This is a genomic window from Microbacterium sp. (assembly GCF_047607225.1).
In the GTDB taxonomy this organism is placed as follows: Bacteria; Actinomycetota; Actinomycetes; order Actinomycetales; family Microbacteriaceae; genus Microbacterium.
This window is the reverse complement of record NZ_JASGDO010000028.1, coordinates 1-54,749: the sequence shown is the minus strand read 5'-3', so window position 1 is coordinate 54,749 and position 54,749 is coordinate 1. Positions and strand designations below refer to the sequence as shown.

The window sequence follows — 54,749 nt, the reverse complement described above, 5'->3', positions numbered from 1 at the left end:
TTCCCCCCTTCGCGGCATGAATCACGCGGCGCGATCAGCGGCCCGGCTCGTCGACTTCGCTATGCCGAATCGACAAGGAGCGCCACCGGTTGAGGCTGCGGTGGCCGGCGGCGCACCAGGTGGGTCAGCGCTGTCAGGTGCGGGAACTCGATGAGCATGCCGAGGATGATCGCGGCGTAGACGACGGGCTGGCCGGGCAGTGCGACGGCTGTGACAGCGAGCATGAGCGGAGCATTTCGGGCCGAGGTCGTCATGGTCAGCAGCACGTGGGTGGCCTGGTCGAGCCGGAAGACACGGGAGATCCCTTCACCGAGGGCGTAGACGACGGCGAAGAACAGAGAGACGACCAGCAATACCGACCCGAAAGCGGCGATGTCGGCCTGGATCGCGCCGACGTTCCCGGCGAACAGGCCGACGATCACCACGGCGATCACCAGGGGCACTCCCCGATCGGCCACGTTCACGATGGTCTCCCGGAGGCGCGGGGGAAAAGCTCGGCGCAGCAGCAGACGCAGGCCGATCGCGATCCCGGTCGGCAGCGCGAACCACATGGCCAGCGTCGGGAAGATCGCACCGACTGCGGGGGCGACGTGTTGGCCGGTGAACAGCGCCAACCAGATCGGGTAGAGCAGCAGCTGGGCGGCCATCTGGATGGGGATGAGCGCCGCGCCGGTGGCGGTGTCGCCGCCGGCGATACGGGTGAAGCCGAGGAACCAGTCCGTGCAGGGGGACAGACAGTAGATCAGCACCCCCAGACGCAGCGCGTCGGATGGCAGCAGCAGCGAGGTCAGCACGAACGCGAGCACCGGCACGAGGGCGAAGTTGAGTGCGAGCGCCAGCAGCAGCGTCCGTGGCGCTCGCTTCATCGTTGCGAGCGAGTCCAGCCGAAGTGTGAACACGAGCAGGACGACCAGCGTAAGGATCGCCGGGTCCACGAGCCGTCCGAGAACGTCGCTCATGCCGGGAAGGAACGCGCCGGCCCCGCTCCCCACGACGATCGCGGCGATGAACAGTCCCACGATCGCGCCAGGCCGGGCCGCGGTGCTCAGCATGCGCACTCGACCCCGCAGCAGGAGAGGTCGTCGGTGAGCATCCCCGCGGTCCGCCATTCCTCCAGTGCGCCGCAGTCCTTGCCCTGCGCTTCACCGATGACGCGGGCGACATGCGCAAAGCGCTGCCGGAATTTGTAGACGAAGCAGAACTTCAGCCCGCCATGACGGATCGCGGGCCCAGACAAGAAGAGGCCAGGGGCGATCGTGGACTGGTCGTCTTGGTCGAGCTCTGGCCAGCCGTCCGGCCGACGCGCGAACAGGCTCGCGACGGGCCCGAGGCCGGGGCCGAAGCCGGTAGCGGCGATCGGGCGCGAGTCGGCGCGAATCTTCGTGCCGTCGTCCACGCTGACGATCCATTCGGCGTCGTCGCGTTTGATACTGCTGGCGTGCGCGCCCGTCAGAGTGAGCCGGCCCGTCGCGTGCGCGGCGTTCAGCCGCATCCGGGAGCGCGGCGCAAGTCGGAACGAGGGGTCTGAGCCGGCGCCCGCGTCCCACGGACTCTCACGGTCGACGACGGTGACGAGCGCACCGCGCTCGACATGATGGCAGGCGATGTCGATGCCGGACTCGTATCCGCCGATCACGATGACCCGGCCATGCCGGTCCTGCCACGCCTCTGCGGTCGCGGAGTGATCGGCGAGGCTGATGCCTGCGACGCGCGCGTCGGGGCGGTCGGAGAACTCACCGCCTGCCCACACCACGGCCTGTGCCCGCACCGACCCTCGCGATGTCTCCACCTCGAAGCCGTCGCCGGTCGGCTCTACCGCGGTCACGTCGGTGTCCGACAGGACCGGTACGCGGAAATGCTTGACGACACTGCGCAGGTACTTCGCGAACTGCGGTCCGGTGGGATAGTCCACGCCAAGGCTGAACGCCGGCGAAGTGCGGGGATGCACCGCGTTCAGATCCGTCGCGCCGAACCCATTGCCGGTGAACGACGGGGTGAGGAACGTCTGCCCGTCCGGCCAATCGAGGAACGTCTGCCCGACCTCGCCGCGGTCGACCACGCCGAGCACGAGGTCGTCGATCGCCGACAGCGCCAGCGCCGTGCCTATCCCTGCCGGACCGGCACCAACGACGAGCGCGTCGAGGGTTTTTCGCGAGGAAACCATGTCACTCTGCCTTCTCGGTGTCTGCCACCGAATTGATTGAGAATCTCGTGCAATGGCGCGGGCGGCTCCGCCTCAGATCACGGACCCGTCGCCGCGGGCCCGCGGGTGCGGACGGCGCGGCTCAGCCCTGGCGGCCCTTGAAACGCGGATTGAGCTTGTTGATGACGTAGATCCGCCCACGGCGGCGCACGACCTGGGCGCCGGGCTGATTCTTGAGCGACTTGAGTGAGGCACGTACCTTCATGACTTCTCCTTAGTGAGAATGATTATCATTAGCGATGATACTTCACGGGAGGAGAGCGAGGAAATCATGGGAGACGCAGTGGACGTGGTAGCGGTCGTCGGAGCGTGCGGGCCAGAGCGACGGCGCTATGCACAGCGACTGGCACAGGTGACGAACAAGACGTTCTTCCCCGCGTCCCGCCTGTCCGGGTCCGCGGACCCGGGGCAGCAGGCTGTCGCACTCGCGTCGTGGTCCGACTCGACGGCAGGGGTCGTGGTGGAGTTGCCGGAAGAGGTGGTGACGACCGAGCTGATCGGGGCATTCGCCGCCCCAGAGGAGCGCGCGCGACTCACCGGCCTGGTTTGCGTGGTCGACGCCACCCACGTGCTCGACGACCTGCACCGCGACGGCTACGTGCCTCTGCGGCACACGGACAGCGAGACCACCGCGCCGGTCACGGCGCGTGCCCTGCTGACCGTCACGCAGATCGAATATGCCTCCGCGATCGTCTTCGTGGGCTGGGAGATGCTGGGGCCGGTGGAGCTTGCGACGATCATGGCGTTGGTCAGTCACCTCAGCCCGTTCGCCCGGCTAAGGCTGAATCGGCAGGCTATGGAGCCGGTCCATGCGGCAGGCCGCTACACGTCGGAGCAGTCCCGGCCCGGCTGGGCGAGCGTGCTCAACGGGAACTTCGCCCCGCACATGATCGACGGCCGCGTCAGCGCGTTCCGTTACGAGCAGGTCCGCCCGCTGCACCCGGGAAGGCTCATGGCGGTGCTCGATCGGATCGAAGACGGAGAGTTCGGTGTCCTCGTGCGCTCGGCCGGATTCTGCCGACTCGCGACCCGCCCACATATCACCGCACAATGGGATCACGTCGGACAGATGTTCTCCCTGAATCCGCTCGCAGCCGACGACAGGCTGGCGGATGGCGAGGAACTGCTCGCGGTCGGGCAGGACCTCGCGTTCATCGGACTGAGAGTAGACGCCGACCGGCTGACGGCCGCCCTTGACGGCGCCGCACTGACCGACGAGGAGTTGACCACGGGGCCGACCGCGTGGATGGGGTTCGCCGACCCGTTCCCCGACTGGCAGATTGCCACCGATCGGGCTGACTGAGCCGACGTGACGCGATGGGGCGCCCCGCCGAAGCGGAGCGCCCCCATCGCGGACCAGCGACGATCAGTGCTCGTCGTAATGATCGGCGTGAGCAGCGTGCTTGTGTCCGTCATGCACGTAGTCGACGTGATCGCCGTGCTCGACGGCCTCGTGACCGCAGTCGGCGCCATGCGTGTGCTCCGCGAGGCTGTGCTCAGCATGGATGTCGGTGATGGTCATGTTCCCTGTTCCTTCTCTAATGAATGCGCAGCCACACTGGCCACGGCGGGCTCTTGAACGTGAGCAAGCGCGTCGGCGATGACGTGCGACACATGCACGTCAGCCAGCTCGTACGTGACCTCCTTGCCGCTGCGTGTCGCTACGGCCAGGCCCGCCTGCCGCAACGAACGCAGATGCTGAGAGACCAGAGGCTGTGACATTTCCGTCACCTCCGCCAGCACCCCTACTGTCCGCGGCTCGTCACCGATGAGTCGCAGCAGCCAGAGCCTCGACTCGTTGCCGAGCACCTTGAACAGCTGCGCCGCATCCGACGGCGGCCTTGTGGGGCCGACCGGCTGTGGCATCCGTCCTCCCGGTGGCATCCCGACGAGGAGGGATCCCAATGCGGGCGTGCGGCCGGGGGTCGCTGCGACTGTGGCGGGCAACCCTAGGCCGATGTGTGGGCGGGCGCGGACCGATGTCGTCACCGACGATTGGGGTGGTGACCTAGGATCGCACGCAGGTCGTCAGTGATGCTACGGAAGGAAGCCGGATGGGCGTGCGGGGTCGCGTGGCCGAAGGGTGGGGTTCTCTGGCAGACGCACTCGACGAGGTGGTGACGGGTGACGCGGGCGACGCGTCGTGGGTGAGCGTGTATCACGATGGAGTGCTCGTCGCGGACATCTGCGCCGGCGGTGTCCAGGGCCGCGCAGTGGAGCCGTCCGCGCTGGTGCGCGTTGCCTCGTGCAGTAAGGGCGTGACTGCCACGACCCTGGCACGCCTGATAGAGCGTGGACTGGTGGACGCGGACGAGCTGGTCGCTGATCACTGGCCGGACTACGGGCAGAACGGCAAGGAGGGAACGACGCTGGCAATGGTTGCCTCCCATCGCGCGGGGATTCCCTATCCGGCTCCTGGTTCCGGACTCGAAGGCATCGAGTACTTCACGAGTCCGAAGCTCATGGAGGTGCTGGCCGCTCAGCGTCCGCTGTGGGAACCAGGGAGCGTGGTTGCCTACCACCCTGCCACGGCCGGCGCGATCTTGGACGAGTTCGTTCGTCGGGCGATCGGAACGGACATCTCGCGAGCCCTCGCGGAGGAGATCGTGCAGCCGCTCGGCCTTCGGATGTGGCTGGGACTGCCGATGAGTGAGTTCGGTCATGTGCGGCCGGGGTCCTGGGAGGTGGAGACCGCACCATCCAGCGAGCCGGCGTCGGAGTTCGCGCTGTGGCGGCAGCGTGCTCTCGCGGAGGCGCCGCCATTCGAGCCGGACTTCGACGATCCGGACATGGCCAGACGGTACTACGCGGCGTCCATGCCCGGGGTCGGTGTGGTGACTGACGCGCATTCTCTCGCGAGGATGTACGCCGCGACCGTCGGGCCGGTGGATGGGATTCGGCTGATGTCGCACTCCACGCGCAAGGCACTCACCCGTGACCTGACGGTCGGCCTGCCGCGGCCGGCCGAGTCCGGTACGGCGGGTCCGGACCTTGCTTTCGGTTTCGGTTACCAGCTGCCCACCTCGAGCATGCCCGGGCTGACGGCCATGAGCTTCGGACACACGGGTGCAGGTGGACGGTTGGGGCTCGCTGACCCCGACTTGGGCGTGGGATTCGCTTACACGACCCTTCGCATGAAGAACATCGGCCCGGGCGGTGACCCCCGGTGGCGGGTGCTCATGGACGTCGTGCGCTCTCTCGCCGGATGACTCGGACTCGTCCGCCATTTGGCGGTTGTGCGCGTCATCCCTGAGCGCTTTGGCGGTTGAGTGGCGCGCATCCTGGCCGCAAGATTGGCGGGTGCCCATGGAGAGTGGGCTGCACTCACACCAAGGATGTTGGAGGAGAGAATGGACTCTCGGAATCTGATTCGGCGCCGCTCGGCCCGAGTTCTCATGGCAGCGGTCGCCACTTCGGCCGTGGTCTCGTTGGCGGCATGCGCGCCTCCCGGGTCCTCGTCGGGCACCTCGACGCCGACGTCCGCAGCGGTGAGCACGGAGCTCACCAGCGAAGACATCACCCTGAGCTTCTATCTGGAGTCGAACTTCGTCGGACAGATGCAGCCGCTGATGGACGAGTTCACCAAACAGCATCCGAACGTGACGTTCTCGGTGCAGTCAGACGATTTCACCAACCTGATGCAGAACGCGATGAAGATCATCGCGTCGCCCGGTGCCCCCGATCTGGTGCGTTTCCCGACGGTTCAGGCCGCGGCGAAGAACGGCATCCTCACCAACCTGCAGCCGTATGCGGAGGCGTACGGCTGGGATGAGTGGCCGGAAGGTCTTCTGAACCAGGTGAAGGTCGACGCCGATGGCAACCGCGGCAGCGGAGATCTGTACTCGTTGGGTGTCGGCTACTCCGTGACGGGTGTCTACTACAACAAGAAGCTGGCCGAACAGGCCGGTATCACGAGCGCGCCCACCACGCCGGAGGAGTTCAAGAAGGACCTGGCCCTCGCGAAGGCGGCGGGGATCACGCCGATCAGTGCGTGGGGTCAGGCTGGCGGGGTCGCGTTCCCACTGCAGGCGGTGCAGATGAACGAGTTCGGCCAGACGGATGAGCTCACCTCGTGGCTCTATCAGCAGCCGGACGCGACCTACGACACGGATGCAGCAGTCAGCGCGGCCGCCGAGATCCAGGACTGGGCTGACAAGGGGTACTTTCCCGACGACGTGAACGCACTCGACTACACGACGGGGATGGCCAGGTTCGTGAACGGCGAGTCACTGTTCGTCTTCAACGGCGACTGGGAGTCCACCAGCCTGGCAAGCAAGATGGGCGACGACGTCGGATTCTTCCTGTACCCCAGCACCACCTCGACGCACTACGCCATGCAGGCCCCGGCAACCTTTGTGATCCCGAAGACGGCCGCGCACGCGGACGCGACGGCGTACTTCCTGAACTGGGTACACACCGACGAGACGGCCCGTCAGCTGGTCGTGGAGGCGACGGGTCAGAACCCCGGCGGCCCGGCCGACCTGCCGCAGCCGGAGGCGACGTCCGAGCTGCAGGCTCAGACGCTCGCGGCGTCCGCTCAGGCTGCTAGCGAGAACGGGTCGGTCGACTTCGTCGCGAACGCGACGGCGGGCATCATGGCGTCGGCCTTCATCCCGAACCTGCAGCTGCTGGTCACCGACCGGATGACTCCGGAGGAGTTCGCCACGTCGGTGCAGGAGGCTTACACGACCGAGCTGGGTCGATGACCTCCGCCCCGACCGGATCGACCGTGGCGGAGGCTCGTCCCGCCTCCGCCACGGCCCGTCGGCGCAAGAGGTTCTCCCTCGTCCGCTGGACCGGGTGGATATACCTTCTACCGGCGCTCGGCTTCTACGTCGTGTTCGTGCTGGTGCCGTTCGGCAAGTCGGTGCAGTACTCGTTCTACGACTGGAACGGGGTCACGACGGCGGCATTCGTCGGTTTCGACAACTACATCGACGTGTTCACCAACCCGGCACGGCTGGGCACTCTGGCGAACGCTTTCAAGCTGATCTTCTTCTACACGGTGTTGTCGATCGCGCTCGGGCTGCTGGCTGCCGTCCTCACCCACAAACTCTCCTCACGCCTCGCCGGCGCCGCTCGGACGATTCTGTTCCTCCCCCAGGTGATTCCTCTCGTCGGCGCAGGTATCGCGTGGACGTGGATCTATTCGCGTGACGGGATGCTGAATCAGCTCCTCGCCACGGTCGGCCTCGGGAGCATCACCCGGGCGTGGTTGGCCGATTTCGACTGGGCGCTCGTCGCGGTCGGTTTTGTCGGCACGTGGGTGCTGACGGGGCTGTGCGCGATGCTTCTCAGCGCGGGGATCGGCAAGATCGATCCCAGCCTGTACGACGCGGCGCGTGTGGACGGGGCCGGCCCGGTGCGGGAATTCTTCAGTGTCACTCTGCCGGGACTGCGGCCCGAGCTGGCGGTGTGCATCACCATCACGATGATCGCGGCGCTAGCAAGCTTCGACGTCATCTACGTGATGACCGGAGGCGGCCCGGGGCGCTCCACGATGGTTCCGGGTGTCGAGATCTTCCAACTCGCGTTCACCCAGTCGCGCGTGGGCGCCGCGTCCGCGATGGGCGTCGTGCTCATGGGACTCGTCCTCACCCTTGTCCTTCTGCTGCAGCGCCTGACCAGGGAGCGTTCATGATCAGCTCACGTATCGAACTGTGGGTCGGGCGAGCGGTTCTGCTGCTGCTCGTCCTCTTCACCCTCGCCCCCTTCGTGGGCATGTTCAGCGCAGCACTCCAGCCGCAGGGTTCGACGCCCACGGGGTTCTCCCTGCCGGACTTCGCCAACTTCGGTAACTTCATCGACGCGTTCCGCATCGCCCAGTTGCCGCAGCTGATGTGGTCGAGCCTTCTGCTGGTTCTGATGGTGGTGCCATTGTCGATCGCACTCGCCACCCTCGCCGCCTATGGCATTGCGGTGCTGCGTGCGCCGCTCGGCGGTGTGGTGCTGGTGCTCCTCGTCGCCGGCCTGACGCTTCCGTTCGAAGGACTGATCTCGCCGCTGTACTTCCAGATGCGCGACTGGGGTCTGCTGAACACCCGCCTGGCGATCGCACTCCCGCTGATCGGCCTCTACATGCCGTTCGGTGTGGTGTGGATGCGTGCACATTTCATCGGCGTGCCGAAGGACATCACCGAGGCAGCGAACGTGGATGGAGCCAGCGGGTGGCAGGCTCTGTGGCGGATCCATCTGCCCCTCGCACGGCCCGCCCTGTCAGCCCTGACGGTGCTGTTCAGCCTCTGGACCTGGAATCAGTTCATCATCGCGCTGGTGATGGTCGAGGATCCGCTCGAGCGCACCGTCGCCGGAGCACTGGGAGCGTTTCAAGGCCAGTACGGGACGGACATCGTGCTCCTCTCCGCAGGTGCCTTGCTGATCATGCTGCCCACGATCCTCGTGTTCGCGATCTTCCAGAAACAGTTCACAGCCGCGCTCCTGCAGGGAGCGGTGAAAGGATGAGCGTGACCGAGTCAGCTCTCGTAGACGTCGACATTGCCGGGGTGCACGGGAAGGCCACTCCCCGGTTCATCCCCGTGGTGGAGGCCTTCGCGGACTCGACCGTCGGACGGCCCGGTGGCGGTGCCCTCGCCATCCGTGTCGACGGCGCCCCTGTTGTCGACGTATGGGGCGGTTCCGCCGACACGGGAGGCGAGCAATCGTGGGACAGGGACACCGCGACAGTGGTGTTCTCCTGCACGAAGGGTGTCGTGTCGCTCCTCGTGGCACGGCTCATCCAGGAAGGTCGTATCGCGCTGGACGGGCGCGTCGCCGACTACTGGCCGGAGTTCGCTCAGGCGGGGAAGTCCGACATCACCGTCCGCGACCTTCTCGCGCATCGTGGCGGCCTCGCCGCTCTCCGCCAAGACATCGATCTGGACACGGCCCTGGACGGGGAACGGATGAGCGCGCTCCTCGCAGAGGCGGAGCCGCTGTGGGAGCCGGGAACGCAGTGGGGTTACCACGCCCTCACGTTTGGATGGCTCGCGGGCGAGTTGGTGCGCCGGGTTACCGGCCTTTCCGTCGACGCGTACCTTCGTCAGCTCGTTCGGGAGCCGCTCGGGGCGGATTTCTGGATCGGAGTCCCTGAACAGGCACGTTCCCGGGTAGCGAGGCTCGTTCCCGACCCGCACCCCCTTCCCGTTCCGGCTGACCCGACGGTCACCGCCGAGGACATGCGCTGGATGGAGCGGACCATGACCCTGGGCGGAGCATTCCCTGCACAGTTGGTGGGAGATCGAGTCGGATTCGATGACCCTCGGGTGCAGGCTGCCCAGATCCCTGGCGCCGGCGGCGTCGGAACGGCCCGGGCGCTGGCATCACTGTGGTCCGCGACAGTCGTGAGTACTGATGGGGTCCGGTTGCTCGACGATGACGTCACGTCGGAGATGAGCGCGGTGCGCAGCGAAGGTCAGCCCGTGTGGGGAGGAGCGGGTCCGTTCCCTCGCTGGGGGGCAGGATTCATGCGCACGTCCGAGGTGCGCGAGTTCCTCACCGACCGCTCGTTCGGACATGACGGCGCCGGCGGACAGGTGGCTTTCGCCGACCCGGAACACCGCGTCGGATTCGGTTACGTCACCAACTTGATCCGTGGCGGGGGCGACGAGCGAGGCACATCCATCGTCCGTGCGCTCCGCTCCGCCCTGAGCCAGAACAACCTCTGAAGGAGAATCGGCCACAATGGCTTTCTGCGACACTCTCGACCCTGAGCTCCGCGACGGGCTCGCTCAGTTGAGCGTCCTGTTCCCCACCGCATGGTCAGATCTGGAGGCGCCGGCTCGGCGACAGCTTGCCCAGCCTCCTGTGATCGCCGCGAACGGCGTCCATGATCTCCACCCCGTGCGGTGGAGCGAAACCAATGCCGGAGATGCGGTTCGCGTGCGCGTGTACCGCCCACTCCATGAGGTCTCCGATGCACCCGGCGCGCTACTCATCCACGGTGGTGGAATGTGGGCGGGGAGCCTCGACTCCGAGCACCCGCAAGCGGTGGACCTGGTCCGCAGCACCGGTATGGTGGTCGTTTCGGTCGACTACCGCCTAGCGCCTGAGCACCGCTACCCCGCGGCGGTCGACGACACCACCGCTGCGTGGGACTGGCTGGTCGCGAACGCCGCACAACTCGGTGCCGACCCCAGCCGCCTGGCGATCGTGGGAGGCAGTGCTGGCGGCGGGCTCGCTGTTGCGACCGCACTGCGGGTCCGCGACGGCGGCGGTCCGCAGCCGGCGTTCCTCCTCGCGTACTACCCGATGCTAGACAGCACGAACAGCAGTCCCTCGACACGGCTGGACGTGCCCTTCCCCCTATGGACAGGGGAAGCCAACGAGGAGGGATGGCGGTGGTACCTCGGGGACCAGGAGCCCACCGGGTATGCCTCGCCGACACACGCGGCCACGTTGTCGGGCCTGCCTCCGACATTTCTCGATGTCGGTGACCACGACATCTTCGTCGACGAGGTCACCTCCTTCGCGGCGCGGCTTCGTGTTGAGGGGGTGGCGACCGAACTGCACGTTTATCCCGGCGTCTTCCACGCGGCCGAGCACATCGCACCGACTGCGCGAATCAGTTCCCAGATCGCCAACAACCGGCTCGCCGCCATCGCGCGTGTGCTGAACACGGCCCCGGTACCTGCACCCGCCCCAGATACAGTGCTCTCGTGACGGTGGGAGGAGGAGACCGTGAGACTTCCGCATAGCCCGTCGGGGGCCGTGCCACCGTATGACCCGGAGTTGGAGGCGGCGCTGGCGTTGACTGTCCCCAGCATCTCGTCCATCACCGCTGCGGACATCCCCGCCATCCGCGAGAACGATCGGGCCGCGGCTCTCGCGGCGTGCAGCGAGCTGCGTGAGGCCGGGATGATCACCAGAGACGTCGTTGTCACCGCGGCCGACGGTGTCCCCCTGGAGATGTCGATCGTGCACGGGCCGCATCCGGCCGCGTCGAGCCCCGTCATCTTCTACATCCACGGCGGCGCCATGATTCTTGGCACGAGGTGGAGCGGTCACGAACTCTTCGCCGGGTGGATCGAGAAGTACAACGCGATCGTCGCAACGCTCGAATACAGGCTCGCGCCCGAACACCCCTACCCGACCCCGCAAGAAGACTGTTACAGCGCCCTGGTCTGGCTGGGGTCTCACCTCCAGGAATTCGGGTGGGGGCCGTCGATCGCGCTCATCGCCGGATCCAGCGGCGGCGGCGGGCTCGCCGCGTCCGTCACGATGATGGCTCGCGACCGAGGCGGTCCCGAGGTGCGCGGACAACTTCTCCTCGCGCCGATGCTGGACGACCGCAACGACAGCGTTTCCAGCCGTCAATACCCGTCCGGCCTGTGGAATGCCGTCGAGAACGAGATGGCGTGGCGGGCGATCCTCGACCGCGCGCAGGATGAGAGCGACCATCTCCTCCCGGCACGTGCGGAGGATCTCAGCGGTCTGCCCCCGACCTTCATCGAAGCCGGCTCCGCCGAGGTCTTTCGAGACGAGTGCGTCGCCTTCGCCTCACGCCTCTGGGCGGCCGGAGTCCATGCGGAGCTGCATGTGTGGGCCGGCGCGTTCCACGGCTTCGACATCCACCGACACACCTCTGTCGCTCAGGGCGCGCTCAACTCGCGTCACAACTGGATGGATAGGACACTCGGCATCACCAGTCGCACGTCACTCGGAGCGTCTACTCTGACACCATGAGGGAACTCGCTCAAAAACTCGGGGCCCTCGACCAAGACGTCTCGGAAGCCCTGAAAGTCGTCACCTACTTCGACACCCTCCTCACGCGCGGAGCAGGGATCGACGCGTTCGTGCGGGGCGCAGCCGTGCTCGCAGGCGTCCCCGCGCGGTTCGTCCACCCTCTTCACCAGCTTGCGATCGAAGTCGACCCGTCTGGGCATATCTCCCATGGGCCCTTCACGCCGCCCCTGGCGAGTTGGCCCTCCTCCGAGGTCGGAGACGGTTCGGGCGGGGCCGTCTGGCTCGAACGACCGAACGGTCCACAGTTGTTGGACGCGATGATGCTCGAACGCCTGGCCGTCGGCATCCGCCTCACCCTCGACCGCATCAGCCCGTCCACGCTCGATGAGACCGCAGCCGTCGAGCTGCTCCTCACCCCCGGCGCGACCACCGACGCGAGACGAAAGGCACTGAAACGGCTGAATCTCACACCGGACACAACGGTCCGCGTCATCGTCGCCGATGGCGACGCGTCTCCACTTCCTGGCATGCATCATGCGGAAATCGACAGCCCGTACGGCCGGGTCACCGCCCACGTCGCCACCGCTGCGGGCGTGGAACCGGGCGGACGCATCGGGATCGGATCAGAGACCCGCGCGACCCACATAGAGAAGTCCTGGGAGCAAGCGTTCATGGCCTGGCGGGTGACGACACGACTCCACCCCCGGCTCACATGGCAGGAGACCGCTCTGCTCGCGCCTCTCGTCAAAGCCATCGACAACGGATACACCAGCCACGACCTCGACATCGTCCGCGGGCTTGCTGCAGACCCGACACAACTCGACACGTTGGAAGCGCTCGGGACCTCGGACAGCACGCGGCAGGCCGCCACGATGCTGGGCCTGCACCACTCCACGGTCCAGGCCCGACAGGCCCACGTCGAATCCCTCCTCGGATACTCCGTCGGCGACACCTTCGGACGCATGCGGATTGCTCTCGCGGTGTTCGCCGTGCGCGCGAATCGCGGCGCCGCAGCCGACACGCGCTGAGTGTCGGGATCGATTCGGGTCGAGCTTCATCCGGGCGCCGGAAGGTGCATACGTCGTGCTCCACTGGGCACGGCACCGGCCCCGACCCCGCCGAAGGCCTCTGGCACAGAACAGGATGGGCAGGACGCGGCTGACACGCCCGAGCCATCCACTCTTTCTGGCCGGTAACCCCCGATAACCCCCGTTAGCGCCAACGACGAAGCCCCGGCAGATCATCTGATCTACCAGGGCTTTCAACCGTCGGGATGACAGGATTTGAACCTGCGACCCCTTGACCCCCAGAGAGCGCCCCGCCGTGACACGTGGTGACATCGCGTGCCGGGGAGTAGTCGAGAGTTGGCTCTCCCCGGCGCCGATGCCCTCCCCCATGACAACCCGTGACAGGCAGTAGTCGGCAGTGTGCACACACATCTGCACACACAACAGGGGCGTTGCCCGCCCTACCGTTGCCGCCCCGGAATGCTCCCGAGAGGACACATGATGCTCACGTTCGACGCCGCGCTGCGGATCGCCGCCGAGCAGTTCGGCGGGCCGTTCGCTCGTGACGGCGGGGAGGATGACGGCGCGTTCCCTTGTGACGCCGCGGCGCGTGGTCGACGGCGAGAGCCGCGGGCTCGTCAAGGCGGGCGGCGCGTGGATCGCGGTTGATTGCACGACGGGCGCGATCGATTCGTGGCCGCATCTCGACTAACTCGACCGGGTGCAGCGGATGCGAGCGGTTGCCCGGCTCAGCCCGCCTGATCCCACTCGCTCGTCGTGATGCCAGCGTTCCGAAGAATGTTGGAGAGCAGGGTGCGACCGATGTCGCTCTTCTTGCTGTGCTTGTTCGGCAGCCGCACGGTCTGAGCGCCACGCTGCATAAACTCGGGATGCTTGCCCGTCCCGGCATTCGGCCCGTCGAAGCCCATCGCCCGAAGTCGAGCGATCAACTCTTTCCGGGTCGTCTGAGCCGGTAGGGGGCTCACCCTGCCAGGCGGAAGTTCAGATCGAACCCGTCAATCCCGGGCACGTCCCCACCCGCGCTGAGGCGCAACTCGACCCACCCAGGAATCGCTGAGAGCAGATCAGCCTCGGCCATTTCGCGGCTACTGCCGTCCGCCCACAGACCCTCGAAACCGACGATCTCTGAGAACCACTCGCCGGGCTCGATCTCGTAGGTGCGCGCGTGCCGCACTGCGGCTTCTGCATAGTCGTGCAGCAGACGCTCAGGGATGCCCGCGATCGTCTCGACGCTCACTCGCGGCTGGCTCTCTTGGATGCGAATCCACTGCGTCGTGCGCTTCGACGCCGTGCTCGACGACGAAGACGCTTCGTCACTTCGGATCGACTTGATGTCGAACGAGTCGTTACTGATCGTCAGCATCAATCTGTCTCCTGAGTTCTTCGGGCGCCGAGACGCCCATGACGTTGGTGCTGTTCGCGAAGTACACGGGTTCACCTTCGGCGTCATACATGCCGTCAACGCGCACGACGCTCGTCAGCACGAGTTTGATGCGTACGACGGTGCCGTCATCGAGCAGGTACTCGTTCCAGTGCTCCCCAGAGGGTCGGAACCCAATCTCCGTACCTTCGACCATCGTGCCGCCGAGGTTGATCTTCTTCTTCCTCGCCACAATGGGGAGTCTAGTCAGGTAGACCTTTGAATCGGGTGATTGCCACATAGATACTTCGCTCGCCTAACGCGAACAGTGTCTGTGCCCCAGACTATCGTGCGCGGCATGGACTGGATCGCACCCGTCGTCGCCGTCGTCGCCGCGCTGATCGCAGGGTGGCAAGCGTGGGAAGCCCGACGCTCTCGCCTCGACGCCCGCTCGTCGGCGAGCGAAGCACAGCAGCATGAGGAACGCGCGGCAGCCGCGTCGGAGCGCATCGCGTCCGCGATCGAAGAACGAAACGCCCTCGAACGCGCCGAACGCGAGCGCTACAAGAACCCGTGGACTCGGGTGCCAGAGTACGTGCGGAGCGGTCGCGCGTGGAAGTTCCATCTCGGCGGCAATGAGCCGGTGACCGACGTCAGCGTGAAGATCGACGACAAGCACACGAACGAGCGCCTGAGCGTGACGATGCCCGACACCGAGAACATGCGCCCCGGGCAGTCGTTCCGCCTCGACTGGTGGCGCAGCATGGCGTCGCCTCCGCAGATCACGGCTGAACTTCACTGGGTACGCGCGAACGGCGAGCCGCACCACTGCGCGATGACGCTCGACTGATCGACCGGGCTGTTACGCCCCGGCCTGCGGCGTGACGCCGTTCCGGTGCTCGCTCTCGGCGTCCGCGATCATCTGCTCGCCGCGCTTCAGTTGCTCGATTGCGAACTCTTCAGCGCGCTTCATGTCCCGGCGCAGGCGCCGTGTTTGTACGAGCCGCATCATCGCGATCTCGCGTTCGAGCGCCACGACCTGAAGGCGTCGATAGACCTGGCGCGACTCGTACTCGCGCAACTGATCTGCCGCAGTCTTCGCTTCGCCAAAACGATGCTTGTTCAGATGCCCGACGACGACCGCTCGCTGCTCGTCGACCGCAGTCAGGACGTCGTGCACGCCGTTGCCAGCGAACGCGTGCCCTCGCGCGAGGATGAGCCGCCATGCATCGGTTGCACGCGTGACGCGCGCCTGCCACTCGGGATCGAGACTCACGTCGAACCTGATCTGGTCGGGCGCCGGTTCCGGGGCTGCCTTGATCGCGTCGGCAGCCCCACGCTTCACGGCATCCTGCGCCTGCTCGATGTAGCGCGCCATTGACAGGCCGAGTTCGTTGATCGCTGCGACGGCGTCTTGTTGGTACGTGGCGAAGCGATCCGCCGCGGCACGCTGCGAGTCGAGCAGTCGGACGATCATTGCCGAGCGCGCGGCCCACGCTGCGGCGATGAGCACGCCGATCAGGCTGAGGACGGCGCCGAGCGGGATCAGTGCGGCGAAGTCGAACGCGCTCGTCGCGCTCTCGGCGGCGATCTCGGCAGGTGTCGTCATGCCTGCATGCTATTGCCGCCGAACTCTCGAAACATTGTTTGCCCGCTCAGCGGCGCTGTACGCCCCGTAGACGAGAGATCGTTGCTCAGGCTGTCGTCGTACCGGTCACGGGCTGCGAGCGCGCCCTGCCTGGCGTAGCGCGGGCGCCGCGCCAATCTCCCCCGCGGCGCCCGCCGACGTGCCCGCTTTGCCGCTCGCGCCGTTGACACGGACTCAAGACGCTTGCAGCGCTGATCTGCGATTTCTCCGCGTGCTTGCACACATGTCGTGCAGCGTCAGCGCTTCCACGCAAGCATCGCCGGGATGAACACGGCGTCGCCCGCGGGGCAGTCGTCCCAGTGCTGCGCGACCACGCGACGTAGCGTTCCGCTCTCGACGGACTCATCCGACCACAGCATCCGACCACCGCACGCGCACACGCCGTCGATCGCCTGCACACGTCGACGCGCGAGCCCTTCACGGACCAGCGGCGGGGCATCGTCGGAGATGCGCTGCACGACCATCCGCTCGCTCGGGCGCCCGTGCGGGATCACCCATTCCTGATCGTCGGCGAGCGGCGGTGCGTGCTCGTCGACCTCGACCGGGTCGAGCCCTTCGCCAATCATGCGGCGCTCGCAAACGGCGAGCGCGGCGAGCCCAGCGCAGCGAACAGTTCTTCCTCAGACGACAGCGCGCGGTTCTCGGCGGCGTGGTACTGCATCGTCTTGTTGTTGATGATCGTCGTGCCGTTGCCGGTCGCGACGGCCGCGCCCGCGGTGCCGCGGACGTCGAGACCGAGGGAGCCCGAACGCACGGCGTCGCCGAGCCGCGCGTCGAACGTCGAGCCGAACGGGTCGGCCCCCTGCATGCCCTTCGTGAACTCGTCCATGATCGCGGCGCCCGAGTGGCGCAGCCGGGTCCACCCGGCACCCGAGAACTGTCCACGCTCGGCCGGCGAGTTGGGGAAGAACCCACCGATGAAGTCCATGACGCCGCCGATCGTGTCGCCGATACTGCCGATCATCGCCGAGATGCCGTCCAGGAAGCCCTGGATCAGCGCCTTCCCCGAGTCGACGAGCCAGTCGCCGATGCCGGCGAAGAACGACATGACCTTGTCGGGGATGCCCTCGAAGAAATCGAGCACACCCTCCCACGTCTTACGCACGCCGTTCTCGATACCAGACCACAGGCTGCTGAAGAATGACGTGAGCCCGTTCCATGTGCTCTGCCACCCGCGGATGAAGCCCGAGATCGTCGACGTCGCCCACGCGACGACACCCTTCCAGATCGACTCGAAGAACGCGCCGATGCCAGACCACAGGCCGTTCCACCAGTTCCGTACTTCGTTGAACCGGGCCATGATCCACACGACGAAGCCGAGCGCGATCCCGGTGACCCACCCTACGAACTGCTGCCAGATGTCCCGCACCCAGTTGCCGATGCCGGTCCACAGATCATTCCACCAGGTCGAGATCGAGTTCCCGATGTCCATGAGCCAGCCGACGAAGCCGTTCCACGTGTCGGTGATCCAGCCGATGAAGCCGTTCCACACGCCGGTGATCCACTGCCCGACGCCGGCCCACAGTACGTTCCACCAGGCGACGAAGCCGTCGAGCACGTCGCCGAGCCAGCCCATGAAGCCGCCCCAAATCTCGGTGATCCAGGCGACCACTTCATCCCAGTTCGCGACGAGCCAGATGAGCGCGCCGACGAGAGCCATGATGCCGACGACGATCCAGGTGATGGGGTTCGCGAGCAGCGCCGTGTTCATCGCCCACGTCGCCACCGAGACGCCGATGAAGGCTGTCGCGAGGACGCCGAGCGCGATCGCCACGGCCTGCAAGACGCCGGGGTTCGCGGCCAGAAAGCCGAACACGGCCTGAAGCGCGGGCAGCAGAGTCGACATGAGCCCGCGGAACATCTCGCCGATCTGCCGGTTCATGGCTTCCATCTGCGACGCAACGTTGTCGTTCGCGACTTCGAGCGAGTCGGTCGCGCCCGCCACATCCTCGAACCCGCCACCGAGCGACGTCAGCGACGACAGGAACGACGGGATGCCGTTGACGCCCAAGTCTTCGATCGGCGTGCCGAACAGGGCGATCGCGGCATTCGCGCGCTGGGTAGGGTCTTCGACAGCGAGCAGCCCCTTCACGATGTCGTCGAGCGCGCCCTTCGCGGTGTCTCCCCCGGCGAGAACCTTCCCCGCCATGTCCTCCGCGTTGAGCCCGATCGCGTCGTACGCAGCGACGCTCGACGTCGACATGTCGGTCGCGCGGATCGAGAACTCTTTCAGCGCGTCGCCCGCCTTGTCGATACCGATCGAACCCTTGTCGGCGCCGGATGCGAGCAGCGAGAACGCCTCCTCGCCGCTCATGCCGAGCGCCGCGAGATGCGGCCCGTACTCGGTGATCGCGTCGCGCATGTCGCCGCGCAGCGCTTCCGGCACCTTCTGCATCGCGGTCGTCATGAGATCCATCGCGTGATCCGCCGACGTCGCGAGCCCGCTCGACATGAGTTGCTGCACCATGCCGATCGCTTCGGACGTCTCGACCTCGAACGCGCTCGCGTAGTTCAGCACCTTTGCCGTCATCGACTCGACGGTCGAGTCGTTCGCGTCGCCCATGCACTTGATTTGCGTGACGACGCCACCGATCGTCTGCTGCACCTGCTCGACGGACTCGCCGTAGTTCTGCGCGTAGACCTTGCCTGCCAGCGTGCCGACCCGGGCGCTCTCGTCAGCCGTCAGTCCGAGTTGCGCGGCGACCTTCGAGTTCGTCGCCTCGAAGTCGATCGCGTCGGTGAGCCCCTTCGTCATGGCCGCAGCGAGCACGCCGCCGACGACGAGCCCCGCAGCGCCGAACGCGGCAGCCTTGCCGCTGAACTTCGACGGCGTGCGCTCTACAGCGGCGTCCCACTTCGACGTGTCGAGATCGAGAAACGCGACGAGTTCGCCGAGATCGAGTGCCATTCGGGCAGCCCCCAGAGATCGTGTGCGGCGCGGCGGTCGCGCCTACATTCTTGATCTCCGGTTCGAGCGTGTGCCCGTGACGACACGCTAGCGCCCGCTCGAAGTCTCGCCCGGATTCGGCTCGGCGCGGCGCTCGGTTCGGTGAGAGGATTCGAGTGTGTGGGAGGCGCTTGGGATAGGGATCGTTGGCACCGTGGTTGGGGGCGTTGCGACGGCGTGGATCATGTTGCTGATCCAATCCCGCTACGACCGCAAACGCGGCGTGGCGAGGGCGGTCGAGCAAAGCAGGGCCGTTGACCGCGAGCAGGTGTGCCGGGCTCTGTGGGGACATCTTGCCGAGATTGATCACGACTTGCACCACATTCGTGACGGCGACGTCGCGCACTACCTCGACGACGTTCGCGAACGGATCGCGAAGATGCGTACTCTCGCTCGCGAGAACGTATCGCTCGTCGGCGATAGCTGCGTCAGGGCCGTGACCGTATACACCGATCGACTACTCAGCGATTTCGCGGGCATCGCCGATGGACGGAGCCCGTCCACAGGGGTGGAGAGCGGGGCCTGGTACTTGCGCGGTGTCCTGACCGGGCTCGAGACGGGGACGCGCACCGACTAAATTCCGGTCGTCGGGACCCCGCTGCGTTGCACGACGTGTGTGCAAGCACCCGCAGAAAGCCCCGATCAGCGACGGTCGGCGCCTGATTCCCGGTCAAGTGCGCGACGCGGCCTTGTCGGGTCGCAGCACGAACACGCGGTCGGCGGGAGCGAACCGGGCGAGCCATTCGCGGCCAGCGTGCAGTAGATCACTCGTGCCTACGACAACGGGGACGCCCATCTGCGCGAGCCGGTCGACGACGCCCGCCCGATCCTGACGCGGGATCGACGTCAGCACGTTCCGGCAGAGCACGACGTCGACGCTCGTAAGCGGGGAGTGCTCGACGAGATCGTGCGGCCACCAGCGGATGCGGGCGCTGATCGCCTCGTCAACGTGCAGCCACTCGCCCGCTTCGTCGTAGTCGGCGAAGATGCGCGCAGCCTCGTCGCGGGTGATGTCTCCCGCTTCGACCGCGGCGGCGACCATGCCTCGCGGGTAGGCACCCTCCCAAGCGGTCTTCAGTGCGGGCAGCATGACGTCGCTCGCGACGATGCTGACGGTGTCAGGCGTGCGGGCTGCCAGGGTGAGTGCTTCCTCGCCGGTCGCGACGCCCGCGCACCACACGGTGCCCGTCTCGGGGATGAGTTCGAGCAGCCCCGGCCACATCTCCGAGTCGCGGCCCCACGCTGCGTGTGCCGCTGACCATAGCCAGATGCCACCTGCGGCGATCGCGGCCTGCGTGTACTTCGTGCGAGCGTCCATGCCGTCGCCACTTCCTTACTTTGTTCGTGTGATGGGAACTGAGAGGCGGGCGAGGACTGGCCGCCCGCCTCTCACGGGTGCGACGCGGATGACCGACGCGTCGCCCCGGCCTTACGCGTCCAACCGCCGAATGAACTCGTCGACGGTGCCGTCGAGCCCGCCGCGGATCGCCTCGTAGCCCGCCTGATCGGCGCGGTAGACGTCCTGCCACGCGCCGACAGTCGCGTCGCTGCCCTCCGCCGCTTCGGTCATGGCGCGGTGCCATGCGATCGCGGGCGCGTGCTGCTGCTCGGCATCCCGCACTGACGTCGCAGCCTCGACGCCGAGATCGGCGAGCCGGTCGAACACGAGCCCGTGAACCTCAGCAATGATCTCGTCGCCCGCGTTCGAGTCGAGCACCTGCGGCAGCGTCTCGACGAGATCAGCGATCGCGAGAGCGCGCGTCTCGTCCGCGCTCGCGATGATCTGCGCCAGTGGCCGGCCCTTGTCGAGCAGCGCCTGCACCTTCGCCGCCTCGTGCTGCACACGGGCGATCTCGTCGGCAGTCTTCGGACGCAGCGAAGCGATCACGCCGTCACGGGTCGGCAGGTTCTGAGGCAGCACAGGGCGCGCCGCGAGCAGCGCCTGACGGGCTGCGTGCACGCGTGCCCGCTTCCGCGTCGCGATCGCCTCGGGCGCGAGGTCGGCGTCGGCGTACTGCATCGCCGCTCCCAGTTCGTCGCGGTAGCCGCGCACGGCGGTCGCGTAGTTGTTCGTGGTCACGATTGGGTTCCTTCCCCCTCGGTGTCCTGCACGCGGTCGCGGGCAGTGGTCTTCTCGGCGGCTTCGACTTGCTGGGTGATCGTCATCGCCCACGTCGCAAGCACGGTCTTGAACTCGTCAACGCCCGAATCGCCGCTGATCTTGTCGAGCCCCATCAGTCGAGCGCGGCGGTCCATGATCGAAAGCACCCGGTCGACGGCCCATAGATCGGGTGCCTTCGGTGAGCCGTCGCGCATCGTCCCCTCGCCGAGCGCCGCGGGCATGACTTCCCGCTGCAACGCATCGAGCGCTTCGAGTTCCTGCGCGAGCAGTTGCTTCGCGTGCTCGCGCGGCACCTTCGCGATCTCACGCTCGACGGCGCGGTACGCATTGCCGGGGTTCGAGTAGCCGAGCGCGGCGGCGATCTCGCGGTATGTCGCCCGGCGCAGCCGCATTTGCAGGGCCGCGTCGGCGCGCTGCGCCGCGGTCAGGCGCCGCTCGGTGTTCGTCTTCGGTTCGTTCGTGGTCACTGTGCCGTTCCGTCCGTTCGTGCCGCTGCGCGGCGTGCCTGTCGCTGCTGACGCTCGCACGCTCGGTACTCGGGATCAGCGCGGCGACGACGCTTGTACTCGCGCAGATGCTCGCGGCGGCACCCGACGCACCAGCCGTCCGAGTCCTTCCCCCAAGTCAGTCGCACGTGCCCGCGTCGGCACATCAGCCAGTCGCCGCCGTGATCCATCTGCGCATTGTGCGAGTAGCACAGCGGGGCGTAGTCCTTCGGGTCACGCGACCACCGCACCGGCACGTCGTCGGGCTTGCCGTCGCCGTCCTTCAGGCCGAAGACGAGCCCCTCACCGACGAGCCCCCACCCGTCCGCGAGAAGGTCGCAGCCGGGTGCCGCACACGGCTGGCCGACCGCCGATCCGCGAGTGCGCTTCAGTTCGGCGTGAATGCGCCGGTACTCGCTCATGCTCACCGCGCACCCCCGATCTGCGCGCCGACGAGCGCGGTCAGCGCGTCTCGCATCTGGCCTGCCTCGGCTCGCCATGCGGCGACCTCGGCGAGCAGCGCCGCCCTGTGCGCTTCGATCTGGTCAGAGCGTCCGCTGACGTTCACGGCGGCGTAGTAGTCATCGACCGTGGCCGCTCGGGCGCGCTCGGTTTCGACGATCGCTGAGTGGTCGGGGCGGAGAGCGAGGGTGCGAGCGTGCTCGACGGGATCGACAGGGCTGCTGCCGAGTACCTTGTGCATGGTCATCGCGGGTGGTTCCTTTCTGTTGCTCGATCTCCGGTTGGTGGGTGGTCAGGCGCCGACGAGTGCGGCGAGCAGTTCGCGGAGTTCCTTCGCCTCGGCCCGGTTCGCTGCCGTCTCTGCGGACAGGGCACGCGAATGCGCGAGCACGGCAGCCTCATCACGCGGCGACAGCCTGCGCAGCGCGGCGAGGTAACCGTCGATCGTGGCGCGGCGTGCGCGCTTTGCGTCTCGCAGCGACTGGCGGTCGGTCGGTTCGGCGACGGCGCGGCGCGCGCGCTGCACGAGCGCCCGGAAGTCGTCTTCGGTCATCGCGGGTTCCTCTCGTCGAGCCCCTGACTCTGCGCCAAAGGCGGTCGGCTGTGATCTGGGGATTCATCGACGGCTTGCACACGCGGTGTGCAAGCGATCGCGAGCATCACGCTCGTAGCGGCGGCGATCTCGTCTCTGAGGCTCATGACGCCTCGCCTTCGTCAGCGAGGAACTTCGCGAACACGTCGGCGTTACGTTCGGATTGCGTCTTCCGCTCGCGGCGGGGCGTCGGCAGATCGTCAACCCACCGCGACGACGTGAGCCACCCGACCAGGCCGGGGATGTATCGCATAGCCTCGGGCGTCGCCCAGCCGCCGCGGACGTAGGCGGCACCGTGAGCGGCGATGTCGTCGGCAAGACCCTGCGGCCCCCGCGGGTGACGTTTGGCGGCATCCTCGAACGCGGTTTCGGCTTCGACCCGGCGCTCGCGCTTCGGCCATGACTGCCAGGCCGTGTCGAAGTAGTCGACTTCGACGATCTCGGCCCCGATGATTTCGTCGTCGCGCGCGCCCTTGGTCTCAGAGATAGAGACTTCAGAACTCCTAGCCTCTCCTGCCTGTCCTGTGGCGTCCCCGGGGACATGTCCCGGGGACGCTCCCGGGGATTCAGTCGCAGACTTCGCCGCTCGCTGTCGACGCTTCTTCTCGCGGTCGGCTCGGCGAGCGTTCTCCAAGACCTCGAAGTCGGCTCGACTCGTCTGCGTGCTCATGTAGTCGGCGATGATCCACGCGCCTCTGTCGCTGACGGTCCACAGGTCGGCCTCGACGAGCGCGTCGACGCTCGCGGCGTCGAACGTCGGGATCAGCGCGAGATCGTCGCGCTCGATACGCCCATCGGTGCGGTTCGAGACGGCCCACAGCGTCGCCATGAAGTAACTCGCACGCGCCGACGCCGACAGGCGAACGATGCGCCTGTCCACGAGATAGCGCTCTGGAATGCGTGCGTCCATGTGGTGTGTTTCGCTCCCGTCGAATGACTGCTGCTCAGTTGGTTGCTGGACCGGCGGGCGTCAGCCCTCGCCGAGCCACGCGATGAGCGCCGGCACGGGAACGAGCAGGCGGCGCCCGATGCGCTTCACCGGGAACGACTCACCCGAGCGCGCCTGCCGGTAAGCGCTCAGGCGAGAGATGCCCAGCAAAGCTGCGGCCTCTTCGATGTCGAGAGTTGCGCGGCTGCGAATGTCGTCGAGCGTGAGAACTGCGGGCGCGGCGCTCGCCTGCTCGGACTGCTCGGTTGCGAGTCCCGATTCCGTGGTGGTCATGTCATCGCCTTTCGTCATGTGGTCGATATGTCCATAGTGAGTGCTATCGTGTGCTCATGACTAACCGTGTTCGCAAAACTGCAACACCACTCGATGAGTGGGTTGGGCAACGCATTCGCGAGATCAGAGAGCAGCGCCACATCACCCAGGGCGAGTTCGCCGACCGGATGAGAGAGCGCATCAAGAAGGGCTGGACACGTCAGGTCGTCTGGCAGGTTGAACGCGGCGAGAAGCCCCTGAACACGCGGGAACTCATGCACGTTGCCGACGTGCTCGCCGTCACCGTCGTCGACCTCATCAGCAGCAGCGAGCCAGTCGAGATCGACGGCGTGGAACGCCGCACCGACGATATCGTCAGCGGTGAGAGCGCCATGCCGGAAGTCGAGGGGTGGGCACACTTCGAGCGCGCAGCCGAAGCCCTCAACGATCTACGTGAGGCCGAAGCACGCTACCGCAACGAGATCGAAGCGGTGCATCGCGTCCTCGCACGAGACGACAACGTCGGCAGGTCTGTACGAGCCCGCATCCAGGCTCGACAACGCGGCGTGATTGAGTCCCTTCGACCTGAACTCGATGCCTTGCACGCCGACGACGTCGAGCACGCCCGCATGATTGGCGCTGAGCCGCCGCCGGTGTGGCAGCCATACGTCCCCGTGACAGTGGCGGCGAGAGACGCATTAGAGGACCGCACGCTCCCGGTTGAGATGTGGAGACGCGCGCGCACAGACGTCCGTCCATCCGAGACGGCCAACTGAGAGAGGAAGACAGATGATCTATCGCAGATGCTCGTGCAGGCGACCGGGTTCGAGAACCCAGTACGCCGTCCTGCCCGAGAAGCCGACCGAGAAACAGGTCGCGAACACGTGTCCGCGGCTGCTCAGCGACCCGAAACACGGGAAGTGGGGCTACTACCTGGCGCGCGGCACCGACGCGTCAGGCAAGCGCCTACAGACGCGCGTCGCGGGCTTCGACACCAAGCGAGCGGCGCAGTCCGCGCTCGCGAAGGCACGCGCCGAGCACGACCGGGGCGAGTTCGTCGAGACGAGCCGCGTGAAGTTCGGACAGTGGCTCGACGAATGGCTCGACGGGCGCGAGCAGCGCGGCGACATCAAGCGCAGCACGCTCGACAACTACCGCCGATACGTCGACGCCGACATCAAGCCGAGCGCGCTCGGCAGGCTGCGGCTCACCGACATCAAGCGGGCCGACGTGCGGCGCTTCATCGACGGGCTCATCTCGGACGGGCGCGGCGCGACGACCGTTCGCCGCATCGTCGCCGTCGTGCAGGGTGCGCTCACCGCTGCCCTGCGAGACGACATGATCGCGGCGAACCCAGCCCGCGGCGTGCGGCTGCCCGTCGTGGACGCGCACGAGTTCGAGCCGTGGTCACCCGTTCAAGTCGGGGCGTTCCTCGATCGGGCTGCGCAGCACAGGCTCGGCGCACTGTTCGAGATCGCCGTGCTGACCGGGCTGCGGCGTGCCGAACTGCTCGGCCTGCGGTGGGGCGACGTCGACCTCGCGCGACGCGAACTGACCGTGCGAACGACGCGCGTGCAGACGCGCAGCGCCGTCGTCGAGAACTCGCCCAAGACGAGCGCAGGGCGTCGGGTCGTGCAACTCGACGACGCGGCAGTCGGCGCGCTCGTCGCATGGCAGATCGCACAGGAAGCCGACCGGGTGAACTGCGGCACGCTGTGGGAGGGCGACGGGCACGTCTTCACGTACGAGAACGGGACGCCGCTGCGGCCCCAGTACGTGACGCGTCTGTTCGAGACGCTGCGCAGCGAGATCGGGCTGCCCGACATGACGCTGCACGGGCTGCGGCACATGCACGCGTCGCTGCTGCTCGCGAGCGGCACCGACATCGCGCTCGTCTCGAAGCGTCTCGGTCACTCGTCGATCTCGATCACGAGCGACATCTACACGCACCTGATCGGCGACGCCGGTCGACGTGCAGCGGAGGGCGCGTCGGCGCTCATTCCGCGAGCAAGTGCACACACACTGCACACACAGCCGACCGGGGCGGGCATGACAAAAGCCCCGGAACCCGCAATACCTGCGTGATTCCGGGGCTTTCTCCGGTCGGGATGACAGGATTTGAACCTGCGACCCCTTGACCCCCAGTCAAGTGCGCTACCAAGCTGCGCCACATCCCGGTCCATCGTCCGCACGCGGACAACTCCCCTATCCTAGCCGGTCGTCGCGCGCGCCGCGAACCGGCCTGACGGGTGTCGGTGGCCACGTGTACGTTCGCGTCATGACGACGATCGAGATCCGCCCCGCACGCGCCGACCGGTTCGATGACGTCGAGCATGCACTCACCGGCGGGGGCGACGGCGCCTCGTGCTGGTGCCAGTGGTGGATGCTCCGAGGCAAGGACTGGGACGCCACGACGGTCGACGAGAGACGCGAGCTGCTCCGCTCCGACCTCGAGGCGCAGCCGCCCTCCGCCCTGATCGCGTACGTCGAGGGCGAGCCCGCCGGATGGGTCAAGGTCGCCCCGCGCCCCGCGCAGCCCCGCCTCGCCCATACCCGGAGCCTCACGCAGTCGCCGGAACCGATCGACGACGATTCGGTGTGGGCCATCACCTGCTTCGTGGTCCGCCGGGAGCACCGACGCGCGGGACTCGGCACCAACCTGCTCGACGCCGCCGTCAGCCACGCCCGCGAGAACGGCGCCCGCGTGATCGAGGGCTACCCGATCGACACCTCCGTCAAGAAGGCCTCGGCCAACGCCCTGTTCCACGGCAGCCTCTCCACCTTCCTCGCCGCGGGATTCCGGGAGGTCGCGAGTCCGTCACCCGGGCGTCCCATCGTCTCCCTCACCGTCGCCTGACCGTACGATGGGTCGCACCGACCCGTCTCCCCCGGTCATCGCCGCCGCGCCGCGAGACCCCGGGCGACCCGATCCGCGAAGGAGCGCCGTGACCACCCCCGCACGCCCGCGCTCGCGCACCGCGCGACGGCTCGAGACCACCCGCTGGTGGGGCTTCCTCCTGTACGCGGCTCTCTCGGTCCTCCACGTCACGGCGATCACCTTCGACCTCGCGGCCATCGAATACCCGACCAAGCTCCTCCTCATGCCCGCCCTGGGCATCGCCGCGATCTGGGCCCTGCGCGGCAGACTCCCCACCGGCTCCACAGCGCTCCCTGCGGCGACCTTCCTCTTCCTCGCCCTCGCGTTCTCCTGGCTCGGTGACGGCGCGGCGTTCTTCTTCCCTTTCCTCGCCGACGAGCTCCCCGCCATGCTCGCGAGCTTCGGCATCGCACACTTGCTCTACATCGCCCTCTTCCTCCGCCACCTCCACCCGCACCCCATCGCTACCTGGTCCATGGTCTACGCCGCGTGGTGGGGAGTCATGATCGCTGTTCTCTGGCCGCACCTCGGCGCCCTGCTCGTCCCGGTGATCCTCTACGGCGCGGTGCTCGGCGGCACCGCCGTGGCGGCCACCCGCGGCGGCACGCTCACCGCCGTCGGCGGCGCGTTCTTCCTCGCCTCCGACACCCTGCTCGCCCTGCGCCTCTTCCTCCCCGGCGTCTCGGCCGAGGCCACCGGCCCCGCCGTGATGATCGCCTACACGCTCGGCCAGGGCCTCCTCGTCCTCGGCATCTGCCGTCTGCTCGGGAAGGCACCCCGATGACCGAGAGCGTCCGCGTCGACTCGTGGCTCTGGGCGGTGCGCGTCTACAAGACCCGGTCGGCCGCGACCACCGCCTGCCGCGCGGGACACGTGCGCCTCAACGGCGAGAAGGTCAAAGCCTCCCAGCCGGTGCGGATCGGCGACGAGCTCCGCGTGCGCATCGCCGGATTCGACCGCATCCTGGTGGTGCGCCAGCTCCTCACCAAACGCGTCGGCGCGCCACTGGCCGCCCTCGCCGCCGAAGACCGCACGCCGCCGCGCGAACCCGTCGCGATGGTCGCCGTCCGCGACCGCGGCGCCGGGCGCCCCACCAAGCGCGAACGCCGCGACATCGACCGCCTTCGCGGCCGCGCGCCGCACGCCGACGACGACTGAGCCCGGCCGAGCGCCCCGTCAGCCTGTCGCGCCCGCCCGTCGTCCGTCCCCACGCCGCGCGCGCAGCAGCCGGTCCCCCGCCGCGACCACCGCCACCGTCACGACGTAGATCAGAAGATCCCGCGCGTCGAACACGGTCCCCAGCACGAGCACGATCGGGGAGAACGCCGCGCCCCACACCTGCGGCAGCCCCGTCAGCTGGAAGAGCTCCACCGCGACGCACCAGCCGGCGGCGATCGTCCCCGCCCACGGCGACGCGAGACGCGGCGCGACGAACACGACCGCGAGGTAGGCCACGACCGCATACAGCGCGTCGCCCGCGATGTCGGTCGCCGCCGTGTCGGGCAGCTGCGTGTGCACGAACAGTCCCGCCGCCACGACCACCGCGATCCCGACGGCCGCCCACGCCCGTCTCGCGACGACGCCCCGGCCCGTCACGGGCCGCCGGCTCAGAGCAGCTCCTTCAGCCACGACACCGACTCGACCGTCGCGACAGCGGACATCCGTTCAGCGAGACCCCGATCGCTCGTCACCACCGTGACGACGCGTCCCGCCGCCCGCTCGGTCGCCGCCGTCTCGGCGATCGTGTCGTCGCCCTGCCCGGCCGCGCGCACGATCCGCAGGCCCGGCACGTCGGCCGCCGCGCGGGCCGCTCCCTCCAGCACCACGACGATCTCGGGGAACCACTCGCTCTCGGGGAGTCCCAGCGCGGCGGCCGGCACTCCGCGCCGCGCTCGCTCCACGAGGCGCTCCATCAGCCGTGCCGCTGCGCCAGCGCGATCCTTCCACCATCCGTCGGGCACGGAACCGACCACGTTAGCCGCGTCGACGACGATCACCGGTCGCACGTCGAGGAGCGCGCGGAGCGTTCGCCACGACGCCGCGAACCCCGGATGCAACGGATACGACTCGATCTCATCGACCGACACCCAGGCGAGCTCCCGGCTCTCGGGGTCACTGATCACCGGCTCGAAGGGCGTGACGACGTCGGCCACGACCGTGCTGTACGTCCAGATCCCGACATCGAACACGCTGATCAGTCGCGCCGCGACCGCCTCGGCGGGAACCCCGGCCTCCTCCGCCGACTCGCGGAGCGCGCCGTCGCACGCCGACTCGCCCTCGTGGCGCGCGCCGCCGGGAAGCGCCCATGTGTCGCCGTGGTGACTCCACGCCACGCGGTGCTGCAGCAGCACACCGCGCTGCGGGTCGAGGGCGAGGAGCCCCGCCGCACCGTAGCGCCCCCAATAGCGGGTGCCGTCGTCGGCGACGACCCAAGCGTCGCCCGAGTCGCGCGGCCCGTGCGGGCGCCGCGGCTCACCGGGCTCGGGAGGAACGATCGTCACCCGACCAGCCTGGCACACCCCGTACTTCCCCGACCCGACGGCCGACACACGATCGTCACGAACCGCCGACGAGATCACCTACCACCCGACGCGAACATCGCGACACGCCATATCTGCGCTTCCCTTCCCGCCGCACCACTACATATTGTGGTCAGACCACCTCAGCGACCCTGGTTGCTGCTCGTCTTCTCAGAGAGGAAATCCATGGCTTCCCCGCGCGCCATTACCGTCGCCGACACGATCGACGAGTACCTGTCCCGAGCCGATTGGCGGGTCAACGCCAACGCGAACCAGGGCTACTCGCTCGGCGGCATGATCCTCAACTCCGCCGGAAAGCTCATCGCCAACTACTGGCTCGACGAGGTGTACGCCCCCGAGGCGGGTCAGGCGCACCGCGACGGCGACCTCCACATCCACGACCTCGACGTGTTCGCCGGCTACTGCGCCGGCTGGTCGCTGCGGATGGTGCTGGAACAGGGGTTCAACGGGGTGACCGGGAAGATATCCTCCCGCCCGCCGAAGCACTTCTCCAGCGCTCTGGGTCAGCTCGTCAACTTCCTCGGCACGCTGCAGAACGAATGGGCCGGAGCGCAGGCGTTCAGCTCCTTCGACACCTATCTCGCCCCCTACGTTCGGATCGACGCCCTCTCGTACGACGACGTGCGCCAGGCGATGCAGGAGTTCATCTTCAACCTCAACGTGCCCTCCCGCTGGGGCACGCAGACGCCCTTCACCAACCTCACCTTCGACTGGGTGTGCCCCGACGACCTCGCCAGCCAGCGTCCGCTCGTCGGCGGCGCGGTGCAGGACTTCACCTACGGCGACCTGTCGGAGGAGATGGGGATCATCAACCGCGCGTTCATCGAGGTGATGACCGAGGGCGATTCCGACGGCCGGGCGTTCACCTTCCCCATTCCCACCTACAACATCACGCGCGACTTCGATTGGGACGGCCCCCACGTCGAGGCCCTGTTCGCGATGACGGCGAAGTACGGCCTCCCCTACTTCCAGAACTTCGTCAACTCCGACCTCGACCCCCACATGATCCGCTCCATGTGCTGCCGACTGCAGCTCGACCTCACCGAGCTCCTCAAGCGTGGCAACGGCTTGTTCGGCTCGGCGGAGCAGACCGGCTCGATCGGCGTCGTCACGATCAACTGCGCGCGACTCGGGTTCGTGCACTCCGGCGACGAAGACGCCGCCCTGGCGCGCCTCGACGAACTGCTGGAGATCGCCCGCGACAGCCTGGTGGCCAAGCGCGCCGTGATCGGAGAGCACCTCGAGGGCGGGCTCTTCCCCTACACCCAGCGCTACCTCGGCACCCTCGACAACCACTTCTCCACGATCGGCGTCAACGGCATCAACGAATACGTGCGGAACCTCACCCGCGACGCCGACGACATCACGACCGAAGCCGGAGCCGCGCTCGCGATGCGCCTCCTCGACCACGTGCGGGAGCGCATGGTGGAGTTCCAGGAGTCGACCGGGCACATGTTCAACCTGGAGGCGACCCCCGCCGAAGGGACGACCTACCGGTTCGCGAAGGAAGACGTGGCGCGCTTCGGTGCCGAGGGCATCCGTCACGCGGGCACCGACGACAAGCCCTACTACACCAACTCGTCGCAGCTTCCCGTGGGCTACACCGCCGACCCGTTCCTCGCGATGGCGATGCAGGAGCCGCTGCAGCAGAAGTACACCGGCGGCACGGTGCTCCACCTCTACCTCGGCGAGGCGATGACCTCGGCCGCGGCGTGCCGCGAGTTCGTCCGGCGGTCGCTGGAGAACTTCCGGCTCCCCTACATCACGATCACCCCGACGTTCTCGATCTGCCCTCGCCACGGCTACCGCTCCGGCGAGCACCCCTCGTGCCCCGACTGCGGCGCCGAGTGCGAAGTGTGGACGCGGGTCATGGGTTACTTCCGGCCGATCGCCTCCTTCAACATCGGCAAGAAGGGCGAAGCTGAAGAGCGGCGGTACTTCCAGGCGCCGCCATCGGTCGAGGAGGAACGATGGAAGAGCTCGCACCGTACGATCTGAGGGTCGCCGGCATCACGCCATTCTCGACGGTGGACTGGCCCGACATGCTCGTGGCCACCGTGTTCCTCCAGGGCTGCCCCTGGGACTGCTTCTACTGCCACAACCCCGCCCTCATCGATCCGCGCGGCGAGACGGTCTTCAGCTGGAGCGACGTCACCGATCTGCTGTGCGACCGCATCGGACTGCTCGACGGCGTGGTCTTCAGCGGCGGCGAGCCCACCATGCAGCGCGGGCTGATTCCCGCGCTGCAGGTGGTGCGCGCCCTGGGCTTCAAGGTGGGCCTTCACACCGGCGGCGCCTACCCGTCGCTGCTGGCGAAAGCGCTGCCGTTCGTGGACTGGGTGGGGCTGGACATCAAGGCCGGGCGCGCCGACTATGCGAAGGTCACCGGACGCGGCCCGAGCGGCGACCACGCATGGCGGTCGCTGGAGCTCGTGCTCGCGCACAACCTCTTGCGCTCGGGCACGCGGCATCCGCTGGAGTACGAGGTGCGGACGACGGTCCATCCCGCCGCGATCGACGACGAGGGGCTGATCGACCTCGGCTGCCGCCTCGCCGACGCGGGCGTGGAGTGCTGGGCCGTGCAGCGATTCCGCGAGCCGGGCACCCGCACCCCGCTTCCGCGCGTCGCGGCCGAGGCGACACCGCTCCACCTCGATCGGCTCCCCGCGGACCGGTTCACGTCGTTCGAGATCCGCTGACGCCCGGGCTGACTTGGCGGCTGACCTCGGGCTGACCCCGGGCTGACCGCGCCGGATTCAGCCCCGGATCGGGTCCGGGTCAGATCGGTTCAGCGCTGACGGCGCTCCCGCACGCGCATGTTCGTGACGATGGGTGTGCCCTCGAAGCCGAAGATCTCACGGAGGCGTCGCTGGATGAACCGGCGGTAGCCCGGGTCGAGGAATCCGGTCGTGAACAGCACGAAGGTCGGCGGCCGGGTGGAGGCCTGCGTGCCGAACAGGATGCGCGGCTGCTTGCCGCCCCGGAGCGGGTGCGGGTGCTCGGCGACGAGCTCGGCGAGGAAGGCGTTGAACTTGCCGGTGGGGATGCGCTGGTCCCACGACTCCAGGGCGGTCTCCAGTGCCGGCACGAGCTTGTCGAGGTGCCGACCGGTGCGGGCGGAGATGTTCACCCGCGGCGCCCAGGAGACGTGGGCGAGGTCCTGCTCGATCTCGCGCTCCAGGTAGCGACGGCGATCCGCGTTCTCCATGTCGTCGTCGTTGAGGCGGTCCCACTTGTTGAACGCGAGCACGAGTGCTCGCCCCGATTCCAGGACCAGGTCGATGATGCGCACGTCCTGCTCGCTGAGCGGCTCCGACACATCGAGCACGACGACAGCGACCTCCGCCTTCTCCAGCGCGGCCGAGGTGCGCAGCGACGCGTAGAAGTCGGCACCCTGCTGCAGGTGGACGCGGCGGCGGATGCCCGCCGTGTCGACGAGGCGCCACAGGCGACCGCCGAGCTCGACGATCTCGTCGACGGGATCGCGCGTGGTGCCGGCGAGCTCGTTGACGACCACGCGCTCTTCACCGGCGGCCTTGTTGAGAAGCGACGACTTGCCGACGTTCGGGCGCCCGAGGATCGCGACGCGACGCGGTCCGCCGAGCTCGTTCTTGGCGACGGCCGACACCTCGGGGAGCACCTTCATGACCTCGTCGAGGAGGTCGGCGACCCCGCGACCGTGGATCGCCGACACGGGGTGCGGCTCCCCCAGTCCCAGGTTCCAGAGGGCGGCGGCTTCGGGCTCCTGCCGGGCGTCGTCGATCTTGTTGGCGACGAGGAACACCGGCTTGTCGGCCTTGCGGAGAAGGCGCACGACCTGCTCGTCGGTCGCAGTGGCTCCCACCATCGCGTCGACGACGAACAGGACGACGTCGGACAGGTCGATCGCGACCTCGGCCTGCGCGGCCACCGAGCGGTCGATGCCCTTGGCGTCGGGCTCCCACCCGCCCGTGTCGACGAGGGTGAAGCGGCGGTCCATCCACTCGGCCTTGTACGTCACGCGGTCGCGGGTGACGCCGGGCGTGTCTTCCACGACCGCCTCACGCCGACCGAGGATGCGGTTGACGAGCGCCGACTTGCCGACGTTGGGCCGCCCGACGATCGCGACGACGGGGAGCGCGGGAAGCACCTCCACGACCTCGCCGCCCGCGGTGAAACCCGCGAGCAGCTCGGCGTCGTCATCGTCGAGCTCGTAGTCCGACAGCGACGCACGCAGCGCCGCGGCCCGCTGATCGGCGAGCTCCTCGTCGAGGTTCGCGAGCTTCTCTTCGAGGTGGTCGGGGCCGCCCTCGTACTCGTCGTCGGAGGTGGTCATGCGGAAGTTCCCGTTCCGACCCGGATGACGTCGAGGACGGCAGCCACGGTCTGGTCGAAGTTCAGTTCGGTGGAGTCGACCACGGTCACGCCGGGAGCGGCAGTGAGGAAGTCGACCACCTTCGAGTCGGCCGCGTCGCGCTTGTGGAGCGCGGCGGCGACCTCGGCGGAGTCCTGCCCGGTCACCTCGGCGCTGCGCCGGGCGGCGCGCACCTCGGGGGCGGCGGTGAGGAGGATGCGGACGAGAGCGTCGGGGAAGACGACCGTCGTGATGTCGCGGCCCTCCACGATCACGCCGGGGCGGTCGGAGTCGGCGACCAGGGCGCGGAACATCGCGTTGACCGACTCGCGCACCACCGGCACACGGGCGACGCCGCTGACGGCGCCCGACACCCGCGGATCGCGGATCGCGTCGGTGACGGAGACTCCCCCGACGGTGACCCAGTAATCGTCGGGGTCGAGGGAGATCGCATAGTCGAAGTCGCCCGCGGCATCGATGACGGCCGACGCGTCGGAGGTGTCGGCGCCGTGCTCGAGCACGTGCCACGCCAGCGCGCGGTACGCGGCCCCGGTGTCGAGGTAGCCGTAGCCCAGGCGACGTGCCAGCTCCTTGGAGACGCTGGACTTGCCGGAGCCGGCAGGACCGTCGATCGCGACGGCGACGACGTCTTCGTCGCGCGGGGCGCCGGAGGAGGTGGGATCAGTCATTGGTGAGGCTCGCAATCTTCCAGCCGCGCGCTTCCAGACCGTCGACGGCATGCCGGAGCACGGCCGGGTCGACGCTGATGTCGGCGAGGCCGAACTGGGCGCCCGGAGAGTGCTCCAGGCGCAGGTCTTCGACGTTCACGTGGAGTTCGCCGAGCTCTCCGAACAGGCGCCCGAGCTGGCCCGGGGTGTCGTCGACCATGACGACGAGCTGCTCGAAGCGGCGGTTCTGTCCGTGCTTTCCAGGGAGGCGCTCGACGCCGTCGTTGCCACGGCGGATCGTCTCGGCCACCGCGCGCCGGGCTCCCGCGGCGTCGGGCGCGCGCAGCGCCGAGGCCACCGCCTGCAGGTCTCCCGCGAGCGCGTCGAGCACGTCGACGACCGGTTCGGCGTTGGCGCCGAGGATCTGCACCCACAACTCGGGGGCCGACGCGGCGATGCGCGTCATGTCCCGCACGCCTTGACCGGCCAGCCGCAGCGACTCGTCGGGGGCCTCTACGAAGCGCCCCGCGAGGAGGGAGGCGACCAGCTGCGGCACGTGCGAGACGATCGCCACCCCGCGGTCGTGCTCTTCGGGGGTCATCTCGATCGGCGTGGCCCCGAGGTCGAGCGCCAGCCCTTCGACGAGGGCGAGCGCCCGCGCGGGGGTGTCCTCGTCGCGGCAGACGACCCACGGCCGCCCCACGAAGATGTCGGCCCGCGCCGAGATGGCACCGCCGCGCTCCCGACCCGCCATGGGGTGGGAGCCGATGTAGCGCGTGAGGGTCACGCCGCGCTCGCGCAGCACGCGGAGCGGCTCGAGCTTGACGCTCGCCACGTCGGTCACGACGGCGTCGGGGTAGTCGGCGAGCTCGCGTTCGACGACGTCGGCCACGACGTCCGGCGGCACCGCGACCACGATGAGCGAGGGGGCGTCGTCGTCGCGTGCGGGACGCCCGGCCCCGTAGTCGACGGCGAGGCGCAACTGGGCGGGCGACGCATCGGCGAGCACGACGTCGACACCGAGCGGGCGCAGGGCGTGACCGATGCTCGACCCGAGGAGTCCCGCGCCGACGATCCGCACCGTCCCCGACGTGCGCGCGGCGCGGGCGCGTGCGTCAGTGGGGCTCGAGTCGGTCACGGCTTCTCCGCTTTCGGGGGGTCGCTTCAGGATGCCGGCGGCGGGGCCGCCTCGCGCGCGAGAGTGAGCAGCGCGCCGCGTTCTACTGTAGTCAACTCCCGGGCCCGCCCCGCGGGGAGGGTTCCCAGGTGGAGCGGGCCGAACTGGCGACGCACGAGCTCGACGACGGGATGCCCGACGGCCGCCATCATGCGACGGACGATGCGGTTGCGCCCCGAGTGGAGGGTGAGCTCCACGAGGCTCGTGCCGCCGCTGACATCGAGGAGGCGCGCCTTGTCGGCGGCGATCGGCCCGTCTTCCAGGTCGACGCCGCGGGTGAGGGCGGCGATCGTCTGCGGCGACACCCGGCCGGTGACCTTGGCGATGTACACCTTCGTCACCCCGAACGAGGGGTGGGCGAGCACGTGGGCGAGATCGCCGTCGTTCGTGAGGACGAGCAGCCCGCTCGTCTCGGCGTCCAGGCGGCCGACGTTGTAGAGGCGCTCGGGCCACTCCTTCGTGAACCGCCGCAGGTCGGGGCGTCCCTTCTCGTCCTTCATCGACGACACGACTCCGGTCGGCTTGTTGAGGAGCACGTAGCGCTTGGTGGAGTCCAGCTGCACCGCCGTGCCGTCGACGTCGACGAGGTCGACGGCCGGATCGATCCGGGTGCCGAGCTCGGTCACCACGCGTCCGTTGACGCGTACCCGTCCCTCCACGATGTACTGCTCGCACACGCGACGCGAGGCCACCCCGGCGTTGGCCAGGACCTTCTGCAGCCGCACGCCCTCGGCGTCGGTTCCGTCTGTCATCGCAGCGCCTCGCTCTCGAATCCTTCGGCGCCGTCGTCGAGGAGCGGCGAGATATGGGGCAACTCGTCGATCGAGTTGATGCCGAGGTTCACGAGCAACGCGTCGGTCGTGCCGTAGTTGATCGCGCCGGTCTCGGGGTCGGTGTAGAGCTCGGTGATGAGGCCGCGGGCCACGAGCGTCCGCACGACGGAGTCGACGTTGACGGCGCGGATCGAGGCGACCTGGCTGCGCGTGACGGGCTGCTTGTACGCGATCACGGCAAGCGTCTCCAGCGCCGCTTGCGAGAGGCGCGTGGGGGCCTGCGCGTTGACGAACTCACTGACCAGATCGTCGTGCTCCTCGCGCACGTACAGTCGCCACCCGCCGCCGACCTCGCGGAGCTCGAACCCGCGACGCGGGCCGCCGGCCTTACCGTCGTAATCGTCGACGAGCCGCTCGACGGCCTGGCGCACGGCGGGGACGGGAGAGCCCACGGCGGCGGCGAGCGCCACGAGACTCTGCGGCTCGTCGACGACGAGGAGGATCGCCTCGATACGCTCCGTCACGTCGGCGGGCGCCTGGGAACGCAGCGGCACGTCCTCCCCGGTGTCGGCGTCGATCGGCTCATCGGTCATAGTCGGCTCCCAGTGTGGCGAGGTTCTCTTCCGACCACCGTTCGGCGGTCCAGCGCAGCGTCAGCTCTCCGAGGGGTTCCAGCTGCTCGAACGACAGCGCGGCATGACGGTACAGCTCCAGCACCGCGAGGAACCGCGCGACCACGACGCCGGTCTGGTCGACTCCGGCGATCAGCTCGCGGAAGTTGAGCTGCCCCGCTCCCCGCAGCAGCGTCACGACGACCGCCGCCTGCTCGCGGATCGACACGAGCGGGGCGTGGAGGTGATCGAGCCCGACGTGCGGAATCTCCTTCGGCGTGAAGGCGAGCGTCGCGATCGCGGCGAAGTCCTCTTTCGAGAGCGTCCAGATGAGTTCCGGAACGGCGCGGCGGTACTTCTCGTCGAGGCGCACGGCGCGCACGTGCCGGCGATCCTCGCGCTGCATGCACCGCGCGAACCACGCCGACACCTCCTTGAACGCCCGGTACTGCAGCAGACGGGCGAACAAGAGGTCCCGCGCCTCCAGCAGGGCCACCGACTCCGCGTCGACCAGCTCGCCCTGGGGCAGCAGGCCCGCCACCTTCATGTCGAGGAGGGTAGCGGCCACCACGAGGAACTCGGACGCCTGCTCCAGCTCCTCCGCGTCTTCGAGCCCCTTCAGATAGGAGATGAACTCATCGGTCACCTTGCTCAACGAGACCTCGGTGATGTCGAGCTCGTGCTGCGAGATGAGCGAGAGGAGGAGGTCGAACGGCCCGTCGAAGTTGGAGAGGGACACGCGGAATCCCGCGGCGGTCTCTTCCTCGGGCGCGTCGTGCTCCGGTGCGTCCTCAGGCGACGGCGCCACGGGCGACCAGCTCCCGCGCCAGTCGCAGGTAGGCCTGCGCGGCGGCATGCTCGGGCGCGAACTTCGTGATCGGCACACCCGACACCGACGCGTCGGGGAACTTCACCGTGCGGCCGATCACGGTCTCCAGCACGTCGTCGCCGAACGCCTCGACGACGCGTTCCAGCACCTCGCGGGAGTGGAGGGTGCGCGGGTCGTACATCGTGGCCAGCACACCGTCGAGCGTGATCGACGGGTTCAACCGGTCGCGCACCTTGTCGATCGTCTCGATGAGCAGGGCGACGCCGCGGAGGGCGAAGAACTCGCACTCGAGCGGGATCAGCACGCCGTGACTGGCGGTGAGCGCGTTGACGGTCAGGAGGCCGAGCGAGGGCTGGCAGTCGACGAGGATGACGTCGTACTCGCCGGCGACCTTGCGGAGCACGCGCGAGAGGATCGTCTCGCGGGCGACCTCGTTGACGAGGTGCACTTCGGCGGCGGAGAGATCGATGTTCGCGGGGATGACGTCGAGACCGTCGACCGAGGTGGAGACGATCACCTCGTGCGGATCGCGCTTGGTGTCCAACAGCAGGTCGTAGATGGTGGGGACGTCGTGGGTCTGGAGCCCGAGCCCCGCCGACAACGCGCCCTGCGGGTCGAAGTCGACCGCGAGCACGCGACGGCCGTACTGCGCGAGGGAGGCAGCCAGGTTGATCGTGGTGGTCGTCTTGCCGACGCCGCCCTTCTGGTTGCACAGCGAGATGATCCGCGCCGGTCCGTGACCGTCGAGCGGCGGCGGGGTCGGAAAGCCGTGGTAGGGACGACCGGTCGGCCCCATCGGGGTCTCGTCCGTGGAGGCCTTCTTGGCTTCCCGCGTCTTCTCCGCCACCGACACTCCTGATCTCTGTTGCGTACCCTCGATTCTCGCACAGCGCGGCCGGATCACCGGGAGGCGTGGCGCACCGCCCGGCATCGAGGAGGAACGGCGCGATAGCATGCGAAGACTGAGCAACTCACGACGGACAGGTGCGTGCCGGATCGCCGCCGCGCCGGTGGGTGAAGGAGGCAGCAGATGATCGATACGGGCACCGGCCTCTCCTCGGCTCCAGCGCACGGGCACGCGTCGCGACTGCGCGACCTCGCCGCGGTGATCACGCTCTGGATCCGGATCGCCGCCGTCGCGATCGGCCTTCCCCTGGCGGCCCTGTACGTCCTCTCCGGTCGCCCGGTGTGGGCGATCGTCAGCACCGCCGTACTCGTGGCGGCGAGCTCCTGGTTCGTGTGGCTCGCCCGCGCGATCGTCGCGCGACGCCGCGTCTGAAGCGCCGCTCAGCCGGCGTCGCGGAGGGTCGCCACGTCGACGAGGCCGGAGTGCAGCCGCCCGTCGGTGATGAGAGACGGGATCGCGCGGGTCTGCACGTCGTTCTCGACCACCTCGCGCGTGTGCGCGAGCGTCGCCGCGACGGTGTCGGAGGTGGTGAGCTCGGCGACCCGGGCCACAGCGGTGTCGTCGTAGCCCGCCTCCGTCAGCCACGCCTGCAGCTGTGCCTCGGCGTCGGCCGCGGACGCGTTGTTCATCCACACCTGCCACTCCAGGCCATCGGCGTTCTCCTGCGTGAACAGCTTCTCCAGCACGAACCAGTCCCCGCCCCGCGGGCTGCCTGCGGCGGCATCGAACGCGCGGATCGCCGTGAGGTAGTTCGCCACGAGCGGCGAGTTCGCAAACCGCGGGGTCCCGTCGGAGGAGATCGGATAGACGAGGTAGGTGACGTTGTGGGTGCGATCGAACCCGGACTCGACCATGTTGCGGAACAGCTGCGCGCAGAACCGGCAGCCGGGATCCAGGATCTCCAACGCGACCGGCCGTCCCGCGGTGAATCCGCCCAGGTAGCTGGCGTCTGCCGCGGCGAACTCCGTCGCGTCCCACGCCCGCAGGCGGCTGGGCACCGCCGCGATCGTCTCTCCGAGAGAGGCGAACTCGTTGCCGAACGCACCGAGCACGTCGCCCTGACCGATCGACTCCCAGAACCCGATGGGGCCGGTGTCGATCGAGCACATCTCGGCAGCGAGCGAGCAGGACTGACCGTCCTGCTTGTCGCACGTGCCGTAGACGTAGAGGTTGAGGCCGCTCCGCCCCACGATGTAGAGGCTCACGACGAACGAGAGCACCATCAGCCACGCGACCACCTCGATCGCGATGCTCGCCGGGCGCACCAGGCCGGGGGCACGGACCGCCAGCGGCGCGAGCAGCGAGCTCTTCACATCGTCGCGGAAGCTCGAGTCGCACGGGCGGAAGGTGGCCTTCCGCCAGACACATCCCCATGCCCGGCCCAGGAGCTTGCGGTACTTCGCAGAGACGGCCGAGAGCACCAGCACCACGGCGAAGGCAACGATGCACAGCACGTCACAGCCCCCGCATCATCCCGGTCATGACCTCCAGCGCCCGCTCCACGTCGTGGTCGGTGTTGTGCGCGCCGACGCTGAACCGGACGAGGGGCTCCAGCGACAGACGTTCCGCCAGCCAGTGGTGGGCGCAGAAGTGGCCGCTGCGCACCATGATCCCCGCCCGGGAGAGGAAGACGGCGAGCCGATGCGCATCCACGCGCTCGGGCACGGCGGAGATCACGGGAGAGGCGCCGGCGTTCAGCACGCGCAGGTGGGGAAGGGCGGAGAGCCCGTCGAAGAGGCGCTCGGCGAAGCGGGCCTCCGTTTCCTCGATCTCGGCGAGGCGAGGACGCAGCCATTCCAGTGCGGCACCGAACGCGAGGATCTCCCCCCACGCCTGCAGGCCCGGCTCGAGCCGCGTGTGGAGGTCGGGAAGGAGGTCGAAGTCATCTTCACGCGCCGCGGAGACCTGACCGCCGCCGATGAAGACCACCTCGAGCGAGGCGAGCAGGTCGTCGGTGGCCACCACGACACCGAGCGCCGGCCCGTACATCTTGTGGGCGGAGAAGCAGATCGCATCGGCGCCGAGACCCCGCAGGCGCGTGAGGGCGTGCGGGGCCGCCTGTGCCGCGTCGAGGATGACGATCGCGCCGCGACGATGGGCATCGGTGATGAGGTCGTCGAGGTGCCCCGTGACCTGACCCACTACGTTGTCCATCGCCGAGACCACGACGACCGCGTCTGCCAGGTCGGCATCGGCGACGAGCACGGAGCCGTCGAGTCCGCGTTCCGCCAGCACCCGCGGAATGCCCAGCCGTCGGGCCGCTGTGATGGTCGACAGGTGGACGGCGTTGTGCTCGGTGTGCGTCGTCACGACGCGGGCGAAGCGGCCGGCGGGGAGCTGCTGCAGCAGCAGGTTGAGGCCGTAGGTGGTGTTGAGCGTGAACGAGCACGTGTAGCGCCGGGCCGACAGGCCGAGGGTCGTGAGCACCCGCTGCCGCGTTGCGGCGACCCCCTCCTCCACGCGCTTGCCCCACGCGTACTTCACGCGATCGCCGCACGCGTTGTGGGTCATGAAGTACGACGTCAGCGCATCGATCACGGGCTGCGGACGCAGCGTCTGACACGCCGAGTCGAGGTAGATCTCATCGTCGGACAGGTAGTCGAACGAACCACGCCCCATCGCTGCGGCGGCCTCGCCCCGGCGACGACGGAGAAGCACGCGCAGGGGGTCGGTGGCGGCCATGGCCCCATTGTCCGCGTCACGATCCGGTGGCGCGGCGGCCGCTCGCCGGGAATAAGGGCGTGCCGGATCGGGCCGACTCGGGAGCCAGCGACCTGCGCGGCACCCCGCGCGTCAGAGGCTGCCGATGACGTCGAGGCGCAGCTGGGCGGCGACGGCGATGACGAGATAGTCGACGATGACGATGAGCGGCAGCCAGGAGAGGATGATCCGCCCCGCGCCTCCGCCGGCGCTCCCCCACACCCCGGCGCGCAGCGTCCACCCGGCGACGGTCCAGAAGAGCGGGATCGTGACGAGCCAGATCACCATGCACCAGGGGCACAGCGATCCGTACTCGAACACGCTCCGGTACGCGAGGACGTGCACGAAGACGAACGCCCCGGCCACGAAGACGGCGTACGTGCGCCAGTACCACTTCTGCATCCCCGCGCGCGAGGCCAGCGCGCTCACACCGGCGAAGATCGGGCCCGTGAACAGCACGATGCCGATGATCGAGTTGCTGAAACCGAGGAGGTTGCCGCCGGGAGCCAGGAGGTTTGGACCGCACGTGACGATGGGGCTGATGTCGCAGCTGATGAGCGCGTCGCCTCCCGTCAACTGGCCGATGTACTCGTGGTACAGGAGGAACGAGACGACCCACCCGAGCACCCCGGCGACGATCCAGAACACGGCGATGCCGCGGCCCGGACGATGACGATCGTCCTCGCGGCCCGGCACACGGGGCACATCGGTGGTCATCCTGCCATTGTCGAGGATGGGCGCCGCCGCGCGCGTCGACCCCGCCGTGTCTATGTGCTCAGCGGGCGCGTGGGTGGGAGGTCACATACACGTCGCGGAGCGCATCGATCGTCACGTGCGTGTAGATCTGGGTGGTCGCCACCGAGGCGTGACCGAGGAGTTCCTGCACCACGCGCACGTCAGCACCGCCCTGCAGGAGGTGGGTGGCGAAGGAGTGGCGGAGCGTGTGCGGCGACACGTGGGCGCGAAGCGACGCCCGCTCGGCCGCCTGCTGAATGATCAGCCACGCGCTCTGCCTCGACAGCGGCGCGCCGCGGGCGCCGAGGAAGAGCCGGGGGGTGGCCCGGCCCCGACGGGAGAGCTCGGGGCGTGCCCGCGCCAGATACGCATCGACCGCCGCACGGGCGTAAGAGCCGACCGGGACGATGCGTTCTTTGTCGCCCTTTCCGCGCACCCGCAGCACGTCGCCGTGGGCGAGGTCGTCGACGTCGAGGGCGATGATCTCCGACACCCGGGCCCCCGTCGCGTAGAGCAGCTCGAGAAGGGCTCGGTCGCGCAGACGCACGAGTCCCTCCTCCCCGGTCTCCACAGCCTTGTCGGTGCCCGGGGCCGGCCCCGCACCGTCGAGGAGCGCTTCGACCTGATCGATCGTGAGCGCCTTGGGCAGGCGCTGCGGCATCTTGGGCGGACGGAGCTCTGCCGTCGGATCCTCCGCGCTCAGTCCCTCCCGCACGAGGAAGCGGTGCAGCCCCCGCACCGACGACTGCAGGCGCGCGAGCGACGTGGCCGCCGGGGGCGGCTGTGCCGATGCGCGCTCGGCGACGAAGTCGGCCACGAGCGCCGCCGTCACCTCGGCGGCCTCGGACACGTGACGCTCCTCCATCCAGGCGACGTATCCCGCGAGATCGCGCCGGTACGCGGCGACCGTGTGATCCGACAGCCCGCGCTCGATCGCCACGTGCCGGAGATACGTCTCCACCGCGCGACGCATCTGCACGTCAGCCTCCCGCGCGCTCTTCCCGCCGCAGGCGCTCTGCGGCCGCGAACACCCCGGCCACCAGGATCCCGTTGCGCATGCGGCCGGCAAGCACCGCGTCGATCGCCTCGTCGAGCGCGACCCACTCCAGACGGATGTCTGCCTCTTCCTGCTCTCGCGCGTGGGCGGACGGCGCCGGCGACAGCTCGCGGGCGAGGAAGAGGTGGACGACCTCGTCGTTTCCGCCCGGGGTCGTGTAGATGCTCAGCAGCGGCTCCATCGAGCCGGCGACCAGATCCACTTCCTCCGCCAGCTCCCGTCGCGCCGTATCGATGGGCGGTTCCCCCTCGACATCGAGGAGTCCCGCCGGGATCTCCCAGTCACGATGGCGAATGGGGTGGCGGTACTGCTGGATGAGAGCGACACGCTCCTCGTCGTCGAGCGCCACGACCGCGACAGCGCCGGGGTGCGCGACGTACTGGCGAGTGATCTCCCCCTCGCCGTAGCGGAAGGTGTCGTTGCGTACGTCCCACACCCGCCCCTCATACACGAGGTCGGAGGTGACGATCTCCACCTCGACCGGTTCGTCGCGCAGGCTCGTCATCGGCGGCCCTCAGCCGTTCTCGACGTCGAACAGCTCGCTGGAACGGTGCCGCTCCAGGGCGGCGGCGATCAGCCCCCGGAACAGCGGGTTGGCCTCCGTCGGCCGCGACCGCAGCTCGGGATGCGCCTGCGTGGCGATGTAGTACGGGTGCACGTCGCGCGGCAGTTCCACGTACTCCACGAGGTTCCGGTCGGGCGACAGGCCCGAGAACACCAGCCCCGCAGCGGCGAGCTCCTCGCGATATCGGTTGTTGACCTCGTAACGGTGGCGGTGGCGCTCCGAGGCGCGCGTGGCACCGTAGACCTCGGCGGCGACCGATCCCTCGGCGAGCTCCGCTTCGTAGAGGCCCAGGCGCATGGTGCCGCCCAGGTCGCCGCCGGCGAGGATGTCGACCTGCTCGGCCATCGTGGCGATGACAGGGAACTCGGTCTCCGGGTCGAACTCGCTGGAGGACGCTCCCTCCAGCCCGACGACGTGCCGCGCGTACTCGATGACCATGCACTGGAGCCCGAGGCAGATGCCGAGCGTCGGGATGCCCTGTTCCCGCGCGAACTTCAGCGCCCCGAGCTTGCCCTCGATCCCGCGGATGCCGAAGCCGCCGGGGACGACGATGCCGTCGACCGCGCCAAGCGCCTTGGCCGCACCCTCCGGCGTCTCGCACAGGTCCGAGGGGATCCACGTGATCTGCACCTTGGTCTCCTGCGCGAACCCGCCGGCCTTCAGCGCCTCGGTCACCGAGAGGTACGCATCGGGAAGATCGATGTACTTGCCGACCAGGCCGATCGTCACTTCGTGCTTCGGATTGTGCACCGCCTGCAACACCTTGTTCCAGCGGGTCCAGTCGACCTCGCCCGCCTTGGCCGCAAGGCCCAGGCGCCGCGTGATGTACGCGTCGAGTCCCTGTGCGTTCAGCGTCGAGGGGATGTCGTAGATGCTGGGCAGGTCGACGGTGTTGACGACCCCCTCGACATCGACGTCGCACATGAGAGCGATCTTGTTGCGGTTGCTCTCGCTCACCGGACGATCGCTGCGCAGGACGAGGGCGTCGGGCTGGATACCGAGCTGACGCAGCGCCGCGACGGAGTGCTGGGTGGGCTTGGTCTTCTGCTCGCCCGAGGCTCCCATGAACGGCACGAGCGAGACGTGGACGAAGAACACGCTGTCGCGGCCGAGCTCGTGGCGCAGCTGACGGGCGGCTTCGAGGAACGGCTGCGACTCGATGTCGCCGACGGTGCCGCCGACCTCCGTGATGATGACGTCGGGCCGGGGCGACTCCCCCGCCTGCAACCGCATCCGACGCTTGATCTCGTCGGTGATGTGAGGGATCACCTGCACCGTGTCGCCGAGGTACTCCCCGCGACGCTCGCGAGCGATCACCTGCGAGTAGATCTGGCCCGTCGTGACGTTCGCGGCCTGGCTCAGCTCGATGTCGAGGAAGCGCTCGTAGTGGCCGATGTCGAGGTCGGTCTCCGCGCCGTCGTCGGTGACGAACACCTCACCGTGCTGGAACGGGTTCATCGTTCCCGGGTCGACGTTGAGGTAGGGATCGAGCTTCTGCATCACGACGCGCAGCCCACGCGCCGTCAACAGGTTGCCCAGACTGGCGGCGGTCAGACCCTTCCCCAAAGAAGAAACGACACCGCCCGTCACGAAGATGTGCTTGGTGGTGTCGTTCGAAGTGTTTCCCGCGCCTGAAGTGTCCGTCACGGGCTTTTATCCTATCAGCCCCGACGGCCGGCGGGCCGAGCCGCGGCACTGCGTGGCGGACGGGTCACCACGAGCACCCACACCGATGCGACGACGGAGACACCGAGGCACACGAGCAGGAGCGGGAAGAGAGGCTCGTCGCCGTACATGTCGGCGGCTGCCCACCCGAAGAGCGGGAACTGCGCCGCGGTGAACCACGGCGGGAGCCATCGCACGGCGTCGCGGAACGCTCCGCCCTCCTGCCACCGGCCTGGCCTGCGGCTGCGGGCAATGCCGACACCGCTGAGTCCCACCGCGAAGACGGTGAGCGACGGAGCGAGGATCCACGGCAGGGCGACCACCAGCGAATCGACGGTCCACTCCTGATGCGAGGTCTCCCCGAGCGCTCCGGCAGGGAACCGCAGTTGCGCGCCGACGTAGGCGGACGCCGAGGGCCACTCGTTTCCCGGCTCGTACTGGCCCGCGCGGTCGGCCTCGAAACGGATGACGACCTTTCCGCCCTGCTCGACCGACGATCCGAAGGGCGTCGGCGGACGAAGGGGACGATGTGGCAGCTCGTCGAGCCAGCCGTTCTCGCCCGTGAGCTCCCCGGCGAGATCGGCCGGGAGCCGCACCGACACCGCGAGATGCTGCGGCTCGTGGTCGACGCCCTCCCACGTCTCGACCCACCACGGCAACAGCACGGTCCAGCGGATCTGATCGAGCCATCGGCCGTCCGACTTCACCGCGCTCGCGGGATCGGCGAGCGTGTACGTCACCCGGATGTCGTGCTCGCCCGGCCAGTCGTCGGGCATCCGGCTCTGCAGGAACGCGTATCCCTTGAGCCGGCTCTGCTCGAACGGCACCGCGGCCCCGTCCACCTCGACCGACTCCACCGTCAGCGCCTGGTCGTGACCATCCACCCGGTCGCGCCAGATCCGGGTGACCTGCGGGATCGCGCGGACGTTCGCATCGACGGTGGCGGTCATCGACTCGGTCACCTCCATTCGGACGCTCCCGTCGCCTCCTCGCACGATGTCGGCGGAGATGTCGACGTCGGACACGTAGACCCCGTAGTCGCCGTCGACATCGCGCAGCAGCTCGAAGTGGTCGAGGCCGTGGCGGGTGGACGCGGTGGTGAGGAACGACACCGCGCAGGCGGCGAGAAAGACGACGATCGCCGTCGTCCGCAGCAGAAGCCGCGGCCCGGTGACGAAACGGGGATCCGCCCGCACCGAGTCCGCCACGCCCGACGCCTCCAGTGCCCCCGCGACCGCTCGACCGGCGGCGCGCGCCGGTGCGAACATGACGATGTACGGGAGGAGCGGATCTGTCAGCGACGTGCGTTCCCGAGCCGAGGTCTGGTGGAGGAACAGCTCCTGGCCGCGGAGGTGCTCGACCGCGCGGGTTCCGGACCGAGTCAGCGGTCGGGCCGACAGCGCCACGGCCAGGACGATGGCCGCAAGCAGGGTCGACACCACGACGATCGCGCCGGGCCACCAGTACCTCGACAGCGCTACTTGATACGACAGCTGCCGCACGAGACCCCACTGCAGAGCGGTGAGCGCGAGCGCGGCCCCGAGGAATCCATCACGGACGAACCCGCGCGGAATCCGGCGGAGCTCCTCGGCGAACTGGGTCCGGTAGGCGCGCGCGCCGCGATAGTGCAGCCACGCCCCGAGCAGGTCGCCGAGCCGTCCGGTTCGACGAGCCACTCGAAGGAGGCGGCGCGCGTCGGCCGGATCGCGCGTTCTCGCCGCAAGGGCGTCGACGAGCGCGCTCGTGCGCCACGCCCGCCAGAGGCGCGCATCCAGCGCGGGATTCCCGCGGACGCGCGGAGCCTCTTGCATCGTGAACCAGGGCCGCCCGCGCGCGTCGGCCCACGCGACGCGGCGCGCGGAAATGACGAGCGGGATCGCGAGGACCAGCAGCAGGAGCGGAACGAAGGGACCCACCACCTGCACCCAGTACAGGGCGGAAGGCTCCGGCATCGTGAACGTGCCGCTGTCGAAGCGCAGCGCGAACCAGAACGACGAGTACGGGGGCATGTTCTGGTCGTTGTCGGTCCGGTAGACGATCCCCTCGGCGGTCGTCTCGTCGGGGGTGAGCGTCGTCGAGTCGCTGAGGAGAAGCCACGACAGGCCCGCGGTCGGCTGGCGGGCGAACGCGCCGGCGAGCTCCTGCGGCACCGTGACCGAGAGTGACTTCTTCGCCGACCCGTGCCGCCAGTCCGGCCCGAACACGTCCCACTGCACCTGTTCGTACCACGCGCGCGACGAGGCGTCCTGTGTCGGTGCGGCGAGATCGTGCAGGTCGTAGCGAAGGACGAGGTCGTGGTCGCCCCGCATCCGCTCTCCCGCGTCCACGCGGATCGTCATCCGGGTGGCGTCGTGGCGCACCCGCGGCTCCACGGCCACGCCGTCCCACGTCACTTCTCGGATCGCGGGGCGGAGATCGTGGCCCTCGTACTGCGTCGCGATGATGCGCTCGACGCCGTCCTCATCGACATCGTCGGGAAAGAGCGCGGTGATGCGCTCCTCCACGTGCACGACGAGACTCCCCGTCTCGTCCCGCTGCAGCGTGTACGAGGCATCGAACGAGCGCGCGATCCAGGTGTCGGTCGCCTCACCCGCCGACGAGACGATGTCGTCGAAGGAGAGCGGCTTGTTGATGACGGGGCCGACGAGGAGCAGCACTCCGATGGCGGCGAGCGCGACCCAGAAGACACGCAGCGACCGGCGGAGCCGGGGCCCGCCGTGCGACTGAAGCCACGCCTCGACGCGCAAGAGCCAGGCCGCCAGCGCCCGGTAGAGCGGCGTCTGCCGGCGCGGCGTCCAGGCGACGGCGCCGGGCGGGGCCTCCGACGGCACACGGGAGGGTGTGTCGCTCACAGCTCCTTCCCGAGAGCGAGCAGTTCTCGAGCGTGATCGAGCGCGGCCGTGGAGTCCGTCATGCCTGACAACAGCCGGGCCATCTCCGCCTCCCGCTCCGCGCCGTCGATGCGGCGGACGTCGGAAGAGGTGATCGAGCCGTCGTTGCCCTTGACGACCGTCAGGTGGTTGTTGGCGAAGGCGGCGACCTGAGCGAGGTGGGTGACCGCGATCACCTGACTCGTCCGGGCCAGATGCGCGAGGCGGCGACCGACTTCGATCGCCGCGCCCCCGCCGATGCCTGCGTCCACCTCGTCGAAGACGAAGGTCGGAACCGGGTCGGTCTGCGCGATCACGACCTCGATCGCGAGCATCACCCGGCTGAGCTCTCCACCCGACGCCCCCCGGGAGACCGGACGCGGCTCCGCGCCCGGATGCGGCGCGAGGAGGAGTGCGACCTCGTCGCGGCCGGCGGCGGACTCCGCCCCGGGCTCGACGCTCACGGTGACCACGGCATCGGGCATCGCCAAGTGGCGAAGCTCGGCGGTCACCGCGGCCGCCAGACGGGCCCCGGCGGCCGTGCGCTCGCGGGTGAGAGTCACGGCAGCCGCGTCGAGCCGTTCGGCGGCCGCCTCGGCGTCCCCGGTGAGACGCGCGACGCGTTCACCGTCATCGTCGAGTTCCAGGAGCCGTGCAGCCCCGTTCTCGCGGAGTGCCAGCACGGTGTCGAGGTCGCCGTGACGCCTGGTCAGCGCGGTGAGCGCGGCGCGTCGTTCTTCGAGGAGGGCGAGTTCGTGCGGACCGGTCTCATCGAGATCGGCGAGGTAGGCGCTGAGGTCGCCCGCGACATCGGCGACGCGATATCCGACCTCTCCGACGGCCTCCCCGAGGGCGGCGAGTCTCTCGTCGGCGTGTGCTGCGCGCTCCAGCGCGCGTCGGGCCTCCGCGATCAACGTCACAGCGTCGGGTTGGTCATCGTCGCGCGACAGCGCGGCATGGGCGCTGGCGGCCGCGATGCGCAGCTCCTCCGCGTTCGCGAGTCGTTCCACTCGCTGGGCGACGTCGCGATCCTCTCCGGGTTGCGGATCGATCCGCTCGATCTCCTCCAAGGCCTCGCGCAGCTCTTCCGCCTCCCGCGCGCGGGCATCGCGCGCCGCCACCAGCTGGTCGAGCTCATCGCGAAGAGCCCGCGCGTGATCCCACTCGGTGCGGTACTGCGCGAGGGCGTCGGCGACGGGCGCGCCCGCAAAACGATCGAGCGCATCGCGTTGGGCAGCTGCGCCGCGCAGCCGCAGCTGATCGGATTGGCCGTGGACGACGACCAAGTGGTCGGCGAGGTCGGCGAGCACCCCCGCGGGAGCGGTGCGACCCCCCACCGTGGCGCGCCCCCGTCCCTCGCTCGAGACGGTGCGACCCAGATACAGCTCGGCCTCGCCCCCGCCGACCGGCTCCACATCGCCGCCTGCTTCGCGCACGCGCTCGGCGACGGCACCGTCCTCCGGCACGATCCAGACGCCCTCCACCGAGGCCTGCGCGGCCCCAGAACGCACCGCTCCGGAGTCGGCGCGCTGCCCGAGGAGAAGCCCGAGCCCGGTGACGACCATCGTCTTGCCTGCGCCGGTCTCCCCCGTGATCGCCGTGAACCCGGGACCCATCGGAAGCGTCGCCTGCGCGATCACGCCGAGGTCGCGCAGCACCATCTGTTCGATCACGGCGTCTCCGTCACCGCACCCGCCGGTCCGCGCCACCCCGCCACCGGCAGCCGGAACTTCCGCACGAGCCGATCAGTGAAGGGGGCGGGGTGCAGTCGCGCCAGCCGCACCGGCGTCGGCGAACGGCGCACGACGACGCGGGCCCCCGGAGGCAGGTCGTGGGAGCGTCGTCCGTCGCACCAGAGGATCCCGGTGCCGTACGTGCGCTCGAGCACCTCGATCGCCACGGAGGCCTCGGGCCCGACGACGAGCGGTCGGGCAAAGAGAGCGTGCGCGGAGAGCGGGACCACCGCGATCGCTTCGACGGTGGGCCAGATCACGGGCCCTCCCGCCGAGAAGTTGTAGGCGGTGGAACCGGTCGGGGTGGCCACGACCATGCCGTCGCACCCGAAGGTCGACAGCGGCCTGCCGTCGACCTCGATGACCACTTCCATCATCCGTTCCCGGGATGCCTTCTCGACCGTGGCCTCGTTCAGTGCCCACGTCTCGTAGATCACGGCACCGGCCGCGTCCTTGATCCGCACCGAGAGCGCCATCCGCTCCTCGACGTCGTAGTCCCGCGCGATCACGCGCCGCATCGCATCGTCGATGTCGTCGGCCTCGATCTCGGCGAGGAACCCGACGTGGCCCATGTTGATGCCGAGGACGGGGGCGCTGCCCTCGCGCACGATCTCCGCGGCGCGCAGGATCGTGCCGTCTCCGCCGAGGACGATCGCCAGTTCGATCTGGTCCACCGTGACATCGCGGCCGAGGACCGCGAACTCGCCCACGCCCGACAGCGCATCGATGAGCGCATCGTCGTCTCCCGGCAGGACCGCGCGGGCGCCCGCAGCCGTCACGGCACCGATGACACGCGCGGCGGCCGCGATGGTGTCCGCCCGTTGCGCGTGGGCGACGACGAGGATCTCACGAGTGGTCATCAGGCTCCCGCCAGTCGGTTCACGGTGCTCAACCATTCTGTCGGATTGCCGCTGTCCTGGTCGGCGCGCCTCACACGCAGATGGGCGAGGTACTCCGCGTTCCCGTGCGTGCCGACGATGGGCGAGGGGATCACTCCGTGCGTCGCAAACCCCGCATCCCACGCGGCCCACAGCACGCCGGCGACGGCATCGGCGCGGCGCCCCGGGTCGGTCACGAGCCCCTCGCGGACTCCCGTGCGCCCCACTTCGAACTGCGGCTTGATGAGGAGCACGACATCCCCTCCCTCCGCAAGGACGTCGTGCACGGGCGAGAGGACATGAGCGAGGGAGATGAAGGACAGGTCCCCCGTGACGACGCCGGGAGCGTCGCCGATCCCCGTGGCCTCGTGCAGTGTGCGAGTCGTCATGTGGCGCACGTTGAAGCCTTCCACGGCGACGACGTACGGATCGCGGGCGATCTCGGCGGCCAGCTGACCGTGTCCGACGTCGACGGCGAGGACGGGACGCGCACCGCGCTCACGGAGCACCTGCGTGAACCCGCCCGTCGAGGCCCCCATGTCCAGCGCGCAGCGATCGGCGACGTCGATGCGGAAGGCGTCGAGTGCCGCGATCAGCTTGTGCGCGGCGCGGCTGACGTAATGGTCGGAGGCGGCGACCACGATCTCCGCGTCGTCGGCCACCCGCGCCGAGGCTTTGACGACACCCACGCCGTCCACGGTGACAAGTCCCGCGTCGATGAGGTGCGCCGCGTGCGTGCGAGAGCGCGCGAGGCCGCGGGCCGCGATCGCCGCGTCGAGCCGGGACGTCATGCGTGCAGGTCGCGAGGCCCGGACTCCAGCCGACGCGCGAGCTCGTCGTGCAGAGCGGCATAGGCGGCCGCTCTCTCGGCGAGCGGCTGCCCTTCGATCACCTCGAGCGTGGACAGCAGGTCTTCGCGGCGCTCGTCGCTCCCGGCGGTATCCATGGACATGCCTCCACGATACGCGCCGTCTTCACGGGCGGTGGAAGGGATCGGCGTAGAGCCGCTCGGGAACACGGAAGCCGTAGATCGCCCGCCCCGTCGACCAGATCGCTGCGGCGCCGGCGCGAACGAGGTCGATCGGACGGTCGCCTTCGTCGAGGATCCGTACATCCGCACCGTCGACCTGAACTCTCGCGCGGCCGACCGTCGTGACATCACCGATCGTCGTGACTTCCGGATACGGCTCGTGCAGTTCCCGCAGGTCGCCGAGGATGTGGTCCGGCCGTGAGGAGCTCGGTGCGGCCAACACGTGCTTGGGCCGATCGATGCCGGTCAGGACGAGCGCAGATCGAATCCCCGCTGCCTGGGCTCCGGCGATGTCGGTGTCGAGCCGGTCGCCGATGAACAGCGGGCGGTGAGCGCCGAAGCGGGCCACGGCTTCCTCGAAGATCGGCGTCTCCGGCTTTCCGGCGACCGTCGCCAGGCGCCCGACCGCGGTGTGCACGGCCGAGACGAGCGTGCCGTTACCCGGCGCGATCCCCCTCGCCTGGGGAATGGTCCAGTCGGTGTTCGTGGCGATCCACGGAATCCCTCCCTCCTCTTCGGGGAGGGCGAGCGCGTAGGCGGCTTCGGCGAGATCGGCCCAGCCGAGCTCGGGCGCGAAGCCCTGCACGACGGCGTCCGGCGCGTCGTCGGCGCTGCGGACGACGACGAAGCCGGCCTTCTCCACCTCGTAGGTGAGACCGTCGCCGCCGATGACGAGGATCCGGGCGCCGGCTGGCACGCGCTGACGCAACAACCGCACCGCCGCTTGCGGGCTCGTGACGACGTCTTCGGGGTCGGTGTGCAATCCGAGCTCGCGAAGGTGGGCGGCCACCACCGCATCGCGACGCGAGGCGTTGTTGGTGATGAACGCCAGTCGCCGGGATTGCGCGGAGAGATTGAGGCTGTCCACCGCGTACGGGAGCGCGTGGGGCCCCGCATACACGACCCCATCGAGATCGGCCAGCACGAGGTCGACCTCATCCAGTGGCGTGGTCGGTACAGACCGTCGCGAGAACAGCGCCATCAGCGGGATCCCTCGGTGCCGTCCTCCGCGGTGTCGTCGCCACCACCGTCACTCTCGACGACGGGCTCGGACGCCTCGCTGGCCGTGTCGACGTCGACCTCGTCCGGAACGTCGATCTCCTCGATCTCGTCGACTTCCAGCACCTCGAAGTCTGCCTCGTTCACTCCGAGCGCCTCGGCCGCGATCTCCGCACGGCGACGCCATTGCGATGCTTCCTCCGCGCGCCCCAGCTCTTCGAGCACCGTGGCACGTGCCGCGAACAGCGCCGGACTCCACGAGAACGCCTTGTCGGGGTCGAGCTCGGGGATATCCAGTTCCTGCAGCGCGCGCTCGGTCTGACCGAGATCCAGTCGTGCGCCGGACATGGCGATCGCCAACTCCACCCGAACATCGACGGGCAGCGCCGCACGGTCGACGGCGCGACCCACCTCCAGGGCACGGTCCGGACGACCCACCCCACGTTCGCTGTCGACCATGAGCGCGATCTGGTCGTCGCGTCCGGAGATACGGCGATACGTTCGCAGCTCTCGCAGCGCGAGGGCGAAATCCTCATTCGCGTAGGCGGTGATCGCCACCGTCTCGCGCACCACGGCGATCCTTCCCGCGCGGCGCGAGGCGGCCAAAGCGTGCTCGTGAGCGAGGGCGGGGTCTTCATCGATCAGCCGAGCGGCCATCGTGAGATGCCGAGCGACTTCCTCGGCGTTCTCCTTGCTGAGAGTCTTCAGCTCGTTACGTGCGGCGCCGTGGAGGTCACGCCCGGTGACCTCGGGAGGTACCTCCGGACCGCGTTCGCGGCGCCGATCGTCGGCCTGAGGCGGACGCGACGCGCGCCGTTCGGTGGAACCCGTTGAACGGAACCCGCCGCGCTCTCCGCCGGCCCGGGCGGGACCGCCACGACGATCGGTGCCCCGTCGAGCTCCGTCGTGAGCACCGGAGGACGCACGCCCTCCTTCCCGGAAGGGCCGCGCCGAGCGATCGCCATCGCGTGACGGGCGTGCGGAGCGCTCATCGCTCCGCGGCGCGAACCGCTTGCGCTCACCATCACGAGACCCGTACGACTTCCGGTCGCCATCACCGGACGGCTTACGAGAGCGCCCGCCCGCGCGGTCTTCGTCGAAACGTCGTGTGCCGGAATCACCCGACGGTCGCTCTCGGCGATCTCCCGCGCGGCGATCCGCCTCGCCCTCTCGGCGCGAGGGCCGGGAGCCAGCAGAGTCGTCCGCGGGGCGGGGACGACGGGAACCAGAGTTCGACGCGGCGTAGCGCGGCCTCCCCGCTCCGCGGGGTCGTTCGTCGTCTGCTGCCATCACGGCATCCCTTCCCGAGTCCGTTAACGAGAAATGGCCACCCAACTCTGGGTGGCCATTTCACGAAAGAAGTCCGGCGGTGTCCTACTCTCCCACAGGGTCCCCCCTGCAGTACCATCGGCGCTGTGAGGCTTAGCTTCCGGGTTCGGAATGTAACCGGGCGTTTCCCTCACGCTATGGCCGCCGAAACACTATTGATGTTTCAGTCTGCACAACAATGTCATTGTCATGCGGTTCTCGACCGTACATCGAGAACCACTCAGTGGACGCAAGCACCAAAACGGTGTGTTATCAAGTCATCGGCTTATTAGTACCGGTCAGCTTCACGCGTTACCGCGCTTCCACATCCGGCCTATCAACCCAGTAGTCTGGCTGGGAGCCTCTCGCCCGAAGGCATGGAAATCTCATCTTGAGGCCGGCTTCCCGCTTAGATGCTTTCAGCGGTTATCCATCCCGAACGTAGCTAACCAGCGGTGCTCCTGGCGGAACAACTGGCACACCAGAGGTTCGTCCAACCCGGTCCTCTCGTACTAGGGTCAGATCCTCTCAAATTTCCTACGCGCGCAGCGGATAGGGACCGAACTGTCTCACGACGTTCTAAACCCAGCTCGCGTACCGCTTTAATGGGCGAACAGCCCAACCCTTGGGACCTACTCCAGCCCGTGGATGCGAAGATCCGACATCGAGTTGCCTAACCTTGCCGTCGATATGGACTCTTGGGCAAGATCAGCCTGTTTTCCCAGAGGTACCTTTTATCCGTTGAGCGACAGCGCTTCCACAAG

The 54,749-nt window shown here is 68.6% G+C and carries 61 protein-coding genes, 1 tRNA gene and 2 rRNA genes; 20 read left to right on the top strand and 44 right to left on the bottom strand.

Translation table 11 applies throughout. The features are described 5' to 3' along the window. Nucleotides 1–59: 59 nt before the first annotated feature. From QM591_RS04895 to ykgO, 3 genes are all read right to left on the bottom strand, one after another. Complete coding sequence (locus tag QM591_RS04895) at nt 60–1,052, bottom strand: arsenic resistance protein (protein WP_415130177.1); 993 nt, start codon at nt 1,050–1,052, stop codon at nt 60–62. Further along, nucleotides 1,046–2,164, bottom strand: coding sequence for an NAD(P)/FAD-dependent oxidoreductase (locus tag QM591_RS04890; RefSeq protein WP_415130175.1), 1,119 nt, complete (start codon nt 2,162–2,164; stop codon nt 1,046–1,048). The genes QM591_RS04895 and QM591_RS04890 overlap by 7 nt, the downstream gene beginning before the upstream one ends. A gap of 121 nt (nt 2,165–2,285) precedes the next feature. After that, on the bottom strand, nt 2,286–2,408 hold the full coding sequence (gene ykgO, locus QM591_RS04885) for a type B 50S ribosomal protein L36 (protein ID WP_129173931.1): 123 nt from the start codon (nt 2,406–2,408) through the stop codon (nt 2,286–2,288). Between the two features lie 66 nt (nt 2,409–2,474). Here ykgO and QM591_RS04880 point away from each other — a divergent pair, with 66 nt between their 5' ends. Then, nucleotides 2,475–3,506: a GTP-binding protein gene (locus QM591_RS04880; protein WP_415130172.1), complete on the top strand. Its 1,032-nt coding sequence runs from the start codon at nt 2,475–2,477 to the stop codon at nt 3,504–3,506. Nucleotides 3,507–3,569: 63 nt separating this feature from the next. On the opposite strand, the gene QM591_RS04875 is transcribed toward QM591_RS04880, so the two are convergent. Then, on the bottom strand, nt 3,570–3,725 hold the full coding sequence (locus tag QM591_RS04875; RefSeq protein WP_415130170.1) for a zinc transporter permease: 156 nt from the start codon (nt 3,723–3,725) through the stop codon (nt 3,570–3,572). Continuing rightward, nucleotides 3,722–4,069, bottom strand: coding sequence for an ArsR/SmtB family transcription factor (locus tag QM591_RS04870; protein WP_415130168.1), 348 nt, complete (start codon nt 4,067–4,069; stop codon nt 3,722–3,724). Before QM591_RS04870 ends, QM591_RS04875 begins: the two co-directional genes overlap by 4 nt. Nucleotides 4,070–4,257: 188 nt before the next feature. Here QM591_RS04870 and QM591_RS04865 point away from each other — a divergent pair, with 188 nt between their 5' ends. The 9 genes from QM591_RS04865 (at nt 4,258) to QM591_RS04825 (ending at nt 13,560) form a co-directional block, all read left to right on the top strand. Continuing rightward, entirely contained in the window at nt 4,258–5,412 is a 1,155-nt protein-coding gene (locus tag QM591_RS04865) for a serine hydrolase domain-containing protein (protein ID WP_415130166.1), read from the top strand. Nucleotides 5,413–5,553: 141 nt separating this feature from the next. Next, nucleotides 5,554–6,909: an ABC transporter substrate-binding protein gene (locus QM591_RS04860; protein WP_415130164.1), complete on the top strand. Its 1,356-nt coding sequence runs from the start codon at nt 5,554–5,556 to the stop codon at nt 6,907–6,909. After that, complete coding sequence (locus QM591_RS04855; RefSeq protein ID WP_415130162.1) at nt 6,906–7,844, top strand: carbohydrate ABC transporter permease; 939 nt, start codon at nt 6,906–6,908, stop codon at nt 7,842–7,844. The genes QM591_RS04860 and QM591_RS04855 overlap by 4 nt, the downstream gene beginning before the upstream one ends. Continuing rightward, a complete protein-coding gene (locus tag QM591_RS04850; RefSeq protein ID WP_415130160.1) occupies nt 7,841–8,665 on the top strand; it encodes a carbohydrate ABC transporter permease in 825 nt (274 codons plus the stop codon). Before QM591_RS04855 ends, QM591_RS04850 begins: the two co-directional genes overlap by 4 nt. 2 nt (nt 8,666–8,667) lie before the next feature. Further along, nucleotides 8,668–9,867, top strand: a complete 1,200-nt coding sequence (locus QM591_RS04845; RefSeq protein WP_415130158.1) for a serine hydrolase domain-containing protein — start codon at nt 8,668–8,670, stop codon at nt 9,865–9,867. Between the two features lie 16 nt (nt 9,868–9,883). Further along, a complete protein-coding gene (locus QM591_RS04840; protein ID WP_415130156.1) occupies nt 9,884–10,861 on the top strand; it encodes an alpha/beta hydrolase in 978 nt (325 codons plus the stop codon). A gap of 18 nt (nt 10,862–10,879) precedes the next feature. Further along, entirely contained in the window at nt 10,880–11,884 is a 1,005-nt protein-coding gene (locus tag QM591_RS04835; protein ID WP_415130154.1) for an alpha/beta hydrolase, read from the top strand. Continuing rightward, nucleotides 11,881–12,912 (top strand): helix-turn-helix domain-containing protein, encoded by a 1,032-nt coding sequence (locus QM591_RS04830; protein ID WP_415130152.1) that lies wholly within the window; start codon nt 11,881–11,883, stop codon nt 12,910–12,912. Before QM591_RS04835 ends, QM591_RS04830 begins: the two co-directional genes overlap by 4 nt. A gap of 480 nt (nt 12,913–13,392) precedes the next feature. Then, nucleotides 13,393–13,560: a hypothetical protein gene (locus QM591_RS04825; protein WP_415130150.1), complete on the top strand. Its 168-nt coding sequence runs from the start codon at nt 13,393–13,395 to the stop codon at nt 13,558–13,560. An 80-nt stretch (nt 13,561–13,640) separates the two neighbouring features. On the opposite strand, the gene QM591_RS04820 is transcribed toward QM591_RS04825, so the two are convergent. From QM591_RS04820 to QM591_RS04810, 3 genes are read right to left on the bottom strand one after another with little or no spacing between them, the layout of a single operon-like run. Beyond that, complete coding sequence (locus QM591_RS04820) at nt 13,641–13,820, bottom strand: hypothetical protein (RefSeq protein WP_415130148.1); 180 nt, start codon at nt 13,818–13,820, stop codon at nt 13,641–13,643. Between the two features lie 53 nt (nt 13,821–13,873). Further along, nucleotides 13,874–14,275 (bottom strand): hypothetical protein, encoded by a 402-nt coding sequence (locus QM591_RS04815; RefSeq protein ID WP_415130223.1) that lies wholly within the window; start codon nt 14,273–14,275, stop codon nt 13,874–13,876. Then, the gene (locus QM591_RS04810; RefSeq protein WP_415130146.1) at nt 14,259–14,525 is read right to left on the bottom strand and encodes a hypothetical protein; all 267 of its coding nucleotides are present in this window, start codon (nt 14,523–14,525) and stop codon (nt 14,259–14,261) included. The genes QM591_RS04815 and QM591_RS04810 overlap by 17 nt, the downstream gene beginning before the upstream one ends. A gap of 105 nt (nt 14,526–14,630) precedes the next feature. Between QM591_RS04810 and QM591_RS04805 the strand changes: the two genes are divergently transcribed. Beyond that, nucleotides 14,631–15,122, top strand: coding sequence for a hypothetical protein (locus QM591_RS04805; RefSeq protein WP_415130144.1), 492 nt, complete (start codon nt 14,631–14,633; stop codon nt 15,120–15,122). Between the two features lie 12 nt (nt 15,123–15,134). Here the strand turns inward: QM591_RS04805 and QM591_RS04800 are convergent, their stop codons facing one another. From QM591_RS04800 to QM591_RS04790, 3 genes are all read right to left on the bottom strand, one after another. After that, nucleotides 15,135–15,881, bottom strand: coding sequence for a hypothetical protein (locus QM591_RS04800; RefSeq protein ID WP_415130142.1), 747 nt, complete (start codon nt 15,879–15,881; stop codon nt 15,135–15,137). A 275-nt stretch (nt 15,882–16,156) separates the two neighbouring features. Beyond that, nucleotides 16,157–16,486, bottom strand: a complete 330-nt coding sequence (locus QM591_RS04795; RefSeq protein WP_415130141.1) for a hypothetical protein — start codon at nt 16,484–16,486, stop codon at nt 16,157–16,159. Then, nucleotides 16,483–18,828, bottom strand: coding sequence for a phage tail tape measure protein (locus QM591_RS04790; protein WP_415130140.1), 2,346 nt, complete (start codon nt 18,826–18,828; stop codon nt 16,483–16,485). The genes QM591_RS04795 and QM591_RS04790 overlap by 4 nt, the downstream gene beginning before the upstream one ends. A 157-nt stretch (nt 18,829–18,985) precedes the next feature. On the opposite strand from QM591_RS04790, the gene QM591_RS04785 reads away from it, so the two are divergent. After that, nucleotides 18,986–19,444 carry a hypothetical protein gene (locus QM591_RS04785; protein ID WP_415130139.1) on the top strand — a complete coding sequence of 153 codons (459 nt, stop codon included), beginning with the start codon at nt 18,986–18,988 and terminating at the stop codon, nt 19,442–19,444. A gap of 93 nt (nt 19,445–19,537) precedes the next feature. On the opposite strand, the gene QM591_RS04780 is transcribed toward QM591_RS04785, so the two are convergent. The 8 genes from QM591_RS04780 to QM591_RS04745 all read right to left on the bottom strand — a co-directional run bounded on the left by QM591_RS04780 (nt 19,538) and on the right by QM591_RS04745 (nt 23,750). Beyond that, on the bottom strand, nt 19,538–20,185 hold the full coding sequence (locus QM591_RS04780; RefSeq protein ID WP_415130137.1) for a CheR family methyltransferase: 648 nt from the start codon (nt 20,183–20,185) through the stop codon (nt 19,538–19,540). 111 nt (nt 20,186–20,296) lie between these two features. Further along, nucleotides 20,297–20,947 carry a hypothetical protein gene (locus QM591_RS04775; RefSeq protein ID WP_415130135.1) on the bottom strand — a complete coding sequence of 217 codons (651 nt, stop codon included), beginning with the start codon at nt 20,945–20,947 and terminating at the stop codon, nt 20,297–20,299. Beyond that, nucleotides 20,944–21,456: a hypothetical protein gene (locus QM591_RS04770; protein WP_415130133.1), complete on the bottom strand. Its 513-nt coding sequence runs from the start codon at nt 21,454–21,456 to the stop codon at nt 20,944–20,946. The genes QM591_RS04775 and QM591_RS04770 overlap by 4 nt, the downstream gene beginning before the upstream one ends. Next, nucleotides 21,453–21,902, bottom strand: a complete 450-nt coding sequence (locus tag QM591_RS04765) for a hypothetical protein (protein ID WP_415130131.1) — start codon at nt 21,900–21,902, stop codon at nt 21,453–21,455. Before QM591_RS04765 ends, QM591_RS04770 begins: the two co-directional genes overlap by 4 nt. After that, nucleotides 21,899–22,183, bottom strand: a complete 285-nt coding sequence (locus QM591_RS04760) for a hypothetical protein (RefSeq protein ID WP_415130129.1) — start codon at nt 22,181–22,183, stop codon at nt 21,899–21,901. The genes QM591_RS04765 and QM591_RS04760 overlap by 4 nt, the downstream gene beginning before the upstream one ends. A gap of 45 nt (nt 22,184–22,228) precedes the next feature. Then, a complete protein-coding gene (locus QM591_RS04755; RefSeq protein WP_415130127.1) occupies nt 22,229–22,489 on the bottom strand; it encodes a hypothetical protein in 261 nt (86 codons plus the stop codon). A gap of 142 nt (nt 22,490–22,631) precedes the next feature. Beyond that, the gene (locus tag QM591_RS04750) at nt 22,632–23,438 is read right to left on the bottom strand and encodes a hypothetical protein (protein WP_415130125.1); all 807 of its coding nucleotides are present in this window, start codon (nt 23,436–23,438) and stop codon (nt 22,632–22,634) included. A 60-nt stretch (nt 23,439–23,498) separates the two neighbouring features. Beyond that, nucleotides 23,499–23,750, bottom strand: coding sequence for a helix-turn-helix domain-containing protein (locus QM591_RS04745; protein WP_415130123.1), 252 nt, complete (start codon nt 23,748–23,750; stop codon nt 23,499–23,501). 56 nt (nt 23,751–23,806) lie between these two features. On the opposite strand from QM591_RS04745, the gene QM591_RS04740 reads away from it, so the two are divergent. Together QM591_RS04740 and xerC are read left to right on the top strand one after the other, a co-directional pair. Further along, on the top strand, nt 23,807–24,505 hold the full coding sequence (locus QM591_RS04740) for a hypothetical protein (protein WP_415130121.1): 699 nt from the start codon (nt 23,807–23,809) through the stop codon (nt 24,503–24,505). Between the two features lie 13 nt (nt 24,506–24,518). After that, the gene (gene xerC / locus QM591_RS04735; protein ID WP_415130119.1) at nt 24,519–25,814 is read left to right on the top strand and encodes a site-specific integrase; all 1,296 of its coding nucleotides are present in this window, start codon (nt 24,519–24,521) and stop codon (nt 25,812–25,814) included. 18 nt (nt 25,815–25,832) lie between these two features. Here the strand turns inward: xerC and QM591_RS04730 are convergent. Beyond that, nucleotides 25,833–25,906 (bottom strand) — tRNA-Pro (locus QM591_RS04730). Between the two features lie 101 nt (nt 25,907–26,007). Between QM591_RS04730 and QM591_RS04725 the strand changes: the two genes are divergently transcribed. The 3 genes from QM591_RS04725 to QM591_RS04715 all read left to right on the top strand — a co-directional run bounded on the left by QM591_RS04725 (nt 26,008) and on the right by QM591_RS04715 (nt 27,765). Next, nucleotides 26,008–26,586 (top strand): GNAT family N-acetyltransferase, encoded by a 579-nt coding sequence (locus QM591_RS04725; RefSeq protein ID WP_415130117.1) that lies wholly within the window; start codon nt 26,008–26,010, stop codon nt 26,584–26,586. Nucleotides 26,587–26,674: 88 nt separating this feature from the next. Next, the gene (locus QM591_RS04720) at nt 26,675–27,391 is read left to right on the top strand and encodes a lysoplasmalogenase (protein ID WP_415130116.1); all 717 of its coding nucleotides are present in this window, start codon (nt 26,675–26,677) and stop codon (nt 27,389–27,391) included. Next, on the top strand, nt 27,388–27,765 hold the full coding sequence (locus QM591_RS04715; protein WP_415130114.1) for an RNA-binding S4 domain-containing protein: 378 nt from the start codon (nt 27,388–27,390) through the stop codon (nt 27,763–27,765). The genes QM591_RS04720 and QM591_RS04715 overlap by 4 nt, the downstream gene beginning before the upstream one ends. Nucleotides 27,766–27,783: 18 nt before the next feature. On the opposite strand, the gene QM591_RS04710 is transcribed toward QM591_RS04715, so the two are convergent. Next, nucleotides 27,784–28,236, bottom strand: coding sequence for a DUF2809 domain-containing protein (locus QM591_RS04710; protein WP_415130112.1), 453 nt, complete (start codon nt 28,234–28,236; stop codon nt 27,784–27,786). Further along, nucleotides 28,215–29,108, bottom strand: coding sequence for an NUDIX domain-containing protein (locus tag QM591_RS04705; protein WP_415130110.1), 894 nt, complete (start codon nt 29,106–29,108; stop codon nt 28,215–28,217). The genes QM591_RS04710 and QM591_RS04705 overlap by 22 nt, the downstream gene beginning before the upstream one ends. 204 nt (nt 29,109–29,312) lie before the next feature. Here QM591_RS04705 and QM591_RS04700 point away from each other — a divergent pair, with 204 nt between their 5' ends. Then, nucleotides 29,313–31,145, top strand: a complete 1,833-nt coding sequence (locus QM591_RS04700; protein ID WP_415130108.1) for a ribonucleoside triphosphate reductase — start codon at nt 29,313–29,315, stop codon at nt 31,143–31,145. Continuing rightward, nucleotides 31,118–31,846 (top strand): anaerobic ribonucleoside-triphosphate reductase activating protein, encoded by a 729-nt coding sequence (locus QM591_RS04695; protein ID WP_415130106.1) that lies wholly within the window; start codon nt 31,118–31,120, stop codon nt 31,844–31,846. Before QM591_RS04700 ends, QM591_RS04695 begins: the two co-directional genes overlap by 28 nt. An 89-nt stretch (nt 31,847–31,935) precedes the next feature. Here the strand turns inward: QM591_RS04695 and der are convergent, their stop codons facing one another. The 7 genes from der to QM591_RS04660 are packed head-to-tail and all read right to left on the bottom strand — an operon-like array spanning nt 31,936 to nt 38,334. Next, nucleotides 31,936–33,462 carry a ribosome biogenesis GTPase Der gene (gene der / locus QM591_RS04690; protein ID WP_415130104.1) on the bottom strand — a complete coding sequence of 509 codons (1,527 nt, stop codon included), beginning with the start codon at nt 33,460–33,462 and terminating at the stop codon, nt 31,936–31,938. Continuing rightward, nucleotides 33,459–34,169, bottom strand: coding sequence for a (d)CMP kinase (gene cmk / locus QM591_RS04685; RefSeq protein ID WP_415130102.1), 711 nt, complete (start codon nt 34,167–34,169; stop codon nt 33,459–33,461). Before cmk ends, der begins: the two co-directional genes overlap by 4 nt. Then, nucleotides 34,162–35,286 (bottom strand): prephenate dehydrogenase, encoded by a 1,125-nt coding sequence (locus QM591_RS04680; RefSeq protein ID WP_415130100.1) that lies wholly within the window; start codon nt 35,284–35,286, stop codon nt 34,162–34,164. Before QM591_RS04680 ends, cmk begins: the two co-directional genes overlap by 8 nt. A gap of 26 nt (nt 35,287–35,312) precedes the next feature. Further along, the gene (locus QM591_RS04675) at nt 35,313–36,077 is read right to left on the bottom strand and encodes a pseudouridine synthase (RefSeq protein ID WP_415130098.1); all 765 of its coding nucleotides are present in this window, start codon (nt 36,075–36,077) and stop codon (nt 35,313–35,315) included. After that, nucleotides 36,074–36,691, bottom strand: coding sequence for an SMC-Scp complex subunit ScpB (scpB, locus tag QM591_RS04670; RefSeq protein ID WP_415130096.1), 618 nt, complete (start codon nt 36,689–36,691; stop codon nt 36,074–36,076). The genes QM591_RS04675 and scpB overlap by 4 nt, the downstream gene beginning before the upstream one ends. Continuing rightward, complete coding sequence (locus tag QM591_RS04665) at nt 36,681–37,517, bottom strand: segregation and condensation protein A (protein ID WP_415130094.1); 837 nt, start codon at nt 37,515–37,517, stop codon at nt 36,681–36,683. Before QM591_RS04665 ends, scpB begins: the two co-directional genes overlap by 11 nt. Continuing rightward, nucleotides 37,501–38,334 (bottom strand): ParA family protein, encoded by an 834-nt coding sequence (locus QM591_RS04660; protein ID WP_415130221.1) that lies wholly within the window; start codon nt 38,332–38,334, stop codon nt 37,501–37,503. Before QM591_RS04660 ends, QM591_RS04665 begins: the two co-directional genes overlap by 17 nt. 234 nt (nt 38,335–38,568) lie before the next feature. Between QM591_RS04660 and QM591_RS04655 the strand changes: the two genes are divergently transcribed. Then, a complete protein-coding gene (locus QM591_RS04655; RefSeq protein ID WP_415130092.1) occupies nt 38,569–38,817 on the top strand; it encodes a hypothetical protein in 249 nt (82 codons plus the stop codon). A gap of 8 nt (nt 38,818–38,825) precedes the next feature. Here QM591_RS04655 and QM591_RS04650 read toward each other — a convergent pair whose 3' ends face one another. From QM591_RS04650 to QM591_RS04580, 15 genes are all read right to left on the bottom strand, one after another. Continuing rightward, the gene (locus tag QM591_RS04650) at nt 38,826–39,899 is read right to left on the bottom strand and encodes a hypothetical protein (protein WP_415130090.1); all 1,074 of its coding nucleotides are present in this window, start codon (nt 39,897–39,899) and stop codon (nt 38,826–38,828) included. 1 nt (nt 39,900) lies between these two features. Continuing rightward, nucleotides 39,901–41,127, bottom strand: coding sequence for an aminotransferase class V-fold PLP-dependent enzyme (locus QM591_RS04645; RefSeq protein WP_415130088.1), 1,227 nt, complete (start codon nt 41,125–41,127; stop codon nt 39,901–39,903). 111 nt (nt 41,128–41,238) lie between these two features. Beyond that, nucleotides 41,239–41,862, bottom strand: a complete 624-nt coding sequence (locus QM591_RS04640; protein ID WP_415130086.1) for a vitamin K epoxide reductase family protein — start codon at nt 41,860–41,862, stop codon at nt 41,239–41,241. 58 nt (nt 41,863–41,920) lie between these two features. Continuing rightward, nucleotides 41,921–42,859: a site-specific tyrosine recombinase XerD gene (gene xerD / locus QM591_RS04635; RefSeq protein WP_415130084.1), complete on the bottom strand. Its 939-nt coding sequence runs from the start codon at nt 42,857–42,859 to the stop codon at nt 41,921–41,923. Nucleotide 42,860: 1 nt separating this feature from the next. Then, nucleotides 42,861–43,442, bottom strand: coding sequence for an NUDIX domain-containing protein (locus QM591_RS04630; protein WP_415130082.1), 582 nt, complete (start codon nt 43,440–43,442; stop codon nt 42,861–42,863). 9 nt (nt 43,443–43,451) lie between these two features. Continuing rightward, nucleotides 43,452–45,149, bottom strand: coding sequence for a CTP synthase (locus QM591_RS04625; protein ID WP_415130080.1), 1,698 nt, complete (start codon nt 45,147–45,149; stop codon nt 43,452–43,454). Between the two features lie 14 nt (nt 45,150–45,163). Then, on the bottom strand, nt 45,164–48,019 hold the full coding sequence (locus QM591_RS04620) for a DUF2207 domain-containing protein (protein WP_415130078.1): 2,856 nt from the start codon (nt 48,017–48,019) through the stop codon (nt 45,164–45,166). Then, on the bottom strand, nt 48,016–49,710 hold the full coding sequence (gene recN / locus QM591_RS04615; RefSeq protein ID WP_415130076.1) for a DNA repair protein RecN: 1,695 nt from the start codon (nt 49,708–49,710) through the stop codon (nt 48,016–48,018). The genes QM591_RS04620 and recN overlap by 4 nt, the downstream gene beginning before the upstream one ends. Further along, the gene (locus QM591_RS04610; RefSeq protein ID WP_415130074.1) at nt 49,707–50,630 is read right to left on the bottom strand and encodes an NAD kinase; all 924 of its coding nucleotides are present in this window, start codon (nt 50,628–50,630) and stop codon (nt 49,707–49,709) included. Before QM591_RS04610 ends, recN begins: the two co-directional genes overlap by 4 nt. After that, complete coding sequence (locus QM591_RS04605) at nt 50,630–51,439, bottom strand: TlyA family RNA methyltransferase (RefSeq protein ID WP_415130072.1); 810 nt, start codon at nt 51,437–51,439, stop codon at nt 50,630–50,632. The genes QM591_RS04610 and QM591_RS04605 overlap by 1 nt, the downstream gene beginning before the upstream one ends. Continuing rightward, on the bottom strand, nt 51,436–51,600 hold the full coding sequence (locus QM591_RS04600) for a hypothetical protein (protein WP_157532432.1): 165 nt from the start codon (nt 51,598–51,600) through the stop codon (nt 51,436–51,438). Before QM591_RS04600 ends, QM591_RS04605 begins: the two co-directional genes overlap by 4 nt. A 22-nt stretch (nt 51,601–51,622) precedes the next feature. After that, nucleotides 51,623–52,660: an HAD-IIA family hydrolase gene (locus tag QM591_RS04595; protein WP_415130070.1), complete on the bottom strand. Its 1,038-nt coding sequence runs from the start codon at nt 52,658–52,660 to the stop codon at nt 51,623–51,625. After that, complete coding sequence (locus QM591_RS04590; RefSeq protein ID WP_415130068.1) at nt 52,660–53,334, bottom strand: hypothetical protein; 675 nt, start codon at nt 53,332–53,334, stop codon at nt 52,660–52,662. The genes QM591_RS04595 and QM591_RS04590 overlap by 1 nt, the downstream gene beginning before the upstream one ends. Before the next feature lie 704 nt (nt 53,335–54,038). Continuing rightward, nucleotides 54,039–54,155 (bottom strand): 5S ribosomal RNA (gene rrf, locus QM591_RS04585). Nucleotides 54,156–54,254: 99 nt separating this feature from the next. After that, a 23S ribosomal RNA gene (locus QM591_RS04580) occupies nt 54,255–54,749 on the bottom strand; the annotation flags it as partial.

Excerpts from the sequence above, each read along its gene's own strand:
- QM591_RS04895 (WP_415130177.1), bottom strand. The coding sequence starts at position 1,052 with ATGCTGAGCACCGCGGCCCGGCCTGGCGCGATCGTGGGACTGTTCATC.
- QM591_RS04890 (WP_415130175.1), bottom strand. The coding sequence starts at position 2,164 with ATGGTTTCCTCGCGAAAAACCCTCGACGCGCTCGTCGTTGGTGCCGGT.
- ykgO (WP_129173931.1), bottom strand. The coding sequence starts at position 2,408 with ATGAAGGTACGTGCCTCACTCAAGTCGCTCAAGAATCAGCCCGGCGCC.
- QM591_RS04880 (WP_415130172.1), top strand. The coding sequence starts at position 2,475 with ATGGGAGACGCAGTGGACGTGGTAGCGGTCGTCGGAGCGTGCGGGCCA.
- QM591_RS04875 (WP_415130170.1), bottom strand. The coding sequence starts at position 3,725 with ATGACCATCACCGACATCCATGCTGAGCACAGCCTCGCGGAGCACACG.
- QM591_RS04870 (WP_415130168.1), bottom strand. The coding sequence starts at position 4,069 with ATGCCACAGCCGGTCGGCCCCACAAGGCCGCCGTCGGATGCGGCGCAG.
- QM591_RS04865 (WP_415130166.1), top strand. The coding sequence starts at position 4,258 with ATGGGCGTGCGGGGTCGCGTGGCCGAAGGGTGGGGTTCTCTGGCAGAC.
- QM591_RS04860 (WP_415130164.1), top strand. The coding sequence starts at position 5,554 with ATGGACTCTCGGAATCTGATTCGGCGCCGCTCGGCCCGAGTTCTCATG.
- QM591_RS04855 (WP_415130162.1), top strand. The coding sequence starts at position 6,906 with ATGACCTCCGCCCCGACCGGATCGACCGTGGCGGAGGCTCGTCCCGCC.
- QM591_RS04850 (WP_415130160.1), top strand. The coding sequence starts at position 7,841 with ATGATCAGCTCACGTATCGAACTGTGGGTCGGGCGAGCGGTTCTGCTG.
- QM591_RS04840 (WP_415130156.1), top strand. The coding sequence starts at position 9,884 with ATGGCTTTCTGCGACACTCTCGACCCTGAGCTCCGCGACGGGCTCGCT.
- QM591_RS04830 (WP_415130152.1), top strand. The coding sequence starts at position 11,881 with ATGAGGGAACTCGCTCAAAAACTCGGGGCCCTCGACCAAGACGTCTCG.
- QM591_RS04825 (WP_415130150.1), top strand. The coding sequence starts at position 13,393 with ATGCTCACGTTCGACGCCGCGCTGCGGATCGCCGCCGAGCAGTTCGGC.
- QM591_RS04820 (WP_415130148.1), bottom strand. The coding sequence starts at position 13,820 with ATGGGCTTCGACGGGCCGAATGCCGGGACGGGCAAGCATCCCGAGTTT.
- QM591_RS04815 (WP_415130223.1), bottom strand. The coding sequence starts at position 14,275 with ATGCTGACGATCAGTAACGACTCGTTCGACATCAAGTCGATCCGAAGT.
- QM591_RS04805 (WP_415130144.1), top strand. The coding sequence starts at position 14,631 with ATGGACTGGATCGCACCCGTCGTCGCCGTCGTCGCCGCGCTGATCGCA.
- QM591_RS04800 (WP_415130142.1), bottom strand. The coding sequence starts at position 15,881 with ATGACGACACCTGCCGAGATCGCCGCCGAGAGCGCGACGAGCGCGTTC.
- QM591_RS04795 (WP_415130141.1), bottom strand. The coding sequence starts at position 16,486 with ATGATTGGCGAAGGGCTCGACCCGGTCGAGGTCGACGAGCACGCACCG.
- QM591_RS04790 (WP_415130140.1), bottom strand. The coding sequence starts at position 18,828 with ATGGCACTCGATCTCGGCGAACTCGTCGCGTTTCTCGATCTCGACACG.
- QM591_RS04780 (WP_415130137.1), bottom strand. The coding sequence starts at position 20,185 with ATGGACGCTCGCACGAAGTACACGCAGGCCGCGATCGCCGCAGGTGGC.
- QM591_RS04760 (WP_415130129.1), bottom strand. The coding sequence starts at position 22,183 with ATGACCATGCACAAGGTACTCGGCAGCAGCCCTGTCGATCCCGTCGAG.
- QM591_RS04755 (WP_415130127.1), bottom strand. The coding sequence starts at position 22,489 with ATGACCGAAGACGACTTCCGGGCGCTCGTGCAGCGCGCGCGCCGCGCC.
- QM591_RS04750 (WP_415130125.1), bottom strand. The coding sequence starts at position 23,438 with ATGGACGCACGCATTCCAGAGCGCTATCTCGTGGACAGGCGCATCGTT.
- QM591_RS04745 (WP_415130123.1), bottom strand. The coding sequence starts at position 23,750 with ATGACCACCACGGAATCGGGACTCGCAACCGAGCAGTCCGAGCAGGCG.
- QM591_RS04740 (WP_415130121.1), top strand. The coding sequence starts at position 23,807 with ATGACTAACCGTGTTCGCAAAACTGCAACACCACTCGATGAGTGGGTT.
- xerC (WP_415130119.1), top strand. The coding sequence starts at position 24,519 with ATGATCTATCGCAGATGCTCGTGCAGGCGACCGGGTTCGAGAACCCAG.
- QM591_RS04725 (WP_415130117.1), top strand. The coding sequence starts at position 26,008 with ATGACGACGATCGAGATCCGCCCCGCACGCGCCGACCGGTTCGATGAC.
- QM591_RS04715 (WP_415130114.1), top strand. The coding sequence starts at position 27,388 with ATGACCGAGAGCGTCCGCGTCGACTCGTGGCTCTGGGCGGTGCGCGTC.
- QM591_RS04700 (WP_415130108.1), top strand. The coding sequence starts at position 29,313 with ATGGCTTCCCCGCGCGCCATTACCGTCGCCGACACGATCGACGAGTAC.
- QM591_RS04695 (WP_415130106.1), top strand. The coding sequence starts at position 31,118 with ATGGAAGAGCTCGCACCGTACGATCTGAGGGTCGCCGGCATCACGCCA.
- der (WP_415130104.1), bottom strand. The coding sequence starts at position 33,462 with ATGACCACCTCCGACGACGAGTACGAGGGCGGCCCCGACCACCTCGAA.
- cmk (WP_415130102.1), bottom strand. The coding sequence starts at position 34,169 with ATGACTGATCCCACCTCCTCCGGCGCCCCGCGCGACGAAGACGTCGTC.
- QM591_RS04675 (WP_415130098.1), bottom strand. The coding sequence starts at position 36,077 with ATGACAGACGGAACCGACGCCGAGGGCGTGCGGCTGCAGAAGGTCCTG.
- scpB (WP_415130096.1), bottom strand. The coding sequence starts at position 36,691 with ATGACCGATGAGCCGATCGACGCCGACACCGGGGAGGACGTGCCGCTG.
- QM591_RS04660 (WP_415130221.1), bottom strand. The coding sequence starts at position 38,334 with ATGGGGCCGACCGGTCGTCCCTACCACGGCTTTCCGACCCCGCCGCCG.
- QM591_RS04655 (WP_415130092.1), top strand. The coding sequence starts at position 38,569 with ATGATCGATACGGGCACCGGCCTCTCCTCGGCTCCAGCGCACGGGCAC.
- QM591_RS04645 (WP_415130088.1), bottom strand. The coding sequence starts at position 41,127 with ATGGCCGCCACCGACCCCCTGCGCGTGCTTCTCCGTCGTCGCCGGGGC.
- QM591_RS04640 (WP_415130086.1), bottom strand. The coding sequence starts at position 41,862 with ATGACCACCGATGTGCCCCGTGTGCCGGGCCGCGAGGACGATCGTCAT.
- QM591_RS04630 (WP_415130082.1), bottom strand. The coding sequence starts at position 43,442 with ATGACGAGCCTGCGCGACGAACCGGTCGAGGTGGAGATCGTCACCTCC.
- QM591_RS04610 (WP_415130074.1), bottom strand. The coding sequence starts at position 50,630 with ATGACCACTCGTGAGATCCTCGTCGTCGCCCACGCGCAACGGGCGGAC.
- QM591_RS04605 (WP_415130072.1), bottom strand. The coding sequence starts at position 51,439 with ATGACGTCCCGGCTCGACGCGGCGATCGCGGCCCGCGGCCTCGCGCGC.
- QM591_RS04600 (WP_157532432.1), bottom strand. The coding sequence starts at position 51,600 with ATGTCCATGGATACCGCCGGGAGCGACGAGCGCCGCGAAGACCTGCTG.
- QM591_RS04595 (WP_415130070.1), bottom strand. The coding sequence starts at position 52,660 with ATGGCGCTGTTCTCGCGACGGTCTGTACCGACCACGCCACTGGATGAG.
- QM591_RS04590 (WP_415130068.1), bottom strand. The coding sequence starts at position 53,334 with ATGGCCGCTCGGCTGATCGATGAAGACCCCGCCCTCGCTCACGAGCAC.